Origin of the sequence: Winogradskyella haliclonae (genome assembly GCF_014635865.1) — a bacterium.
Classification (GTDB): Bacteria; Bacteroidota; Bacteroidia; order Flavobacteriales; family Flavobacteriaceae; genus Winogradskyella; species Winogradskyella haliclonae.
The window spans coordinates 1-57,671 of record NZ_BMDQ01000001.1 but is presented as its reverse complement, the minus strand read 5'-3'; the positions used below and the strand labels follow the sequence as shown (position 1 = coordinate 57,671).

Annotated in this window: 51 protein-coding genes (1 of these 51 running past the window's edge); 29 read left to right on the top strand and 22 right to left on the bottom strand. The window is 33.3% G+C overall.

Going from position 1 to position 57,671, the window contains the following annotated elements; all coding sequences use genetic code 11:
- The 3 genes from paaZ to IEV10_RS00245 form a co-directional block, all read left to right on the top strand.
- On the top strand, positions 1-1,774 hold the 3' portion of the coding sequence (gene paaZ / locus IEV10_RS00255; RefSeq protein WP_188372688.1) for a phenylacetic acid degradation bifunctional protein PaaZ. 764 nt of this gene lie to the left of the window's left edge; the window shows 1,774 of its 2,538 coding nt (coding positions 765-2,538); its start codon lies beyond the left edge, outside the window; it ends in the stop codon at positions 1,772-1,774.
- Between the two features lie 39 nt (positions 1,775-1,813).
- Entirely contained in the window at positions 1,814-2,581 is a 768-nt protein-coding gene (locus IEV10_RS00250) for a DUF3667 domain-containing protein (protein WP_188372687.1), read from the top strand.
- An 85-nt stretch (positions 2,582-2,666) separates the two neighbouring features.
- Positions 2,667-3,419: an enoyl-CoA hydratase/isomerase family protein gene (locus tag IEV10_RS00245; protein ID WP_188372686.1), complete on the top strand. Its 753-nt coding sequence runs from the start codon at positions 2,667-2,669 to the stop codon at positions 3,417-3,419.
- Here the strand turns inward: IEV10_RS00245 and IEV10_RS00240 are convergent, their stop codons facing one another.
- The 5 genes from IEV10_RS00240 to pgsB are packed head-to-tail and all read right to left on the bottom strand — an operon-like array spanning position 3,420 to position 8,226.
- Complete coding sequence (locus IEV10_RS00240) at positions 3,420-4,538, bottom strand: TonB-dependent receptor (RefSeq protein ID WP_188372685.1); 1,119 nt, start codon at positions 4,536-4,538, stop codon at positions 3,420-3,422.
- Positions 4,513-5,430, bottom strand: a complete 918-nt coding sequence (locus IEV10_RS00235; protein WP_188372684.1) for a hypothetical protein — start codon at positions 5,428-5,430, stop codon at positions 4,513-4,515. The genes IEV10_RS00240 and IEV10_RS00235 overlap by 26 nt, the downstream gene beginning before the upstream one ends.
- Positions 5,431-5,441: 11 nt before the next feature.
- Positions 5,442-6,551: a poly-gamma-glutamate system protein gene (gene pgsW / locus IEV10_RS00230; RefSeq protein ID WP_188372683.1), complete on the bottom strand. Its 1,110-nt coding sequence runs from the start codon at positions 6,549-6,551 to the stop codon at positions 5,442-5,444.
- 19 nt (positions 6,552-6,570) lie between these two features.
- Entirely contained in the window at positions 6,571-7,029 is a 459-nt protein-coding gene (gene pgsC, locus IEV10_RS00225) for a poly-gamma-glutamate biosynthesis protein PgsC (RefSeq protein ID WP_188372682.1), read from the bottom strand.
- Positions 7,030-7,044: 15 nt separating this feature from the next.
- Positions 7,045-8,226: a poly-gamma-glutamate synthase PgsB gene (gene pgsB / locus IEV10_RS00220; RefSeq protein ID WP_188372681.1), complete on the bottom strand. Its 1,182-nt coding sequence runs from the start codon at positions 8,224-8,226 to the stop codon at positions 7,045-7,047.
- Between the two features lie 144 nt (positions 8,227-8,370).
- On the opposite strand from pgsB, the gene IEV10_RS00215 reads away from it, so the two are divergent.
- Genes IEV10_RS00215 through IEV10_RS00200 form a run of 4 tightly spaced genes read left to right on the top strand, consistent with a single transcriptional unit; the run spans position 8,371 to position 12,846 of the window.
- The gene (locus tag IEV10_RS00215; protein WP_188372680.1) at positions 8,371-8,892 is read left to right on the top strand and encodes an RNA polymerase sigma factor; all 522 of its coding nucleotides are present in this window, start codon (positions 8,371-8,373) and stop codon (positions 8,890-8,892) included.
- Between the two features lie 58 nt (positions 8,893-8,950).
- Positions 8,951-9,877 carry a FecR family protein gene (locus IEV10_RS00210; protein WP_188372679.1) on the top strand — a complete coding sequence of 309 codons (927 nt, stop codon included), beginning with the start codon at positions 8,951-8,953 and terminating at the stop codon, positions 9,875-9,877.
- Entirely contained in the window at positions 9,878-12,226 is a 2,349-nt protein-coding gene (locus tag IEV10_RS00205; RefSeq protein ID WP_188372678.1) for a TonB-dependent receptor plug domain-containing protein, read from the top strand. It begins immediately after the preceding gene.
- Between the two features lie 23 nt (positions 12,227-12,249).
- Positions 12,250-12,846 (top strand): acyltransferase, encoded by a 597-nt coding sequence (locus IEV10_RS00200; RefSeq protein WP_188372677.1) that lies wholly within the window; start codon positions 12,250-12,252, stop codon positions 12,844-12,846.
- A gap of 5 nt (positions 12,847-12,851) precedes the next feature.
- Here IEV10_RS00200 and IEV10_RS00195 read toward each other — a convergent pair whose 3' ends face one another.
- Entirely contained in the window at positions 12,852-13,325 is a 474-nt protein-coding gene (locus IEV10_RS00195; RefSeq protein ID WP_188372676.1) for an Lrp/AsnC family transcriptional regulator, read from the bottom strand.
- Between the two features lie 197 nt (positions 13,326-13,522).
- Between IEV10_RS00195 and IEV10_RS00190 the strand changes: the two genes are divergently transcribed.
- From IEV10_RS00190 to IEV10_RS00175, 4 genes are read left to right on the top strand one after another with little or no spacing between them, the layout of a single operon-like run.
- On the top strand, positions 13,523-14,791 hold the full coding sequence (locus IEV10_RS00190; protein ID WP_229719636.1) for a dihydrolipoamide acetyltransferase family protein: 1,269 nt from the start codon (positions 13,523-13,525) through the stop codon (positions 14,789-14,791).
- Positions 14,792-14,838: 47 nt separating this feature from the next.
- Entirely contained in the window at positions 14,839-15,906 is a 1,068-nt protein-coding gene (locus IEV10_RS00185; RefSeq protein WP_188372675.1) for a branched-chain amino acid aminotransferase, read from the top strand.
- Complete coding sequence (locus tag IEV10_RS00180) at positions 15,907-17,955, top strand: alpha-ketoacid dehydrogenase subunit alpha/beta (protein WP_188372674.1); 2,049 nt, start codon at positions 15,907-15,909, stop codon at positions 17,953-17,955.
- A 33-nt stretch (positions 17,956-17,988) separates the two neighbouring features.
- Positions 17,989-19,092 carry a bestrophin family protein gene (locus IEV10_RS00175; RefSeq protein WP_188372673.1) on the top strand — a complete coding sequence of 368 codons (1,104 nt, stop codon included), beginning with the start codon at positions 17,989-17,991 and terminating at the stop codon, positions 19,090-19,092.
- 38 nt (positions 19,093-19,130) lie between these two features.
- On the opposite strand, the gene IEV10_RS00170 is transcribed toward IEV10_RS00175, so the two are convergent.
- From IEV10_RS00170 to IEV10_RS00155, 4 genes are all read right to left on the bottom strand, one after another.
- Positions 19,131-20,777: a SulP family inorganic anion transporter gene (locus IEV10_RS00170; protein WP_188372672.1), complete on the bottom strand. Its 1,647-nt coding sequence runs from the start codon at positions 20,775-20,777 to the stop codon at positions 19,131-19,133.
- A 120-nt stretch (positions 20,778-20,897) separates the two neighbouring features.
- Positions 20,898-21,482, bottom strand: a complete 585-nt coding sequence (locus tag IEV10_RS00165) for a DUF4136 domain-containing protein (protein WP_188372671.1) — start codon at positions 21,480-21,482, stop codon at positions 20,898-20,900.
- Positions 21,483-21,496: 14 nt separating this feature from the next.
- The gene (hutU, locus tag IEV10_RS00160) at positions 21,497-23,515 is read right to left on the bottom strand and encodes a urocanate hydratase (protein ID WP_188372670.1); all 2,019 of its coding nucleotides are present in this window, start codon (positions 23,513-23,515) and stop codon (positions 21,497-21,499) included.
- A complete protein-coding gene (locus tag IEV10_RS00155) occupies positions 23,515-23,676 on the bottom strand; it encodes a C1orf53 family protein (protein WP_188372669.1) in 162 nt (53 codons plus the stop codon). The genes hutU and IEV10_RS00155 overlap by 1 nt, the downstream gene beginning before the upstream one ends.
- 381 nt (positions 23,677-24,057) lie before the next feature.
- Here IEV10_RS00155 and IEV10_RS00150 point away from each other — a divergent pair, with 381 nt between their 5' ends.
- Genes IEV10_RS00150 through hemL form a run of 3 tightly spaced genes read left to right on the top strand, consistent with a single transcriptional unit; the run spans position 24,058 to position 27,055 of the window.
- Positions 24,058-24,957, top strand: coding sequence for a 1-aminocyclopropane-1-carboxylate deaminase/D-cysteine desulfhydrase (locus IEV10_RS00150; RefSeq protein ID WP_188372668.1), 900 nt, complete (start codon positions 24,058-24,060; stop codon positions 24,955-24,957).
- The gene (locus tag IEV10_RS00145; protein ID WP_188372667.1) at positions 24,958-25,761 is read left to right on the top strand and encodes a glucosaminidase domain-containing protein; all 804 of its coding nucleotides are present in this window, start codon (positions 24,958-24,960) and stop codon (positions 25,759-25,761) included. It begins immediately after the preceding gene.
- 4 nt (positions 25,762-25,765) lie between these two features.
- Positions 25,766-27,055 carry a glutamate-1-semialdehyde 2,1-aminomutase gene (gene hemL, locus IEV10_RS00140; protein ID WP_188372666.1) on the top strand — a complete coding sequence of 430 codons (1,290 nt, stop codon included), beginning with the start codon at positions 25,766-25,768 and terminating at the stop codon, positions 27,053-27,055.
- A gap of 40 nt (positions 27,056-27,095) precedes the next feature.
- Here the strand turns inward: hemL and IEV10_RS00135 are convergent, their stop codons facing one another.
- Together IEV10_RS00135 and IEV10_RS00130 are read right to left on the bottom strand one after the other, a co-directional pair.
- Positions 27,096-27,536 (bottom strand): DUF4890 domain-containing protein, encoded by a 441-nt coding sequence (locus tag IEV10_RS00135; protein ID WP_188372665.1) that lies wholly within the window; start codon positions 27,534-27,536, stop codon positions 27,096-27,098.
- 145 nt (positions 27,537-27,681) lie between these two features.
- Positions 27,682-29,178, bottom strand: coding sequence for a hypothetical protein (locus IEV10_RS00130; RefSeq protein ID WP_188372664.1), 1,497 nt, complete (start codon positions 29,176-29,178; stop codon positions 27,682-27,684).
- A gap of 151 nt (positions 29,179-29,329) precedes the next feature.
- Between IEV10_RS00130 and IEV10_RS00125 the strand changes: the two genes are divergently transcribed.
- From IEV10_RS00125 to IEV10_RS00095, 7 genes are all read left to right on the top strand, one after another.
- Positions 29,330-29,485 carry a hypothetical protein gene (locus IEV10_RS00125; RefSeq protein WP_188372663.1) on the top strand — a complete coding sequence of 52 codons (156 nt, stop codon included), beginning with the start codon at positions 29,330-29,332 and terminating at the stop codon, positions 29,483-29,485.
- Positions 29,486-29,487: 2 nt separating this feature from the next.
- The gene (locus IEV10_RS00120) at positions 29,488-29,955 is read left to right on the top strand and encodes a hypothetical protein (RefSeq protein WP_188372662.1); all 468 of its coding nucleotides are present in this window, start codon (positions 29,488-29,490) and stop codon (positions 29,953-29,955) included.
- Between the two features lie 46 nt (positions 29,956-30,001).
- Positions 30,002-30,481 carry a hypothetical protein gene (locus tag IEV10_RS00115; RefSeq protein ID WP_188372661.1) on the top strand — a complete coding sequence of 160 codons (480 nt, stop codon included), beginning with the start codon at positions 30,002-30,004 and terminating at the stop codon, positions 30,479-30,481.
- Positions 30,482-30,575: 94 nt separating this feature from the next.
- Positions 30,576-31,871: a DUF2157 domain-containing protein gene (locus tag IEV10_RS00110; RefSeq protein WP_188372660.1), complete on the top strand. Its 1,296-nt coding sequence runs from the start codon at positions 30,576-30,578 to the stop codon at positions 31,869-31,871.
- A gap of 4 nt (positions 31,872-31,875) precedes the next feature.
- Positions 31,876-32,457, top strand: coding sequence for a GDYXXLXY domain-containing protein (locus tag IEV10_RS00105; RefSeq protein ID WP_188372659.1), 582 nt, complete (start codon positions 31,876-31,878; stop codon positions 32,455-32,457).
- 49 nt (positions 32,458-32,506) lie between these two features.
- Positions 32,507-33,385, top strand: coding sequence for an alpha/beta hydrolase (locus IEV10_RS00100; protein ID WP_188372658.1), 879 nt, complete (start codon positions 32,507-32,509; stop codon positions 33,383-33,385).
- Positions 33,386-33,419: 34 nt separating this feature from the next.
- Positions 33,420-34,166, top strand: a complete 747-nt coding sequence (locus IEV10_RS00095) for an alpha/beta hydrolase (RefSeq protein ID WP_188372657.1) — start codon at positions 33,420-33,422, stop codon at positions 34,164-34,166.
- 5 nt (positions 34,167-34,171) lie between these two features.
- Here the strand turns inward: IEV10_RS00095 and IEV10_RS00090 are convergent, their stop codons facing one another.
- Both IEV10_RS00090 and IEV10_RS00085 read right to left on the bottom strand, forming a co-directional pair.
- Positions 34,172-35,392, bottom strand: a complete 1,221-nt coding sequence (locus tag IEV10_RS00090) for a hypothetical protein (RefSeq protein ID WP_188372656.1) — start codon at positions 35,390-35,392, stop codon at positions 34,172-34,174.
- A gap of 89 nt (positions 35,393-35,481) precedes the next feature.
- Positions 35,482-37,977 (bottom strand): zinc-dependent metalloprotease, encoded by a 2,496-nt coding sequence (locus IEV10_RS00085; protein WP_371862929.1) that lies wholly within the window; start codon positions 37,975-37,977, stop codon positions 35,482-35,484.
- 168 nt (positions 37,978-38,145) lie between these two features.
- Between IEV10_RS00085 and IEV10_RS00080 the strand changes: the two genes are divergently transcribed.
- Positions 38,146-38,628 carry an MORN repeat-containing protein gene (locus IEV10_RS00080; protein ID WP_188372655.1) on the top strand — a complete coding sequence of 161 codons (483 nt, stop codon included), beginning with the start codon at positions 38,146-38,148 and terminating at the stop codon, positions 38,626-38,628.
- 74 nt (positions 38,629-38,702) lie between these two features.
- Here IEV10_RS00080 and lysS read toward each other — a convergent pair whose 3' ends face one another.
- The 3 genes from lysS to IEV10_RS00065 all read right to left on the bottom strand — a co-directional run bounded on the left by lysS (position 38,703) and on the right by IEV10_RS00065 (position 42,212).
- Positions 38,703-40,394 (bottom strand): lysine--tRNA ligase, encoded by a 1,692-nt coding sequence (gene lysS / locus IEV10_RS00075; protein ID WP_188372654.1) that lies wholly within the window; start codon positions 40,392-40,394, stop codon positions 38,703-38,705.
- Between the two features lie 77 nt (positions 40,395-40,471).
- Positions 40,472-41,047, bottom strand: coding sequence for a thioredoxin family protein (locus IEV10_RS00070; protein ID WP_188372653.1), 576 nt, complete (start codon positions 41,045-41,047; stop codon positions 40,472-40,474).
- A gap of 106 nt (positions 41,048-41,153) precedes the next feature.
- Positions 41,154-42,212 (bottom strand): response regulator transcription factor, encoded by a 1,059-nt coding sequence (locus tag IEV10_RS00065; protein ID WP_188372652.1) that lies wholly within the window; start codon positions 42,210-42,212, stop codon positions 41,154-41,156.
- 105 nt (positions 42,213-42,317) lie between these two features.
- Here IEV10_RS00065 and IEV10_RS00060 point away from each other — a divergent pair, with 105 nt between their 5' ends.
- Genes IEV10_RS00060 through lipB form a run of 3 tightly spaced genes read left to right on the top strand, consistent with a single transcriptional unit; the run spans position 42,318 to position 44,012 of the window.
- Complete coding sequence (locus tag IEV10_RS00060; RefSeq protein ID WP_087491852.1) at positions 42,318-42,476, top strand: YqaE/Pmp3 family membrane protein; 159 nt, start codon at positions 42,318-42,320, stop codon at positions 42,474-42,476.
- 38 nt (positions 42,477-42,514) lie between these two features.
- On the top strand, positions 42,515-43,315 hold the full coding sequence (locus tag IEV10_RS00055; RefSeq protein ID WP_188372651.1) for a hypothetical protein: 801 nt from the start codon (positions 42,515-42,517) through the stop codon (positions 43,313-43,315).
- A complete protein-coding gene (lipB, locus tag IEV10_RS00050) occupies positions 43,308-44,012 on the top strand; it encodes a lipoyl(octanoyl) transferase LipB (RefSeq protein ID WP_188372650.1) in 705 nt (234 codons plus the stop codon). The genes IEV10_RS00055 and lipB overlap by 8 nt, the downstream gene beginning before the upstream one ends.
- Positions 44,013-44,014: 2 nt before the next feature.
- Here the strand turns inward: lipB and IEV10_RS00045 are convergent, their stop codons facing one another.
- The 5 genes from IEV10_RS00045 to rnhB form a co-directional block, all read right to left on the bottom strand.
- Positions 44,015-44,707 (bottom strand): hypothetical protein, encoded by a 693-nt coding sequence (locus IEV10_RS00045; RefSeq protein ID WP_188372649.1) that lies wholly within the window; start codon positions 44,705-44,707, stop codon positions 44,015-44,017.
- A gap of 119 nt (positions 44,708-44,826) precedes the next feature.
- A complete protein-coding gene (locus IEV10_RS00040; protein ID WP_188372648.1) occupies positions 44,827-45,759 on the bottom strand; it encodes an ion channel in 933 nt (310 codons plus the stop codon).
- 39 nt (positions 45,760-45,798) lie between these two features.
- Positions 45,799-46,848 (bottom strand): nucleoid-associated protein, encoded by a 1,050-nt coding sequence (locus IEV10_RS00035; RefSeq protein ID WP_188372647.1) that lies wholly within the window; start codon positions 46,846-46,848, stop codon positions 45,799-45,801.
- A 70-nt stretch (positions 46,849-46,918) separates the two neighbouring features.
- Entirely contained in the window at positions 46,919-49,255 is a 2,337-nt protein-coding gene (locus IEV10_RS00030; RefSeq protein WP_188372646.1) for a DUF3352 domain-containing protein, read from the bottom strand.
- A 32-nt stretch (positions 49,256-49,287) separates the two neighbouring features.
- Entirely contained in the window at positions 49,288-49,890 is a 603-nt protein-coding gene (rnhB, locus tag IEV10_RS00025; RefSeq protein WP_188372645.1) for a ribonuclease HII, read from the bottom strand.
- A 204-nt stretch (positions 49,891-50,094) separates the two neighbouring features.
- Between rnhB and IEV10_RS00020 the strand changes: the two genes are divergently transcribed.
- The 4 genes from IEV10_RS00020 (at position 50,095) to IEV10_RS00005 (ending at position 57,555) form a co-directional block, all read left to right on the top strand.
- The gene (locus IEV10_RS00020; RefSeq protein WP_188372644.1) at positions 50,095-53,136 is read left to right on the top strand and encodes a SusC/RagA family TonB-linked outer membrane protein; all 3,042 of its coding nucleotides are present in this window, start codon (positions 50,095-50,097) and stop codon (positions 53,134-53,136) included.
- A gap of 11 nt (positions 53,137-53,147) precedes the next feature.
- Entirely contained in the window at positions 53,148-54,659 is a 1,512-nt protein-coding gene (locus IEV10_RS00015; RefSeq protein WP_188372643.1) for a RagB/SusD family nutrient uptake outer membrane protein, read from the top strand.
- Positions 54,660-54,671: 12 nt separating this feature from the next.
- Complete coding sequence (locus IEV10_RS00010; RefSeq protein ID WP_188372642.1) at positions 54,672-55,496, top strand: hypothetical protein; 825 nt, start codon at positions 54,672-54,674, stop codon at positions 55,494-55,496.
- Between the two features lie 103 nt (positions 55,497-55,599).
- Positions 55,600-57,555: a putative porin gene (locus IEV10_RS00005; RefSeq protein ID WP_188372641.1), complete on the top strand. Its 1,956-nt coding sequence runs from the start codon at positions 55,600-55,602 to the stop codon at positions 57,553-57,555.
- Positions 57,556-57,671 lie beyond the last annotated feature (116 nt).

Here is a 57,671-nt window from a genome sequence, read left to right as displayed (position 1 = left end):
AGCAGATTCATTAAATGCTTCGATTTTAGGAGAAGATGCTGTTTCTGGGACACCAGAATTTGATTTATTTATAAAAGAAGTCAGAAAAGAAATGACAGTTAAAGCTGGGCAAAAATGTACAGCTATCAGGCGAATCATAGTGCCAGAAAATTTAGTGGAAGATGTTCAAATTGCATTAGGCAAAGCATTAGATAAAGTTACAATTGGTGACCCAAGACTCAAAGAAGTTCGTATGGGTTCTTTGGTGAGCCGTCAACAGGTTCAAGCAGTAAAAGACTCGGTTAACGATTTGGCTAAAGAAGCTCAAATTGTATATGGCGATTTAGATAAAATAGAACCTATTGGGGCAGACGCTAAAAAAGGCGCATTTATAAGTCCTATTTTGTTACGAGCTGATCATCCTTTTAAAAATACGGTTATCCATGAACGCGAGGCCTTTGGTCCTGTAAGTACAATTATGCCTTATAAAAATCTGGATGAAGCTGTGCAATTAGCACAAATGGGTAAAGGCTCATTAGTGTCTTCTATTGCAACTTTTGATGATAAAATTGCTTCAGAATATGTAGTAAATGCCGCAAGTCATCATGGTCGTATATTGGTTATCAATCGCGAAATGGCCAAAGAGAGTACGGGTCACGGCTCACCATTACCATACTTAGTACATGGCGGTCCAGGACGTGCTGGTGGTGGCGAAGAAATGGGAGGTATGCGTGGTATAAAACATTACTTGCAAAGAACGGCAATACAAGGTTCGCCTTCTACGCTTACTGAGATTACAGGGATTTACCAGCAAAATGCAAAATATAAAAAGGCAGAAAAACATCCATTCCAATACCATTGGGAAGACATTCAGCCAGGCATGTCATTAAAAACGCATAATCGTACTATTACAGATTCAGATATCCAGAGTTTTGCAAATCTAACTTGGGACCATTTCTATGCACACACCGATATCACATCTTTAGATGGCAGTATTTTCGAAAAGCGAACAGCTCATGGCTATTTTATCATCTCAGCAGCAGCAGGCCTATTTGTGTATCCAAATAAAGGACCAGTAGCCGCAAATTATGGATTGGATAGTATTCGCTTTTTGCGACCATTATATCATAACGATACGATTTATGTGAGATTGACATGTAAAGAGAAAGTCGATCGAGATGTAGCTTCTGCCGAGCATCCAAGTGGTATTGTGAAGTGGCATGTTGAGGTATTTGATGCCAATTTTGAAGATAAACCTAAAAGTCAAAAAAATGAAAAAGATAGTCCATTAGTTGCGATTGCAACCATTTTGACCATGGTACAGAAAAAACAAGAGACCTTCATTGAAATGGCTGATGAAAAAATTAGCGAATGTTTATCTAAACTATCAGAAGACACGAAGCCAAAATGGGGAATTATGACGCCCCAGCACATGCTAGAGCATTTAGAATATACTTATAAGATTGCAACAGGAGAAATTCAGGATTTTGAAATCTCTACACCAGAAAAGATTTTAGAAAAAGTAAAAAACAGTCTATATAATTATAGGAAGTTTCCAAAAAACAGCCAATTTCCTTTATTGGAAAAGGATACCTTAGATGCTTTAAAGCATCCTGATTTTGAAACAGCTCTTGAAAGCTTTAAGACACAACGAGAGAAATATCTAGAGTATTTTAAAGAAAACCCTGATGCCAAGTTAAAGAATATGGTATTTGGCGAGTTAAATCGATATGAGTGGTATTTAATGGATCGCAAGCATTTAAATCATCACTTCGAGCAATTTGGATTGATTTGAATTAAGTCTCAATATTATAAATTGAACTAAATTTTAATAATGAATTGTAAAAATTGTGGTCATTCTATAAATCAAAATTTTTGTTCCTATTGTGGTCAAAGAACGGCTGTGAGTTCTATAAACTTTAGAACATTAATAAACGAATTCCAGAATACTATTTTTCAGATTAATAGAGGTTTTCTTTTTACAATAAAAGAACTCGCGGTTAGACCTGGACATGCTATTCGAGATTTTATAAATGGAAAACGAAAACCGTATTATAAGCCCATATCATTTCTACTTGTTGTCACAACTATTTACATATTTGTTTCTTACTTATTAGATGTCGATTCGTTTCTTGCTAACTTTTTAAATAATTTTAAAGAAGGTTTTGATAACGCTAATCAAGAAAATAGTAAGTTAAAACTCTCAGACAATGGCATTATTGATTGGTTAAAAACCAATCAAACCTACTTGGTATTTGTATTTGTTCCAATTTTTTCGATAGCTTCTTTTATTGCTTTTTTTAAAGCTAAATACAATTTTTACGAGCATTTAGTGCTTCAACTTTACGTTACTGGACAACAGTTTGTAATGATAACTGTTTTTACCTGTATTTTCTTTTTTAATAGTGAAATATTAATGTTAGCTACTTTAGCTAGTAGTGTTTTGTATAGCCTATTTGTATACTGGCAGTTTTTTAAAGGAAAGAGTTTTATAAATATTTTCTTCAGATATATTTTAATTCAAGTTTTATTCTTTCTATTTTATTTTGTCATTTCTTTAATAACCATATTTATAGGTGTTATAATTTCAAAGTTATTGTAACTTTATTTTTAAAATTTAAAAGATATCTAAAACCATATTAAGTAAGTTAAACCTAAAAACATATCCGCTTTTGCGGAAAGTAAACATGACACAACCATACGTAAAACAAACTATAGAAAACGAAGTAGGATATATAGAATTTTTTCATCCCGCACATAACTCCTTGCCAGGTGATATATTGGCGAAGTTAGCCCAAATAATAACTGATGCGGGAAACAATGATGAAATAAAAGTAATCGTATTAAAAAGTGGAGGCGCTAGAACGTTCTGTGCTGGAGCAAGCTTTAAAGAATTAATAAACATTAGTGATGCAGAAACTGGTCGTGTGTTCTTCTCGGGATTTGCGAATGTAATTAACGCCATGCGCAAGTGTCCAAAATTTATTATTGGCCGTGTACAAGGAAAAACCGTTGGTGGAGGTGTTGGTTTAGCTTCTGCTACCGATTATTGTATGGCAACAAAATTTGCAGCTATTAAATTAAGTGAGCTAAATGTTGGTATTGGGCCATTTGTAGTTGGACCAGCGGTTGAACGTAAACTTGGGCTAAGTGGAATGTCTCAAATTGCTATTGATGCTAATAGCTTCTATCCTGCAGAATGGGCAAAGCAAAAAGGCTTGTTTACACAGGTTTTTGAATCAAGTGAAGAGTTAGATGAAGCTGTCAAAGCCTTTGCTGAAAACCTCTGCAATTACAATACAGAGGCTATGAAAGAAATGAAGCAAATGTTTTGGAAAGGTACCGAAGACTGGGATACATTATTGGCCGAACGAGCGCAGATAAGTGGCCGTTTAGTGTTAAGCGATTTCACAAAAGAGACTCTGAAGAGATTCAAATAATCAAAATCTAAATGTTAAACCTAAGGATAAATCACTATAGTCATAGCTTCTAAAGAACACGGAGTTGATATTAGTTCTGTTTGAGTTTCTATTTGTGAAATTTCCATTTAGAAACACAGTCCATTTATCATTGATTTCTTTTTCAATAGTTAAGTTAAATTGAATGTACTTATATTCAAGTTCACCTAAGAACTCATCATTAGAATTTGTAGCTTCAATGGTCTCATAATTTCTAAGCGTATAACTCGTAGTGAAATTAGCATCCCAAGATTTGGTATTATACCTTAAGTTTAAAGCCGGACTTATTTGCTTAAAAGAGAAGGCATCATCATTGTTGTCTTTTCTAATTTTATAAGTTAACATGGCTTTGATATCTATAGGCTTACTAACTGGATATTTGTAAAATAGTTGAATGCTAGCATCTTGCCATGTAAAATTATCGGACCCAGAATTTTGTGCTCTGGTAAAGGTTTTGTTGTTATAATTTAACTCAAATCCATAATGATGATAACCCATTCGACGTTTAAAAATATTTTTGAAAACGTACTTCCCCGCAATGGCATTATAAGACAATTCTGAAGTCTGAGTAGCATCGTAGTTTTTAGAGTTGACGCTTAACCTTAATTGCGAACGGTTATTTTTATGCAGTCTAAAGTCTAAGTTCGAATAGAGGCCATAATGGTTATAGCCTAACGGAAATGCCAAATCACTAGCATCAGCATTTAAACCTTCTCTATCTTTTAATCGATACCAAATGGCTGTTTTTAGTTTAGTGTTAGTTGCGAAATAATAGTCATACTGAAGCTTTGTAAAGAATTCAGAATAACTTGCATCAGATTCGGAATAGTACACTCTAGCTTGTGGACTAAATGATAGGCTTAATTCGGATTTTCGCCAAGTGCGTTTTGCAGCTAATCGCGCATAAAACCGTTGGTAAAAACTGCTAGCAAGGGCATCACTACCAGTTATTGTATTGCCGTTACTATCTACATAAGTATTCGGGAATTTAAAAATATTATGCTCAAAACCAGTATTGGTTTCAATAGTTGCACTAGTTTCTATTTGAGCACTACAGAACAAGATGCAACTTAAGTTAATAAGAAAAAGCAAATTTTTCATTGGAGTTTGTATTAAGTAGGTTAGTAGCTGTAGCAAATACTCTGATAAGTGCAGATGCATTTTCATCCTTTAATGAGACTTCAACATCGTGAACACCATTTAAAGGAATGTCTATATATATTTTTTCTAGAGCACCTGGTATTAACTTTGGATGAGTTAAGTTTTCAAGTCTTGAGGATTTTTTGCTTACAATCTTGAAAACCGTTGGGTTACCATCAATTTTTATTTGAAGTCGATTTACACAATCCTCAAGCATTTTATAATTGAAGTTTGCTCTAAAAAACAGGCGCACTTTGCTAGTGCTTTTACTAGTCTTAAATGCAAAAGTTTCTTTTTTGCTGATCTGAAAATAGGTGACTTCCTTTTTACGCTTAACATCTTTGAGAATAACTTGTTTAGCTGACTTAGGTTTTAACTCATTCCAAGTTAATTTGGTGTTCTTTACAAATGTAAACCTTGATAAAACTTGCTGTTTTGTGGTTTGTCTATAAAATGAATAGTTGTGTTTTCCGTCAGGAACTTTAATTTTTATCTTATGTGCCTTAGTAGGAGCTTTATCAGTGTTATTTTTTAATCTAGAGCGTTGTGATTTTTGCTTCTTAGGAATTTTTTGAGTTTTGATTTGCTTTCCATCCACATTATATTTCAAAATAAAAGGAAAGGAGTGTGTTTTGTTTGTTGTGACTACAGTTCTGTTATAAATGATAAGTTCGCCAGGACCTTCAATAGTAACGCTTACAGGTTTGTGCTTTGTAAGGTTATAATAGATTGAATTCGTTTTTCCAGTGGAAATTACAGTTTTAGTATTCTCGGTTTTTGGAACTAACTTTTGCTGAGCAAAAGCTAAGTTTGTCAATAGAAATAGACTTAAAAGATTAAATAATAGTTTCATTTTTAAAGATGTTATGCGTCTTGAGTTTTAATAATTTGTGTACCTAATGCATTTTGTTTTTTATCGTAATACATAGCAATGATTAATAAGCCTATAAGTAGTGCAGTTGTAATGCCAACAGTTAATAGGTCATACTTATAGGTGTTGTATAAAGCCCCTTCGCCAGGTTTAGGTAGTGGTAATGGGTCTCTTGGTAATTGATAGCGTTTTAAGAGTCGGTCGATATTTAATAAGTTAATTATGGGTATATCTTGCTTTACCATCTCGTAGACGATACCTTGTTTATCAATAAAATTGGCATGTTTTAAATTGTCTCTAAAACCAGAAGGTAATTTTTTAGAGTTATTATGGCTTCCTAGACTAGCCACGCCACCACCAACATTAATAAAGAGCTTAATACCTCTTTCTGCATTAAAAAGTGCCATGCGTTCAGCAATATTATCTTCAAGGTTATTGCCTTTTATTAGAGAAATATTATTGCGTTGAATAGCTATGATTGCTTTTTGTCTTCCGTCTTTACTTAGCGTAACACCTATGTCCTGATTTCCGCCAATTGAAGATGCGATAGGCATAAATGATACAAGCTTACTCTTATACAGTTCATTTTGCATATCTATCCACGTTAAATTGGCGTCATTCGCACCCCAAGATGATGAAGTAACAGATGTTATTAGTACAGGTCTAAGCTCTAAAGTTTCTACAGCAGCAATAACTGCCATATTAAGCGCCGGAAATGAGCCAGTGAAACACATCGCAACTTTATCTCCTTTTTTTAGCCCAGCATCTTTTATTTGCTGAACCACCATAGCCGAAAAATTAGGATTTAAAGTAGATAGCTTTATAGGTAAAGACCCACGACCAGATGTAATCTCGGTAAATTGTTGCCCTATAAGCCCAGTGTTATTAGGGTCATTAATATTATTGATGATAATTTCATCCTTAAAAAATGTTTGCTTTAAGTGTTTTTGAAGTTTCCGGTTGAGATGAGCAGCTTCAATTTTTTCATAGTAATACTGTTGTTTTTTGTAGCTTTTTAAGTTTTCTACGAGAACTAATGCTACAATAGTAATTATGGCGATTACCGATAATACTGCTGTTGACCTGATGGATATATTTTTCATATGTTGAAGTTTTGAAGTGTTAATACAGTTCGGGGAAAAGTTTTCCTGAAAAAATTAGGATGACTAATAATCTCACAATCACAGATGAGATAGATAACATGGCCATAGTTTTTACATAGCCTTGTTTTGCTGCAGTGTGCGCAATTAATCCAGGGATCACCCAGCCAATCGCACTAAGCTCTATAGTTGTAGTCTGGGTTTCTACAATGAATAAATGATGTGATATAATGGATAGGATGGTCCCTATGAGTAAGGCCACTACCATTTGTCGTCTACCAAATAAAAAGGTAAATTTTGAAATCAGTTTTATTAACCCAAAGGTGGCTAAAGAAATAATCACTAAACCTATTAATCGGTCTATATTAGTGAGTTGTAAAGCAATATATCCCGGCACAATTATACCACCTGATGCTAGTCCAAATTTTTCAATAAAAAATAAGCTGATAACGATACCGAGTGTTACTGAAAGTTCTATCATAATTAGTGTTTAGTTTTAAGCGTTTGTGTTTTGGTGAATAAGTTCAAAGTGTTTGGATAATTCGGCGCCACCAGCGCCCATATTACCAATAGCTATTATGGTAGTTTTTGGAGCAGAGGTGCTAACTAAATCATTGTATTGTTCAATAGTAGGTTTTAAACCAATGACATGAATCTGTTCAGTTGAGATGCCTTTCTCTTTGCACATTTGTACCACCATATCTAAAGATTCACCAACTAAAGCGATGCTAGAATAGTCCAACTGACTCATCATGTCTACGAGTCGTATGGCTCTATCTTGACGATCTTGTCTGGTGTTGAGTAAAAACATAAAATGCTCATCCTTGCTCGACTGCGCTTTAATAGCGTTCCAAATCATAATGGTAGATTCTGGGTCATTTGCGGCCAATGCATTGTAAAAGTGAACGCGCTTGTCATTTTCTTTGACTGTAAATCGGCGTAGTACACCTTCGTCTGGTATGGCCATTTTCATTTCGGCTAATGCAATGTTTCTATCTACACCCAGTTGGGTACAGATATCTAATGCTAAGGCTACATTTTCTTTATGTTCTATGTATGTGAATCCTTCAAGGTCTTTATTACTAATAGTTTCAGCTTTGCTTTGATGGATTTTAGTTTTACGTTTTCTAGCTATAGTAGACATATAATTGATATAGCGGTCTTCAGCAGTAAATAATCGTGTTCCTTTTGGGATAGTACCGCAAATAGCTTTAGCAACATCATTAAGTGTTGGTCCCATAACATCCAAATGGTCTAACCTTATATTGGTAATTACACCTATATCTGCCTTCACCATTTGATGTTCAGTGATTTTCTGGTAGATAGGTTGTAATGCCATGCACTCAATAATTAACACATCCGCGTTTTGTTTTGAACAATAGTCGATGATGTCTAATTGCTCTAAAATGTTGGCTTTTTCTTTACGGTGAACAACAGCTTCAGTACCATCGCTAAGAATAAGCCTAGGAAATGTTCCGGTAACTTTGGTAATAGTTTTGTAACCACCTGCTCGAAGTCCGGCACCAACTAATCTGGTAACACTAGATTTGCCACGTGTGCCATTGATATGAATTCTAGTAGGTATGGCCTTTAAGTTTTTTTGATGTAGTTGGTATTCCATCATTCCGTAAATCACGAGTATTGCGGTAATAATGATTAAAAGAATAAGGCTTTGCATTGTTTTTAATTTGCGATTGTTGCATTAAAAACAGGATGAGGAAAATTTACCCTATGTGTATTTCTAATTTTTTTTTAATTGGTTTAAAAACCACTAAATAATGTTCTAGAAAATAAGTTATGTTTGTAGTGATAACTTTATGCTATGAGCAATTCTGTTTTGAGTCATGTTTGTGACGAAGCTGTTTTTAAAAAGGTGTTTGATACCCATTTTCAAACAGTTCGAAATTTTATCTACATAAAATGTAAAGACGAAGCTCAGGCTGATGATTTAACACAAGATGCTTTTGTAAAACTTTGGAATAACTGTAAAAAAGTCACTAGAGATAAAGCAGTGTCTTATTTGTTTACAATTACAAAAAATGCATTTTTTAATGCTTTTGAACATCAAAAAGTAGTGCTTAAGTATAAATCCATTAAAAAGGATAAGGCTAATATCGAAGACCCAGAATTTTTAATGCGAGAAAAAGAGTTTCAGGCCCAACTTAATGATGCAATCAATCAATTGTCAGATAAACAACGCGAAGTATTTTTACTTAACAGAATTGAAAAGAAAAAATACAGAGAAATAGCAGAATTGCTAGATATATCAGTGAAGTCTGTTGAAACAAGAATGCAGCGTGCTCTTGAACAATTAAGAGCAAGTATAAAGAATTATAAAATTTAATATGGGGTATTTTGTAACCAACTGGTTTATAAAATAGAAGCAACTCCAAATGTAAGTTATGGCAGAAGACTACTCAGATAATTTTTTAGCAAAATGGTTGGCAGGTGAGCTTTCAGAATCTGAACTTGAGGCTTTTAAAGCGTCTGATGATTATGAAGCTTACAAGGCAATAATTAATACAATTGATTCTGCCGAATTACCAACTGCAGACCTGTCAAAAAAATATGAGGCATTTCAAACGAGGATTAAAACGCAAAATAATTCGCTTCAAGAAAATAAATCAAGTGTAAAACGAATTATCCCACTTTGGGTGTATTCATTGGCTGCTGCTTGTGTGATTTTATTTATTGGTTATAGAACATTTTTTCAACTGGCAGAATACAATACAGATTTTGCCCAACAGCAAGTTGTAATGCTTCCCGATGGTTCTGAAGCCACATTAAATGCAGATTCTCAATTAGCGTTTAAAACATTTGGTTGGAAAACTAATCGAGAATTGAACTTAAACGGTGAAGCCTATTTTAAAGTAAAAAAAGGAAAAACATTTACAGTAGCGACTACGCAAGGGAATATTACTGTTCTTGGTACAGAATTTACAGTAATATCAAGACCAAAATTTTTTAGTGCACAATGTTTTGAAGGTAAAGTACGTGTCTCAATTAATGGAGAAAAATCTGTAATTTTAACTCAAGGTATGGCTATTAATGTGCAAGAAGGCATTGCTAATCAGTACAATTTTAGAGAAAAGGAACCTAGTTGGTTAACTGATGAAAGTTCATTTATTGGTGTTGATATTTCCGAAGTTATTGCAGAGCTAGAGCGCCAATACAATATAAAAGTAAAAGGAAAAGCATTATTGAAACCTGCACAGTTTTCAGGACGATTTACGCATAATAATCTAAATCAAGCTGCATTAACCATCTTCACAGCTATGGATATACCATACCGATTATTAGAAAATAGTATTGAGATTTTATCGTATTAAATGAAGAAAGTACTTCTATCTATATTACTTTTAGTTGGACTGTTAATTCATGCTCAAGAGAAAAATTTAGATTATAATAACGAACCACTAGAACATGTTGTTCGAGATATAGAGAATCAATTTCAGGTTCGTTTTTCGTTTAATATAAAGACACTGCAAAGTCAGTATATAACACACTCTGGAGCAATTACTTTAGATGCTTTTATTAATCTTATTCAGAGTCAGACTCAAGTTAAAATTCAGCAGATTGATTCAGATAATTTTGTCATCATAAAGTCTGATGAAAAATCAATTAGAGATTTAAACTTCTTAGATGAAGTTGTTATAGTGTCTGAATATTTAACCTCCGGTTTTGATCTTAATAAAAAGACAGGCGCCATTACCGTCAAACCTAATAAACTATCAGTTTTGCCTGGGCTTGTAGAGCCTGATGTGTTGCAAAGTTTGCAATCTTTGCCAGGTGTTGCTAGTCCAACAGAATCGGCTTCTCGTTTGCACATTCGTGGCGGAACTCCAGACCAAAACCTTATTCTCTTTGATGATATTACCATGTATCATGATGGGCATCTTTTTGGTATGATTTCACCTTTCAACCCATTTGTAACTGAACAGATTGAGGTCTTTAGAAGTGGTGCTAGTGCAGAATATGGTAAGCGAATTGCAGGTGTCGTAAATATTAAAACAGTTAGCGATATTCTAGATAAACTTACTGGAAGTTTTGGGGCTAATGCCATTCAATCAGATCTTAATATTTCTGCTCCAATTATAAAGGACAAACTTGGTGTTACTGTAGCTGGTAGGCGAGCACTTACGGATATTTGGGATTCATTTACGTTCAGAAATTTTAGTGATAAGGTATTTCAAAACACAAAAATTGAAGAAGTAAATAATATACAAACCGAAGAAGAACTTTCGGTATTAGACAACACATTCAACTTTTATGATGTATTTGCAAAGATTATTTATAAGCCAATAGAGAATCACAGCCTTAGTTTTACGAGCATTTTTGTAGATAATGACTTAAACCATGTCAACCAGGATTTAGACCTAGAAGGATCCGCAGATAATTTAAAATTAAAAAATGATGGCTTCAGTTTAAATTGGAAAGGAAGTTACGGTAAACGATGGCGTTCGTTATTTAAACTTTATTATTCGGATTACATTTCAGAATATGTTAACCGACAGTTCGATGATGAATCACAAGAGGTCTTTACAAGAAATAACCGAATAAATGACTTTGGTTTATCTGCAATAGCTTATTATAAACCCTCTGATATACACGAGTTATCACTAGGCTATGATTTTTCAAATTATGAGGTGTTTTTAGAACTATTAGAAAACCAAGATGATGACACATTTACGGAACGCTCCAACACAAAGCAAAACAGGCACACCCTGTTTTCTGAATACAATTACACTTCAGATAAATGGTATGTTCGCGCAGGGTTGAGAGCAAATTACTTCTCAGATTTTGACCTTGTAAATTTTGAACCAAGATTTTATTCGGATTATCAATTAGGAAATAATTTTAAGGTCAAGATTTCTGCAGAAAAGCGTTATCAAATCATTAGTCAACTTGTAAGCTTTGATGTTAATGATTTGGGACTAGGTAATGAAGTTTGGGCATTAACTAATGAGGATATTCCTGTACTATCAAACACGCAATTCACAACTGGAATTTTATTCAACAACAATGGCTGGAAACTGGATATTGAGGCTTATCACAAAAGAATAAAAGGCTTGTCATCCTTAACAAGAGGATTTAATACAAATGCACTTAATACCGATAATTTTACTTCGGGTAGTAATACTATTTATGGGTTAGATCTGTTGGTTAAAAAAAGAATTCAAAGATTTAGTTTTTGGTTAGGTTATTCTTTGAGTAAAAATGAATTAGATTTTCCTGAAATTCAAAACACTAAATTCCCAGGAAATTTTGACCAAAGACATGTATTTTCATTGTCTAATACGTTTAATTATAAAAGATTACAGTTATCTCTTGGCTGGCAATATGCTACGGGAACTCCTTTTAGTGAAGCAAGTTCAGTTGAGGAATTTACGAATGACATGAGTCAAACCGATTATAGGATTGATTATGATGAGCAGAATGGAGGTCGTTTGCCAAGTTATCAAAGACTTGATGCTAGTGTAATCTATGATTTTTACTTTAGTAAAAAACGAAAGCTTAAAGGAAGAGTTGGTGCTTCAGTTATGAATATATTAAATCGAGAAAATGATATAGATAGATTCTTTTCGTTGGACGAAGACAATTCACCTCCAACTTTAGTTCAAGAAAACAGTATTGGATTGAATGCAACAGCTAATTTAGTTTTTCGGATTAATTTTTAATTTTAAGGATAGAATATTAAAAAATGATATACAAATTTCAAGGCTATATACCAGTAGTTCACGAAAGCAGTTTTGTGCATCCTTTAGCAACTGTAACTGGTAATGTAATTATTGGGAAAAATTGCTATGTAGGACCAGGAGCAGCCATTCGTGGCGATTGGGGACAAATCATCTTAGAAGATGGCGTCAATGTCCAAGAGAATTGTACGGTTCATATGTTTCCAGGAAAATCTATAGTATTAAAAGAAAGCGCTCATGTAGGTCATGGCGCCATTATTCATGGCGCTAATTTGGGCAGAAATTGCTTAATTGGGATGAATACGGTGATTATGGATGATGCTGAAATAGGTGATGAATCTATTGTAGGTGCAATGGCTTTTGTCAAAGCAGAAACCAAAATCCCAAAACGTAGTTTGGTGGTTGGGAACCCAGCAAAAGTGGTGAAGCAAGTGAGTGATGAGATGATTGCCTGGAAAACAAAAGGCACTGAACTCTATCAACAATTACCTAAAAATTGTCACGAGTCATTAAGAGAAGTTGAGCCATTGCGAGAGGTTCCTGAGACTATGAAAGTCCAAGATAATGTGTATAAGACTTTAAGGGAGACTTTTAAAAAGTAGATGTCTTAAATCCTGCTCAAGTCAATTTCATTCGTTTCTTTTCCAGTAGACAGCGTAATTAAACTCTGTACATTTCCTAGATATGGCAAAAGTGTCAATTTTGAAATAATAAACGTTTCGTAAGCTTCAATATCTTCAACCACAAGTTTCAATAAATAATCAAAGTTTCCACTAACACGATGGCACTCAATTATCTCAGGAAAATTATTGATTTCCTTCACAAATTTTTCAAGATAACTTCTGGTGTGACCTTGAAGCGTAATACCAATAAAAACAGTAAGTTTTAAACCAATCTTTTTATTGTCTAATACAGCAACATATTTTTTGATATAGCCTTCTTTTTCTAGTTTTTTTATACGTTCAAAAACAGGCGAAGTCGTCATGCCTAAAGCTTCTGCAATACTCTTTGTGGTACGGTTGCTATTATTCTGAAGCATGGCTAGAATTTTGGTGTCAATACTGTCTAATGCATATCCCATAGAAAATTATTCTTCCGGTTTTTAATATTTCAAATATAAAAAGAATTAAATTCTTTTAATTTAAATTATTAAAGAAAATTATTCTGTTAAAATTTAATTTATAAGTTATTAACAATTTAAAAAACAGTAAATTATTAGTTTTGATGCTGAGGTAAAAAGGTTAAGATTTGAGCAAATTTGAATTAAAAATGCCCAAAATGGGCGAAAGTATTACTGAGGGCACCATAATAAATTGGTTGGTTAATGAAGGTGATACGTTTGAAGAAGGCGATATTATTCTTGAAGTGGCAACAGACAAGGTGGATAATGAAGTGCCAGCACCTTCTTCAGGAACGTTGGTTCAAACCCTTTTTAAGGCAAAAGATGTTGTGCCTGTTGGCGAGGTGATTGCCATTTTAGAGGTTTCAGATGAAGTTAGCTCTAAAAAAGAGTCAAAAGTTGAAAAGGTAGAAGCTTCTGCAGAGAAGAAAAAAGAAAAAACCAAGCGAGTAAAACCAACTCAGAATCCTGTACAATCCAATAACTTTAGTGTTTCTAATAGCAATACGTTTTTTTCTCCATTAGTTTTAGAGATAGCAAAAGCAGAACACATTAGTTTTGAGGAATTGGCTAGAATTCCAGCTACAGGTAATGAAGGAAGACTTCGTAAAAGTGATGTTTTTCAGTATATCGAAGACGGAAGACCATACAAGTTTGCACAGCCTGTAACTCAAGACCCAACAGCATACAGAATACCGCAATTAACATTTGATAAAGGAAAAGGAAAAATTATAGAAATGGACCGTATGCGTCAGATGATTGCGGATCATATGGTTTATTCTAAGCACACGTCACCACATGTTACGGCTTATGTTGAAGCTGATTTAACCAATATGGTACAATGGCGTAATGCTAACAAAAAAGCGTTTCAAGAGAAATACGGTGAGCGATTAACATTCACACCTTTATTTGTTGAGGCAGTTGCAAAAGCAGTTAAAGATTTTCCAAATATTAATGCCTCAGTTGACGGCACTAATATTATTGTAAAAGACGCGATAAATATTGGTATGGCTACAGCTTTACCAAGTGGTAACTTAATTGTTCCTGTAGTAAAAAATGCAGATACCAAAGATTTAAAAACCCTTGCTACAGACGTTAATGATTTAGCTGCAAAAGCTAGAGAAAATAAATTGTCGGGTGACGATATTAAAGGTAGTACGTTTACCATTTCTAATGTGGGAACGTTTGGAAGTGTTATGGGAACGCCAATTATCAATCAACCAGAAGTAGCCATTTTAGCTTTAGGGATTATTAAAAAACGACCTGAAGTTATTGAGACTGAAAATGGTGATGAGATTGCCATAAGAAGCATGATGTACTTATCCCTGTCTTTTGATCATCGCGTTGTTGATGGGTTTTTAGGCGGAAGCTTTGTACGTCGTGTTGCAGATTATTTTGAGAAATTCGATACCGATAGAAAAATATAAAATTTGTTATCCTGAATTTATTTCAGGGTCTCATAAACCTAATAATTATGAGTTTTAATATAAATATTACTAAAGTAGAGCAATCTAAAGTTGATGCTTTAGACTTTGACAATATACCATTAGGAACCACTTTCACAGACCATATGTTTATCTGTGATTATGAAAATGGTGAATGGATTAATCCCAGAATTGTCCCAATGGGGCTAATTCCAACACATCCAGCAGCAATGGCATTACACTATGGCCAAGCCATATTCGAAGGTATGAAAGCTTATAAAGACACTCATGGTGAGCCAATGTTATTTAGACCAGACCAAAATGCAAAGCGATTAAACACAAGTGCAGATCGTATGGGTATGCCACATTTTCCTGAAGATTTGTTTGTAGAAGGATTAAAAGAATTGGTGAGTTTAGAGCATAACTGGATTCCACCAAAAGACGGTAGTGCTTTGTATTTAAGACCTTTTATGTATGCAGATGAACCTTTTATAGGTATGCGAGCAGCCACTCATTATAAGTTTATTATTATGGCATCACCAGCAGGTCCTTTTTTTAGTAAGCGTATTAAGCTTTGGGCAGAAAAGCAGTTTATAAGAGCAGCTCATGGCGGTACAGGAGAAGCTAAAGCTGCTGGAAATTATGCAGCTGCTATTCGTCCAACGGAGTTAGCAAAAGCTAAAGGTTATGACCAGGTATTATGGTTAGATGCTGCTGAGCATAAATACATTCAAGAAGTAGGGACGATGAATATCTTCTTTAAAATTGATGGTGCCTTTATTACGCCTAAGCTAGATGGTTCTGTGCTAGATGGTATTACACGAAAGAGTGTTATAGATGTATTAAGAAACAAAGGACTCAACGTTATTGAGCGTTTAATTACTTTACAAGAAATAAAAGAAGCTTCCCAAAACGGAACTTTAGAAGAGGCTTTTGGAGCAGGTACTGCAGTAGGTATTGCTTATATCCAAGAGATTGGCTTAGAAGGAGAAACCATTCATGTGTCTGATGAAAGCCCAGTTGGTTTAGAGATTAATAACACTCTGGATGCTATTAAAACTGGAAAAGAAGAAGACAAGTTTGGTTGGATGTTAAAAACTAGAAAAGAACTTGCTTAAATGAATAAAGACATCTTAAAAAAGGGGTTTTCTAAACTCTGCACGGCAAAAGCAATGGCAGAGTTATATGAAGAAAACTTTAAGCAAGTTTCAAAATATGTGCATGCAACATCCCGTGGTCATGAAGCAATTCAGGTGGCTTTAGGACTGCAATTATTACCTCAAGATTATGCGTTTCCGTATTATCGCGATGATGCCATGCTATTAGCGTTTGGTTTAGAGCCTTACGACGTCATGTTGCAATTATTGGCAAAAAAAGACGATCCGTTTTCTGGTGGTAGAACCTATTATTCTCATCCTAGCTTAAAGGACGATGATAAACCTAAAATTCCTCATCAGTCATCAGCAACAGGCATGCAAGCTATTCCTGCAACAGGTGTTGCAATGGGAATGCAGTATAAAGAATTACAAGGCTTAAATGATGCTTCAATAGAAAACCCTATTTCAGTGTGTTCCCTTGGTGATGCGTCTGTAACTGAAGGAGAAATTGCAGAAGCGTTTCAAATGGCAGCTTTAAAACAAATGCCAATACTATATCTTGTTCAAGATAATGGATGGGATATATCTGCAAACGAAGCCGAAACTCGAGCACAGAATGCTGCTGAGTATGCAGCTGGATTTCATGGTTTAGAAGCCATAAGTATTGATGGTGCTAATTTTATAGAGAGTTATGAAGCTATCGAAAAAGTGATAGCAACTATACGTAAGGAGCGACGTCCGTTTTTGGTTCATGCAAAAGTTCCGCTTTTAAACCATCATACATCGGGTGTGCGTATGGAATGGTATCGTGATGATTTAGAGGAAGCACGTTCTCGAGACCCATATCCTGTACTTAAACAGCAATTGTTAGATAATGGATTTTCTGAAGCTGAAGTTGATGCCATAGAAAATAAAGCAAAAGAAAAAGTAGCTTCAGATTTTGAAAAGGCTTTAAAAGCGGAAGATCCTAAACCTGAAGATTTATTTACCCATGATTTTGCACCAACACCAATAACCGAAGAAAAAGGAACTCGCGAACCTGAAGGTGCTGAAAAAGTTGTGATGGTTGATTGTGCGTTATTTGCTGTTGAAGAGTTAATGAGAGCACATAAAGAATGTTTGTTGTATGGTCAAGATGTTGGCGGACGATTAGGGGGCGTGTTTAGAGAAGCTGCAACTTTAGCGCAAAAGTTTGGTGATGATAGAGTATTTAATACACCTATTCAAGAAGCATTTATTGTAGGTTCAACAGTGGGGATGTCTGCAGTTGGATTAAAACCAATTGTTGAGGTGCAATTTGCAGATTATATCTGGCCAGGACTCAACCAGTTATTTACAGAAGTGAGTAGAAGTTGTTACTTGTCTAACGGAAAATGGCCTGTGAGTATGATTCTTCGTGTGCCTATTGGCGCTTATGGTAGTGGTGGGCCTTATCATTCGTCTTCTGTAGAAAGTGTAGTTACTAATATCAGAGGAATAAAAATTGCTTATCCTAGTAATGGAGCGGATTTAAAAGGTCTAATGAAAGCTGCCTATCACGACCCTAATCCTGTAGTCATTTTAGAGCACAAAGGCTTGTACTGGTCTAAAGTACCAGGAACACAAGGGGCTACTTCTGTAGAACCTTCTGAAGATTATGTATTACCATTTGGTAAAGCCTGGTTGCTTCAGGAAATATGGAAACAAGAAAGTGTTGAAACCTGTACTATTGTAACCTACGGAATGGGTGTACATTGGGCTTATAATGCTTCTGGAGAGCTAGGTATGCGAGACCAAATAGAAATTATTGATTTAAGAACATTGTACCCTTTAGATGAGGAAACAATACTAAAATCAGTGAAGAAAACAGGTAAATGTTTGGTTGTTACTGAAGAACCGTCAAACAATAGTTTTGCAAGAGCTTTAGCAGGGAAAATTCAGGAAGAATGTTTTAGGTATTTGGATGCACCTGTGATGACTATTGGTAGTGAAAATATGCCTGCAATTCCATTAAATTCTACATTAGAGCAGGCGATGATTCCTTCTACTGAAAAGGTGAAAGCTAAAATTGAAGATTTGTTCAATTACTAGTCTTTTGTATATTAGGAGATATAAACTTATTTCATGTATACAAGACGGATATTCCCTGTAAAAGGTGTCATCAAATGGACTAGACGACGCATAATTTTATTTTTAATCCTAGCTACAATTCCGGTAATATTATTTGATATTGTTGGGTTAAAATGGCTTCATGTGCCTTGGTTACCTTTAGGAGTTTTAGGTACTGCTGTAGCTTTCTTAGTGAGTTTTAAAAACAATGCATCTTATGATAGGTTATGGGAAGCTCGAAAAATTTGGGGTGGCATTGTTAATGCATCTCGTTCATGGACCATACAAGTAAAAGATTTTATAACTAACGACCATGCTGATAAAAAAGTTAGCGCTGAAGAACTTAAGGCTATTCATAAAGAGTTGGTGCATAGACATGTAGCTTGGCTTACAGCTTTGCGTTATCAATTGCGTAAAGATAAACCGTGGGAAATGCATTTAAAAAATACAAAATCGAATAGAGAATTTCGTGAATCTCAATATTTAGTTTGTGAAGATACAATTCCTATAAAAGAAGCGATTAGTCCTTATGTTTCGGAGCAAGAATATGATGAGTTATTTGCAAAAGGAAATCAAGCATCTCAAATCTTGGGTATACAATCAAGACGTTTAAGAGAGTTAAAATCATCAGGTCTTATCGATGATTTTAGGCATATGGAAATGGAGAATATATTGGTAGAGTTCTACACCTTACAAGGAAAAAGTGAACGAATTAAGAACTTTCCTTACCCAAGACAATATGCAACAATGAACTATATTTTTGTATGGTTGTTTATACTAATGTTACCTTATGGTATTATGGAAGAGTTTGAATCGATAGGAAAGCATATTCTTAATGAATTAACTGTACATCAATCAAGAACATCTTGGGGACATTTAATTCAAGAATTTATAGCGACCCATTTTGTATGGTTTTCAATTCCTTTTAGTGCATTGCTAGCATGGGTATTCCATACTATGGAGGCTATAGGTGAAAATACTGAGAACCCATTTGAGGGTGGTCCTAACGATGTGCCAATTACTAATATGAGTAGAGGTATTGAAATTGATATAAGGCAATTGATAGATGATACAGATATTCCTGAGCCTTACGAATGGAAAAATGATATTGTCATGTAAAATAAAAAGGCTTTCAGGAAAATTGAAAGCCTTTTTTGTTACATATTATATTCAGAAAGTGACTTAGTAAATTTTTCAGGATCTGCCGCTAAGTGATACCTTGGATCCTCAATATCTTCAATAATAACTTCCTTAAACTTTGGGCTAGCCTTATACATTAAATTTTTACAATCTCCACTTAAGTGTTTTAGCTTGATAGATTTCCCTGCAGCTTCATACTTATTTACTAAATTGAAAATAGCTTCTAAAGCTGAATGATCACTAACGCGTGATTCAACAAAATCTATTTCAACATTTAGCGGGTCATTTTTCACATCAAATTTTGCGTTGAAATTTTGAATTGAACCAAAAAATAATGGCCCCCAAATTTCATATGTTTTGGTACCATCAGGCTGCATACGTTTACGTGCTCTAATCATGGTTGCATTTTTCCATGCAAATACCAGTGCCGAAATAATAACACCCGCTATAACAGCTACGGCTAAATCTTTCCAAACTGTAATGGCAGAAACAGCAATTAAAACAATGGCATCAGATAAAGGAATCTTTCTTATAATTCTAAAACTAGACCAAGCAAATGTTCCGATAACGACCATAAACATAACACCTACTAAAGCCGCAATTGGAATTTGTTCAATTAATGGAGCTCCAAATAACACAAAGCATAATAAAGCTATTGCAGCTATAGCACCAGATAATCGCCCACGACCACCAGAATCAACATTAATAATAGATTGCCCTATCATAGCACAACCGCCCATTCCGCCAAATAAACCATTCAATATATTGGCACTACCTTGGGCTATACATTCTCTATTTCCGTTGCCACGAGTTTCGGTAATTTCGTCAACAAGATTTAAGGTCATTAAAGATTCTATTAATCCAACTGCAGCTAATATGAAAGCAGTAGAAAAAATCAAATCCCAATGACCATTCAATGTGTTAAACAATCCAAAAATCTGATCTTGAAATGTCGGTAAACTCCCTTCTATACCATCTGTTCCGCCTCTATCGGCAATAAAAGAACCTACTGTACTAACATCTAATTTACCAAGAATTGTTATTGCAGCTACGACTATAATTGCTACTAAAGCAGCAGGAATTTTCTTCGTCAATTTAGGTAAACCATACATCACTCCCATAGTTAATACTATAAGTCCTAGCATAACCCAAAGCGGTTGACCACTCATGAACTGTAACTCACCATTGACCCGCTCTTTAAATAAACCAAGTTGTGCTAAAAAGATAACAATAGCTAAACCATTGACAAAGCCCATCATAACTGGATGTGGAATTAGTCGCACAAACTTTCCAAGTTTAAAAACACCTGCTAATATTTGGATACCTCCGACAAAAAGTAATGTAATAAAAAGCCATTGTAATCCTAGGTTTTCAATAGGAGTGTCTAAGGTTATACCAACTTCATTACCTTTTTTAATTAGATGAACCATTACTACTGCCATGGCTCCTGTTGCGCCCGATATCATTCCAGGTCTTCCACCAAAAAGTGCTGTGACTATCCCCATCATAAAAGCACCATAAAGACCAACAATGGGAGGGACATCTGCGATGAATGCAAATGCAACGGCTTCAGGAACTAATGCTAAAGCTACTGTCAATCCAGATAGAATATCATTCTTAGGATTTTGCGTGAAATTTTTTCGAGTTGTTTGACCTAATATCATAATGCTTCATCTTAAAAGTGCGCAAAGATAAACTTTTATGGGAGATGACTTATAAGACTATAATCAAAAAAAAGAGCACCCAGATTATGGATGCTCTTGATTAGATAAGTGCTATGTCTTTTATTTTGTACTAGCTTCTGGTGGATATTTTGTCATCATTGCAGAAACAAATTCTTTAATTCTGGCTTCTTTCTTTTCAACGTTTTTGGTGGCTAAATAACCTGTGCCAGATCCTTGCCATATGAGCTGTTTTTTGTTTGCGTCTATAAAATCTACAAAGAGAATACCTTCGGTTCTAGTAGAGACGTTATTTCCGCCCCAGCCAAAACCAGGTCCCCAGGCACCCCAACCAGGTCCCCAGCCCCATCTTCCAAATCCGCCCCAGCCCCAAGCGCCAACACCCCAAGCATTATTGTATATATCAACACGCTGATTAGATTTGGTAAAAATGCTAACAAGCATATCAGGGTTTTCTGATTTGGTCATGCCTTTTGCCATCAATTCTGCTTCAACGGCTTTAAGTATTCGACGTTTATCCAAGTCGCTAATTTCTGCTTTATCAATGCCTGGCTTGAAAAAAGCAAAAGTTTTGTAATCGTTAAACTGAGTTTCTTTATCATAGTCTGATGCTACGCGCACAGAGCTACAAGAGCTCATTAATACTGCTAAGAGTAGCAGAGGAAAAAATTTAATCGTCTTTTTCATAATCTGAGTAGTTTTTATTTGAGTTCGAGTCCGTTTAAAAGTTCTTCATCAACAGTATTTGGTAATGTCACTTTTAGATTAGGTTCACTTTCCATAGCACGTTTTATAGCAAAAACCGCACCTTCATTTCGTGCCCAACATCTCCGCGAAATACCGTTATTAACATCCCAAAACAACATCTGTTTCAGGCGTTTAGATGCTTCTTTACTACCATCAAGAACCATACCAAAACCACCGTTTATAACTTCGCCCCATCCAACGCCTCCACCATTGTGTATGCTAACCCATGTCGCACCTCTAAAACTATCACCTATAACGTTGTGTATGGCCATGTCTGCTGTAAATCTTGAGCCGTCATATATGTTACTTGTTTCTCGATAAGGAGAGTCTGTTCCGGAAACATCATGGTGATCGCGTCCTAAAATTACGTAGCCTATTTTATTATTTTGGATAGCTTTATTAAAAGCTTCGGCAATTTTCATTCGACCTTCAGCATCTGCATAAAGAATTCTTGCTTGTGATCCAACTACCAATTTATTTTCTTGTGCACCTTTTATCCATTGAATGTTATCTGCCATTTGCTGCCGAATTTCTTTAGGCGCATTTTTCATTATGTCTTCGAGGATTTGGCAAGCAATCTCATCTGTTTTGTTTAAATCTTCAGGGTCTCCTGAAGCACAGACCCAACGGAAAGGCCCAAAACCATAATCAAAACACATTGGTCCCATAATATCCTGAACATAGCTTGGGTATTTGAACTCTCTTCCTAATGACGGATTCTCATTCATGATATCTGCACCAGCACGTGAGGCTTCTAGTAAAAAGGCATTGCCATAATCGAAGAAATAAGTACCTTTTTTCGTGTGTTTATTTATAGCATTGGCATGACGACGAAGCGTTTCCTGAACTTTGTTTTTAAATAACTCAGGTGTATTAGCCATCATATTATTAGCATCTTCAAAAGAAATTCCAACAGGATAATAACCGCCCGCCCAAGGATTGTGAAGTGAGGTTTGGTCACTTCCTAAGTCGATATAAATATTAGCTTCGTCAAATTTTTCCCAGACATCAACAATATTGCCTAAATAGGCAATAGATATAGTTTCTTTTTCAGCTTTAGCTCTATTGACTCTTGAAACAAGTTCATCTAAATCCGTAATTTTTTCATCAATCCAACCTTGGTCTAATCGTACTTGGGTAATTTTCGGATTTACCTCTGCACAAACGGTAATACAACCTGCAATATTACCTGCTTTAGGTTGTGCGCCAGACATACCACCCAATCCAGATGTTACAAATAAATTACCTTTAGGTTCTTTTCCTATTTTTCTAAAGCCATTTAAGACTGTAATTGTTGTGCCATGGACAATGCCTTGTGGGCCAATGTACATGTAACTCCCTGCGGTCATTTGTCCATACTGTGTAACACCAAGTGCATTAAATTTTTCCCAATCATCGGGTTTAGAATAATTTGGTATCATCATACCATTAGTGACTACAACCCTAGGCGCTTCTTTATGGCTTGGAAATAAGCCCATTGGATGACCAGAATACATAACAAGAGTTTGCTCGTCGTTCATTTCAGCCAAATACTTCATAGTCAATAGATATTGGGCCCAGTTAGAAAACACAGCTCCGTTACCGCCATAAGTAATGAGTTCATGAGGATGTTGCGCTACTGCATAATCCAAGTTATTTTGGATCATCAACATTATAGCTGCAGCTTGCTTAGATTTTGCAGGATACTCATCAATTGGTCTAGCGTACATTTTGTAATCTGGTCTAAACCGATACATGTAGATGCGACCATAAGTTTCAAGCTCTTTTTTAAACTCTTCTAATAAAACTTTATGATGTTTTTTATCAAAGTATCTCAATGCATTTTGTAATGCTAGCTTTTTCTCTTCAGGAGAAAGGATATCCTTTCTAAAAGGGGCATGATTTATAGCTTTATCATAAGGCTTTGGATTAGGTAATTGCTCGGGAATACCTTGTAGTATTTGGTCTTTGAATATTGTAAGCGTTGTCTGCATTACTTTTTTTTTAATGTTTCTTTTGAAAATCCGTAGGGACAATGTCTGCAACCGCTTTCGCAACAATATCCTCTTTTTAAATGGTATTGCTCAGTAAAACAGCGGTAGCCTTCAGGTGTTAAGTAATAATCACCATCTTCTATTGGGACATATTTTTTCATAGATAACAAAGATAACTTATTTTGGAGTGATTTTTGAATATGATTAAGCGTGATATTGATTTCAAAATATATAGTGCCTAAAGGCTATTCAGGCCTGACTTTGTTTCCGTTTATTTTTTTAAAACGAAAGGATTTAGCTCAAAATAGAATTTTAATTTATCATGAGAGAATTCATCTTAGACAGCAATTAGAACTATTAATAGTTTTATTTTACTTGTTTTATGTCATTGAGTTTATGATTAGATATATTAAATTAAAAAATTGGAAACGAGCTTATAAGTCAATCTCTTTTGAGAAAGAAGCTTATAAAAATGAAGGTAATCCTAAGTTTTTAAAAGAGCGACCATTTTGGAATTTTATACATTATTTTTGATGTTGAAAATGAAGTCAAAAACTCAACAAGTTCATATTGAAAATGATAGAAACATTCAGCTTTTTATAAAGCGTGAAGACTTGATTCATCCGTTTGTTTCTGGTAATAAATTCCGAAAACTTAAATACAATATAATTGAAGCGAAACGACAAAAGAAGGATACACTTCTGACTTTTGGAGGTGCGTTTTCTAACCACATAGCAGCTGTTGCTTATGCAGGATACAGCGAGGGTTTTAAGACTATTGGTGTTATTAGAGGAGAGGAGTTAGCGTCACAAATTAATACAAATCCTACATTGCAATTTGCCCAAAAGCACAAGATGACTTTTCATTTTATAAGTCGAGAAGATTATAGAAAAAAAGCATCTGAAGATTTTCAAGATGGACTTAAAAATAGGTTTGGAGCGTTTTACTTAATTCCAGAAGGAGGCACAAACGAATTGGCTGTAAAAGGATGCAAAGAAATACTAGATTTTGAAGATGTTAAATACGATTACATATGCACTTCTGTTGGAACTGGAGGGACAATATCTGGAATAATAAATGCTTCAGAAAAACATCAAAAAATATTGGGTTTTCCTGCTTTAAAAGGTGATTTTTTAAAAGAAGAAATTGTTAAATTTGCTAAGCGTAAAAATTGGCAATTAATCAACGACTACCATTTTGGAGGATATGCTAAAATAAACACACAATTAGTAGCGTTTATTAATGATTTTAAATCTAAATATAGCATACAGCTAGATCCTGTATACACGGGTAAAATGCTATTTGGGATTTTAGATATGATTGCTAGTGGTAAATTTGAGAGTGGCTCAAAAATTTTAGTGATTCATACAGGTGGACTTCAAGGTATAGAAGGTATGAATCAACGATTAAAAAACAAATCAATGCCTTTAATCAAAGTGTAAATGAAAAAAAGAGTTCTAATAATAATTTTATTATCCTTTGTTTTTGCTTGTGGTCCAAAAAAAGGTATTGTCACTAAAAAAAAGAAGACTGATACTAAACCAGAGAAGGTTGAGGTTAAAAATGACACGGGAGCTGTGCCGACTAAGGCGCCAATAAAAGCTGAGGAAAAATTACCAAGAAAGAGAACATCAGTTGATACTTATATTAATACCTATGCAAATATTGCAATGGCAGAAATGCGCATTTCAAAAATACCTGCGAGTATTACTTTAGCACAAGGTATTTTGGAATCAGGTTCTGGTAATGGTCGTTTAGCAAAAGAAGCTAATAATCATTTTGGTATTAAATGTCATGGGTGGAAAGGTGCAAAAATCTACCATGATGATGACCGTTCTCAAGAATGTTTTAGAAAATATAAAACTGCTTCTACGTCATATAAAGACCATTCAGAATTTTTGACAGGTAGAAAGCGTTATGCAAATTTATTTAGACTAAAACCTAACGATTATAAAGGATGGGCTAGAGGTTTGAGGGCTGCAGGCTATGCTACTGATAGAAAGTATCCTCAAAAATTGATTAGCCTTATTGAGCGCTACGAACTTTATAAATACGATAATCAGGTTTTAGGAAATTCAACTAAAAATAAAACTACAGCATCTATATCTCATACGGTCATCAAAGGTGATACTTTGTATTCTTTGAGTCGAAGATATGGTTTAACAGTAGAGGCTATAAAACAAAAAAATAGTTTAACGTCTAATGACTTAACCATTGGTCAAGTGTTGATTATAAAATCAGAATAATTTTATGTTATATCAAAGAAGCAGCGCGCTTTTTAAAGAAGCACAAGAGGTGATTCCGGGTGGTGTGAATTCATCTGTTAGAGCTTTCAAAGGTGTTGGAGGAACGCCTATTTTTGCAAAATCTGCAAAAGGGGCTTACGTTTATGATGAAGATGGCAATCGATATATTGATTATATAAATTCTTGGGGCCCGATGTTGTTGGGTCATGCTTTTGGACCAGTTGTTGAAGCCGTAAAGATTAAAGCAGAGTCAGGTACATCTTTTGGAATGCCTACGGCTATTGAAACAGAGATTGCAGAATTGGCTGTGGAGATGGTGCCAAATATTGACAAAATAAGATTTGTAAATTCTGGAACAGAAGCTTGTATGAGTGCTATACGATTGGCTCGAGGATTTACAGGTAGAGATAAGATTATTAAGTTTTCTGGTTGTTATCATGGACACAGTGATGCTTTTTTAATTGCTGCTGGAAGCGGTGGCGCGACATTTGGTACACCAAATAGTCCTGGAGTTACCCAAGGTACTGCAAAAGACACATTGTTGGCAGATTATAATAATCTAGAGAATGTGAAACAACTTATTGAAGCTAATACTAATGAAATTGCGGCTATTATTATCGAGCCTGTTGCGGGGAATATGGGGTGTATTCCACCTAAAGAAGGTTTTTTAAATGGGTTGCGATTGCTTTGTAATTCTAATGGTATACTATTAATTTTTGATGAGGTCATGACTGGCTTCAGGCTGGCTAAAGGTGGTGCACAAGAATTGTATAGTGTAAATGCAGATATTGTTTGTTTTGGTAAAGTAATTGGAGGTGGTCTGCCAGTTGGCGCATTTGCTGCTAGAAACGAAATAATGAATTATTTAGCACCTCTGGGGCCAGTATATCAAGCAGGAACTTTAAGTGGTAATCCATTAGCAATGGCGGCTGGTTTAGCAATGCTAAAGACCATTAATTCTGATAAAGATTTATTTAAACGCCTTGAAGAAAAAACATTGTATTTACACAAAGGTATTACCGATGTCTTAGATAAATCTAATATTCAATATACAATTAACAGAGTAGGCTCAATGATTTCTGTTCATTTTGATGAAGGAGAGGTTTATGATTTTAATACAGCTGTAAAAGGAAATAACAATACGTTTAAAGCTTTTTTTCATAGCATGCTTAATCAGGGCATATACATAGCGCCTAGTGCGTTTGAAACTTGGTTTATAACAGATGCTCTGTCTTATAATGATTTAGATGAAACAATTGCAGCTGTCGAAAAATTTACAAAAGAAATGGCATAAAAAAAGAGCGCAAATAGCGCTCTTTTACTTTTTTAAAGAATTATTTTCTTCTTTTCCCTCTTCTTTTTCCTTTATGCATTTTGCGCTCCATCATTTGAGAAAATTTGGCATATTGCTCATCGTCAAGGATGGTTTTCATTTTTGCTTTTAATGCGATTTGGGCATCAAGTCTACCAGCTCTAATTTTTTGACGCTCCTCATCAGTCATTTCCTTTCCAGATTTTCTTGCAGCATTCATTTTGTCTTTACCTTCTTTGTAATGTGCGAGTAAAGCATTTTTAACCTCAATCTGTTGTTTGTTGCTTAAATCTAATTTTAGAGTCATCTTTTTGGAATCAATTTCTGCTCTATCTTCAGGAGACGCTTTTCCTTTTTTTATCATACGCTTTTTAATAGCGTTACTCATTTTCTCTTTTTCAATTTCTTGTGCATAGCTAGTAAATGTACATAGGGCTAATGCGAGTACTAATAATTTTTTCATGGGTTTAATTTTATTGTTTTTTAATCGATTGACAGGTTTTCATTGGTGAAATACCTTCGTTAAACATTTTGTTCTCCTCTATGACTTATTAAAGCCAAAAGCGTTTAAATGTACTGCTTTTTTTAACACATTATTTAACACTTATCTATTTTTTAACAAGTTTTAATGTGGTTTCATACAGAGGTTTGTTTTCCAGTTTACTCTTTAGCCATGCATAAAAGCTTATTACAAAGATATCTTCTTCGGAGTCTTCTTTCCGTATAAGGGTTTCCTCGACTTTATTTTTAAAACGTTTAGTAGATACAATTTGAGGATTTTTATAATAAGCCTCAGCTAAGTTTATTAAGTTAATAATATTGGTTTGACTTATGTCTCTAAGATGTTTTGTGTAAAGTCGCCTAAAGCTTTTTAATCTTGAGTAGAAGAGGTTTTCATCACCTAGCTCGATGTATAATAGCAATTCTGAAAGATTTTTTTTAATCACCCAATCGATTCCTGCTTTTTCAATATACCAATTGTCTGTATGATAAAATTTTGAAAGTATAGATTTAGCGTTGTTAAATTCATTTTGCTGAAAATAAAACATAAGTAGCGATAAGTTGAGGTCAAGTAGAGCTTCAATATCGTTATGTTTTTTTGTAATCGCGTTTATAGTAATGTTTATAGCATCTTTTGGTGTATTATTGTAATTAAGATTTAAGGCTTTTACTAAAGTTAGTTTTAGAATAAAAGTTTTGTAATACGTATTGTTTTTGAGCATCATTAACTGATGCATCTCATTGATATACTTTAAAGACTCTTCAAATTTTTTATTTCTAAAAAGTGTATTTGCTATAATGTAAACAATTTGTATCTGGTAGTAGAGCTGTTTATTTGTTTCTTTCTTTTTTTTAAGTATAGCATAGCTTTTTAAAACAAAATCTTCGATTTCAAAATAGCGTGTTGTGATAAAAGCAGATATATTGGCTATTGCTAAAATTTGGTAAAGTGATTTAAAGGAAAGTGACTCGTTTAATTTAATATCAGAATCTTTCAGAGTTTGCTCTAAAATTGTTTCGAAGTTAACAATTTTTCTTTCATAGCTGATAAGGTTTAATACTGATTTTAATTTGGAATAGACGGTATTTAGTTGGTCTTCTAAATGATGCTTTTTTCTATTTTCATTTTGCTTTCTTATAAGGTCTTCTAAATTAGCTTTAGGGTAATCTGGTGCATACTGAATCTTGGTATGGTAAATTTCATTAAGTATTGGAAATAATGAATCTTGATCGGCTAAATACTCCGCTTTATCTAAAAGTTTATAGGCAGTAGAAAAGTTTTTTTGAAGTAAGAATGTGCGAGAAGCTAGTATGTTTTTTATAATCTGAATGTCTATAGAGTTTTCATCTTCTAGGCTCTTGTTTGCAGTAAAATCTATTAAGCTATCAAATAATCGTTTTCTCAAGGCGTGATACGCGTTTTTATTGTCAGAGTTGTAAAGCTTTTTGCATATAATATTAGAGTCAGTTTCTCCCTCGGCTAATAGCTTAAACAATTGAATGTTTTTAGTGTCTGTCCGCTTGTTTTTACGTTCCAAATAGACAGTGAAATCATACCTGTCTTTACTATTTAAAGCGTTGATTATAGAATTTATATCTATCATTTAATCGTAATTAAATATTAATATATACCAATAAATATAGAATTTAATTAATTTTTTATACAGAATATATCATAAGTTTTTATAGAATTTTAATTTTTATTTCTATGGTTTTGATGGCACTTTTGTCCTGTAATCATTAAAACAAAATATTATGAACTCAGAATTTAATTTTAGGCGTTTAGATATTATAAAACTAGGGCTGTTTTATCTTATTGCTGCTTTAACCATTATTTATTTAAAGTCTTATATAATTACTTTGTTAGAAAGTAGTAATGGCTCTTGTGTTATTAATTGGAGGAGATTCTAAATATGAATCAAAAAAATCTAAATATTGCTTTTTTTGTTACTACAGGCATTTCGGTTCTTGTTTTTATATATCTGGTGTTCTTAGGTTACGATGAGATTAAAACGTTTAAGGATGTCATTAAGATTATTGCATCGATATTATTTCCTATCCCAATACTGTTTTTCGTTAGACTTATTGTTATTGAAAACTTTATGCCTGAAAACACAGAGGCTTATAAAGTAGAGAATCAAAAACCGGCAACATTATTCCTAGCTATAACTGTAATAGTGGTTATTATAATTTTACAGATTTTAGAGTTAGTGACACTAAAGAAATTGGAAGATACGCTCATTTTAGCACACTTAATAAACTCAACAACAATAAGCTCTTATGTTTTTAATTTCCTATTATACAATAATTTAAAAGCCAACGGTGTCTTAAGTGGAGTACTTATGGCTTTAGCAATACATATATTTTTCTTATCTGCTTAAAAAATATCATTAACTGCTGAATAGCATCAGCATAAAACTTAAAATTATGAATATCATCAAAAATCAAAAAAATCAAACGAACTCAGAAAAAAGAGAATTATTGTTTACGTTTCAGACAATTATAGTCGCTGGTCTCTTAGCTTTTACGGCTATAGCTTTTTTCTTTTATAATCATTTAACAGTAGTAAAAGGCATCAAGGTAATTTTTGCACCATTTTTATCAGTAGTACCATTGCTTTTTATTCTTTCAATTCTTAGAGATTTACGAAAAGGATTTATTGAAGGCAATTATACCCAAAAAGAAATGGTAAAGTTTGGTTTGCTGACTTTAGCAATTACAATAGGTTTTACGGGTATAACTTTTTTACTCTCAAAAATTAATGCTCTAGAAATATTATTGGCAGGGATTATTGCCGTTTTAAGTACTGTCTTTTTTCTACGCAGTAAGATTAAAGATATTTTAGGGATGTCTATAGTAACAGGTATTGCCGAAGGAATTATTATTTATATGATCTTTTTGTTTTGATGATAGGTTAGTTAGTGACCCAAGACCTCGTGATTTTTGATTGGTCACGAGGTTTTAAATTAGTATTTTAATTATATATAAAATAAATAATCATATGATATCTAAATTTCAAAAAGAAATACAATTGCTTCTCGATAATCAAGTGATTAATCAAGAAACTGTAAAGCGTATTGAAACGTTTTATGCCTCAAGAAATGAAGAAAAACCAAATCGACTATTTACTATTTTTGGTGTGATAGGAGCTACTTTGGTAGGTCTTGGTATTATACTCATATTAGCACATAATTGGGATAATTTTTCAAAATCAATAAAAACAGTATTGGCATTTGCACCTTTGCTTATTGGGCAGTTTTTTGTAGGGTATTCACTATTTAAAGCAAAAGCTAAATCTTGGGTTGAAGCTTCAGGAGCGTTTTTGTTTTTTGCAGTTGGTTCATCAATAGGTTTGGTGAGTCAAATCTATAATATACCTGGTGATTTAAGTAGTTACTTGCTTACATGGACTTTGTTATGTATACCATTAGTTTACATACTAAAATCTAATACGTTAGTGTTTTTGTGTTTAGTGTTTGCAACTTATTATGGTTGTAATTATGGCTACGGATATTTCTCAAGCAGTCATACACCCTGGTGGTATTTATTAATGGTTATTACATTAATACCTCAATATTTTCAGCTTATAAAGTCTAAGAAAGACTTCAATTTTACCTCTATTTGTAATTGGTTGTTTCCTTTAAGTTTGGTCATAGTTCTTGGTGCTTTTACAGAGACTAATAGTGGTTTTGGTTTTTTGATGTATATATTGTTGTTTGGAGTTTTTTATAATATAGGTAAACTTAAATTCTTTTATAATCAAAAATTAAGACGTAATGGCTATCTCATTATTGGTTCTTTAGGAACAGTTATAACGTTATTGATTACAAGTTTCAAATGGATTTGGAATGATATTTTTCGAAGTGAATTTATTTTTAATCCTCAGGAAGCTGCAATTGCAGTGTTACTATTTGTATCTGCAAGTCTATTAGTTTACAGAACGACTCAAAAAGAAAAGAATAATGATTTAAGCTTATTTCAAATTGTGTTCTTTGTTTTTGCCTTGTTATTTTCTGTTGCTCAAAAAGATGAAGTAATTCCACTAGTATTAATAAATGTTTTACTCTTAGTTTTGGGTGTTAATGCCATAAAGATAGGAGCAGATAGATTTCATTTTGGAATCCTTAATTATGGTTTACTCATTATAACTGCACTTATCGTTTGTCGTTTTTTTGACACCGATATGTCTTTTGTGCTACGTGGATTGCTATTTGTAAGTGTTGGTGTTGGTTTTTTTGCAACAAATTATATGATGCTACAAAAACAGAAAAAGACAACTAAATCAATTTCAAAATAATAATATGAAAAAAATATATATACTCATTGCGTTTTGCGTATTAGCATTAATTCAGATTTTTATTCCTGCACAAATGGTTTTAAGTCAAGAAACGGTCTTAGAAAAAGGAAAAGCTTATAAATTTATAACACGTCCAATTGATCCTAATGATCCGTTTAGAGGCAAGTACATTACCTTAAGATATGAAATCAATTCTTTTAGAACTATAGATACGACATGGCAACGCGGTGATGATGTTTATGTTTATATAAAGGATAGTCTCGGCTTTGCTAAACTCGATACGATTTCTAAACAAAAAATAGTAAGAGATACAGATTATGTTATAGGTAAAGCAACATGGCTAAACCGAAAAACTGAATGGAATAAAAGACCCACTCATTTAAACTTTGATTTACCTTTCAATCGTTTTTATATGAATGAGAACAAAGCAAAACCAGCAGAAGATGTGGTAAGGTTAAGGAGGAATGATAGTACCATAAAAAGGGTATATGGTTTGGTTCATATCAAAGACGGTACATCGGTTTTAAAAGACGTTTTTATCAACGACATTTCAATCAAAGAATACGTTGAACAAAACAGGCCTTAATGTTTTAAACTGATATTTAGTATATTGTTAAATAATCCTACAAGGTCAAATGCAGTATTGGGTCTCAACATTAGTCACAATTTTTGTTATATATGCTATTATTAGCATAGTGCTGTATTATGTTCAAGATTATGTGCTATTTAAGCCCGAAAAATTACCTGAAGATTTTCAATTCGATTATGAAAATCAAGAAACAAAAGAATACAATTTAGAAACTCGCGATGGTGCTATTATCAATGGACTTCGATTTTTCCCAAAAGGCGAAAGTAAAGGTGTTGTTATCTATCTTAAAGGAAATTCTAAGAGTATTAAAGGTTGGGGTAAGTTTGCGGTAGACTTTACCAGACATGGCTATAATGTTTTGATGGTAGATTATCGCGGCTTTGGCAAAAGTACTGGGAAGCGCTCTCAAAAAGCGATTAAAAGAGATTTACAGCTGGTATACAATAAGGTCAAAGAGAAGACTACTGAAGATAGAATAATACTTTATGGGCGTTCTTTGGGTTCTGGCTTTGCAGCAAAATTAGCATCAATGAATAATCCTAAAAAGTTAATCTTGGATGCGCCATATTATAGTCTTACTAAAGTTACAGGACGGTATATGCCATTTATGCCACTTTCTATTTTGCTTAAATACCCTTTACCAACCTATAAATGGCTAAAATATGTACAATGTCCAATACATATTATTCATGGCACGCATGACAAATTGATACCTTATAAATCGAGTGTAAAACTATCTCAGGTCAATGCAAAGCTTACCAAGCTCTATACAGTTATTGGAGGAGGACATAAGAATCTAAATAATTTTGAATCCTATCATAAAATGTTAGATGATATTCTCAATAAAGAACCAAAAACCATTGATTTAGAAACTACAAGTATTAACGTTATTCATAGTGCAAAAAAGACTAAAAAGAAAGCTTAAAAGAACATTACTTGTACTTTTGACATTATATCTTATGATTGGAGCATCACTATATTTCTTTCAAGAAAAATTATTGTTTTTACCAACTAAGCTGAGCCAAGATTATCAGTATCAATTTAATTATCCTTTTGAAGAGTTATTTTTTAAAATCAATAATGATGCGGTTATTAACGCGCTACATTTTAAAGCTAAAAATTCTAAGGGCGTTATACTATATTTTCATGGTAATGCTGGAGATTTAAGCCGCTGGGGAAGAATTACTGAGTATTTTACTGCAATGGACTATGATGTTTTGGTAATGGATTATAGAACATATGGAAAAAGTGTAGGTCCATTAAGTGAGGCTGCTTTTTATAAAGATGCTCAGTATTGTTATGAGTATTTATTGAAGCAATATCCAGAAAAAGATATTACACTTTACGGGAGATCTTTAGGAACAGGTATAGCATCGTATTTGGCAACAAAAAATAACCCAAAACAGCTTATTTTGGAGACACCATATTACAGTATTGAAAATGTTGCAAGAAGCAGATTTCCTATTTTTCCAGTGCGGCATTTGTTGAAGTACAAATTTCCAACATTTCAATACTTACCAAAAGTCAAATGCCCGATAACCATAATTCATGGAACAGAAGATACCATAGTGCCGTATCATTCAGGAAACAAACTTACGGAACTAGATATTGAAAACTTAAATTTTATTACTGTTTTAGGGGGTAGTCATAATAACCTCGTAGAATTTGATAAATATCATGATGCTATGACTAATGTTTTAGAATAAATAGCTTATAGGCTCTTAATAATTGGAACACTTACATTAATTCCTGTTTGAATATCTGGCGCATTATTTACAGAAAAATCTTGTTTTAAATACATGGATAATTTAAAATCTTTTCGCCCATAAGTGTATATAAGTGACCAATTAGATAATGGCACGTATAAACGTGTAACTCCATTATGCCATCCAGCATTAATATCTCTAAAGTTTCCTAACAATCTATAATAATCTGTTTCTTCTTTTTTATTGTATCGCGATTGGATTTGATAATTTAGACCAAGTGCATTATAGTTGCCTTTACGAGTATATTTAGTAAACTCGACATTTCCTTCTAAACTTGCAATAAAAAGATTGTTCCCTAAATCTATGACTTCATCAAAATCAATAATATTCTTTCTTAATAAACTTGTGCCAGCTGCAATGTCAAGTTCATTTTTATTTTCAAATTGTATTTGTTTTAAAGCATTTACAGAGATACCTATATCTACAGAAGGATTAAATTTTGACATATTAATGCCTATATGACTTCCAAAATTAAAACTTAGATTTTTAGCTTTGCTAAATTTAAAATCGGGATAATAATGATGATTAATCTCTAAACCACCAATAAAAAAATCATTTTTATCCAGTTGTAATGTATTTCCATTTCTATCTGTGTAACTAAAGTTTACTTGATTTAATCCATAAAAACGTCTGCCAAAAGGATCTTCACCACCTGCAATATTACTATGAAACCACTCTATAGTTTCGTCACTTGTAAAAAATGAAAAAGGGTAACTGCCATCAGTAATTAAATAAGACCTTAGGTTAATTCCTAATTCATGTTTTTTTGCAATGGGTAAAGTGATATTTACCCTAAACTCTTTAATGATTGCATCAATAACAATATTGTAATAATCTGCCGGCGTAGCTTCTTGATCTATAAAATCGAATCGTCTTTGAAACCAAATTACTTGACTAAGTGCCTCTCTAACATCAGAATCTCTTGGTAAGTGAGTTTCTACAAATGGCTGAAAATTATTACCACTTGCATAATTAAATGTAAGCTTAGTTTTCTGATAAGGTTTTAACTTGAAATTTTGTTGAATGCGTGAACTGAATATACCAAAATGATGTGTGGTTTGCATATTGGGATTATCAATCCCGTTTTTGATGGATAAGCTCTCTTTAGATTGTGAAAAACCAATAAAGGAAATGCCTAAGAATAGCTTAAGAATGGTTTTTTGCATGGCGCAAAAATAGTATTTGGTTTAAAATAAAAAAAAGCTCCAAACTAAGTTTGAAGCTTTTTTGAAATATTTGGAACGATTTACTTAGACTATTTTGGATCTAAAATATTATTTACACGTTCTAAGGCATCAGCGATATGAATTCTGCTCATAGAATCTCCGCCCCTAGCATTTCTTAATTGAGAACGCAGAGATTTTAATTCTGCTCGTACAACAGCTCTAATATCAGACTGGCTTACGTTTACAGAAGTGCCACCAAAGAAACGTCTAAATTGCGCAGGAATAGCAGGTTGCTCATTCTTCATGATAAACTCCATACGCTCAATGTATGCACGCTGTAAATTACGTCTATAAATGTCTATTTTCTTACCAGTACGTAACTCACTAAACAATCCACGACGTAAATCTTTCATCATATCGTATAAACCATAAGCACTGTCACCATTGATAGATTCATTTTCTAAAAGACGTTGCATTCTTCCAAAATCCATCATATTATTTAACGTACGTGTTTGGATTCCTCTTACGCGCTCTATATGGCCAGCACTTTCAATTTTATTAAAGATATTATTGTCTAACATCCATTCTGGTGTTGTAAATAATTGGTCTTGTAAAAATTGCATTGCTTTTTTCTGATGGCCATCAGCTACATGAGTATATACTGCACCTTCTTGATCGTATGTTTTGTAGTATTCGTATACACCACCTATATTTGATGCAACATGTCCCATATAGCGATTAAATTGTCCTAATACTTGTCCGTACATAGTGCCTAAATCGTCATAATTTTTACCATCTTCAGCAGTCCATTCTATTAAGTTTGGAACAATACGCTTTAAGTTTTTAATTCCGTATTCACTTGCTAAAACTGCATCATCTCCTAAATCTTCAGTTTGAGAACTTGGGTCAATAACGCCAAATTGCTGTCTTCCAAAACGGTACATTGGATCCCCAGCTTTTTCAAGAATCCAGCTATCTAAAGTTTTCTTTTCGTCATCAGCAGATTTAGCATCTAATATTGGCTTGTAACCCCACATTATTGCATACTTATCATAAGGGCCAATATTTGGCATTAACGCAACACCTTCATCTCCAGGTTGTGCAACGTAATTAAAACGTGCATAATCCATAATTGATGGCGCTGTACCATACTTTTGAGTAAAAACCGGGTCACGTAATTTTTCAACAGGATATGCAACACTACTTCCCATGTTATGCGGTAAGCCTAGAGTGTGTCCTACTTCGTGAGCCGATACAAAACGAATTAAACGCCCCATAACTTCATCTTTAAAGGCAACACCACGAGCTTCAGGATTGATAGCTGCAGTTTGTACAAAAAACCAATTGCGTAATAATGTCATTACGTTATGATACCAGTTAATGTCACTTTCTAAAATTTCTCCAGAACGTGGGTCACTTACGTGAGGGCCATTGGCATTAGGTATAGGCGAAGCTAAATAACGTACTACAGAATAGCGTACATCTTCTGGAGACCATTCTGGGTCTTCTTCTACAGTTGGAGGGTCTTTTGCAATGATTGCATTTTTAAAACCTGCAGCTTCAAAAGCTACTTGCCAATCTTCAATACCTTGCTTGATGTATTTACGCCATTGCTCAGGTGTGGCTCTATCAATATAATAAACAATTGGCTTCTTAGGTTCAACAAGTTCACCGCGCTTAAACTTTTCAATATCCTCGTCTTTAACTTCAAGTCTCCAACGGTCTAAGTAACGTATGGTTTTGCTTTCTTGAGCATCTAAACCATAATCTGTTTGTCCTCTTCCAAACCATCCCACGCGTTGGTCAAAATGACGACGTTGCATAGGTACTTTAGGTAAAAGAATCATGGAATTATTAATCTCTAAAGAAATTGTACCTGTACTAGAATTTGAAGGTGGTCGCCCAGCTATATATGTTTTTACATGCCTTGCTTCAATGTTTTTAGGATAACTTTTTAAAGATTCTATAAAGGATTTTTCAGAATCAAGACGTGATATTCTATAGGCTTGTCGGCGTCCTTGAGGAAAACCTAATGCTTTTACATCTTTGCTAAACATTGGAGACACATCTATTACGGTCTTTGTAGAATCTTTGCTAAAGGCTTTAATTGGGAACGTGTAAAGAATTGGTTCAAAGTTAGAATTAACTACAGCTTCATGTACTGGTAAAGAATCAGCAGCTACAACTTGATGAGATACAACTCTCAACAAGACTTTTTTATCTTTCTTCTGCCAGCGGAGAACTTGAGTATTTTGCTTTCCGCCACCGAAACCAATACCGTTAGCTGTTTTTGCAATACGCGTCACCATTAGCATTTCTCTTTCGAAAAGTGAGTCTGGGATTTCGTAGAAGAATTTATCGTCAATCTTATGAACGTCAAATAGACCTTTGTCTGTTTTTGCGTCTTTAGTAATAACCTTGTTGTAAGGTTTAATAGCGTTTTTACTAGGTTTTTTTCCTGGAGGTTTTGCCATTGCGGTTGCGCCAGTTTTTTTTGATTTACTTGCTTTTTTTGCAGTATTACAAGAGAAAACCAAAAACGCGCAAGCTACAAATAGTAATTTAATGCGTAAATGTTTCAAAATAAGTTGGTTTTAAATTTCGCATGAAAATACACAAACAGATACTTTTTGGATAATTAGAAATGTTATTTAGTATTTATTTAACGCCACATTTTTAGCTACAAGTAAAATTTAAGACAATTTGTAAGTTTTAATAAGCATGTCTCGACATAATGTAGAAAATTGATAAAAATGAAAAAGATAATCAGCCTACTTACAATAATATTAACTCTTAATTCATTTAGCTACGCTCAAGAATTAAATGTTATAGTGCCTGGAACGGCAAAAAATATTCCTGATGGATGGCATAAATTCACTTTCCAAGGCACAAAATTTGATGTAGAAGTTAAAGCAGAAACCCTAACTGAGGGTAATATAGTATGGTTTGACCAATCGATATATTCAGGCAGTTTAAAGGGTTATGACATCTCTGGAAAAGGTACATATGTATGGCCAAATAGAGAACGTTATGAAGGAACATTTAGAAACAATATGCGTCACGGAAAGGGGACAATGTTTTATAAAGATGGTTCTCGTCATTATGGTAAATGGAAAAATAATAAGAAGAATGGTAAAGGCCAAGAATATAACAAATCTGGAGAATTGGTAAAAGATGGTATTTGGGAGAACGATGTTTTTGTGAAACCAGCAAAGGCTAAGAAAAAGAAAGGTTAAGTTAAAGTTGATTGTTAGTAAAAAGGCGCTTTTGGTCTATCCATAGCGCCTTTTTTATTTATTCTATTTTGAGTTTACATAAGTTCTACAAAAAGACCATCGTCTGTCTTTTCGACTTTTGTTACACCAAGTTTGCCAAGTCCTTTAATGCCCTTATCCCACGCTTTATTACTTAAACCAGATTTAGATTTTAAATCATTTAAAATCATTCGGTTTTCAGATTTTAGAATTTCGAAAATGATTTTTTCGTTATCGCTCATCTCAATAGCTTTCTTTTCTGGTTTCATCTGAGGGAAGAACAATACTTCTTGTATCGATTGGTTATTAGTTAAGAACATAATTAGTCTGTCCATACCAATTCCCATACCAGATGTTGGAGGCATACCATATTCTAAAGCACGTAAGAAGTCAAAATCTATAAACTCTGTAGCTTCATCATCACCTTTTTGGGCCAGTTTTAATTGATGCTCAAAACGTTCACGTTGATCAATTGGGTCGTTAAGCTCAGAATATGCATTTGCTATTTCCTTACCACAAACCATCAACTCAAAGCGTTCAGTTAATTCAGGATTGTCTCTATGTTCTTTACACAACGGACTCATTTCTTTAGGATAGTCAGTGATAAAAGTTGGTTGTATGTAGTTGCCTTCACATTTTTCACCAAAAATTTCATCAATAAGCTTTCCTTTACCCATGGTTTCATCTACATCAATATTCATAGCTTTACAAGCTTGGCGAATTTCGTCTTCAGATTTGTTATTGATATCAAATCCAGTAAATTCTAATATTGAGTCACGCATAGTAATGCGCTTGTAAGGTGCTTTAAAATTAACTTTATGTTCTCCAAAAGTAGCTTCGGTAGTTCCGTTTACAGCTGTAGCACAATGTTCTAATAGTTTCTCGCAGAAATCCATCATCCAGTTGTAATCTTTGTAGGCCACATAGATTTCCATAGCTGTAAATTCTGGATTATGAGTACGGTCCATACCCTCATTACGGAAGTTTTTAGAAAACTCATAAACACCATCAAAACCTCCAACAATCAAACGCTTTAAGTATAACTCATTTGCAATCCGCATGTAAAGTGGAATGTCTAAACTATTGTGATGTGTTATAAAAGGACGCGCAGCAGCTCCACCAGGTATTGGTTGAAGAATAGGTGTCTCTACTTCAAAATAACCTGCATCATTAAAAAATTGACGCATAGCGTTAAACAACTTTGTGCGCTTAACAAAGACTTCTTTTACGTGGGGGTTTACTGCTAAATCTGCGTAACGCTGACGGTAACGCATTTCAGGGTCGTTAAATTCATCAAACGTGTTACCTTCCGAATCTTGTTTTGGTAATGGTAGTGGTTTTAAGGCTTTACTTAATAAGGTAAAGTTTTTAACCATTACTGTTTTTTCACCAACTTGTGTTGTAAATAACTCGCCTTCAATACCTATAAAATCTCCTATATCTAACAATTTTTTATAGACATCATTATATAGAGTTTTATCTTCGCCAGTACAAATCTCATCTCTATTAAAATAGACTTGTATGCGACCTTCACTATCTTGAAGCTCAGCAAAAGACGCTTTTCCTTGAATACGTCTAGACATTAAGCGACCAGCAATAATAACCTGTTTGCCATCACTAAAATCCTGTTTTATCTCCTTTGAAGAGTTATTTATTGGATATAAGTCTGCTGGATAAGGATTGATGTCCAGAGCTCTTAATTTGGCTAATTTGTCGCGTCTAACTAATTCTTGTTCTGAAAGCTGCATTTTTGTTGTTTTAAAAGTGCAAAATTACACTATTTACAAAAATTAATGCCTCACTTTTAATATCAATTTAACGGCGCCTATTTCTTCACTTTTTTTGATTTCTTTTTTACGCCAAAATAGTTGCTCTTATAATCATTAGTTGTAATTATCTTTAAGATGTCTTCTTCTATGGTTTCAATAGGACGTTCTATAATACGATTTACCTCTTTGCCATCTTTAAAAAAGATGAAAGTAGGTACACGAACAATATTTAAGCCTGCTTCTTCATGCTGTGGGCTTTCTTTATACATGTCTGGTTCTCGACTTAGAGCAACTGCAGTTAATTGCTTCATAGGATAATTAGCAGCTTCTAAAATCTTGTAGAATTTTGGTACTTGACGTTTACTATCGCCACACCAAGTACCCATGAAAAGTTTGATATCATAATCTTTAAGATTTTGTTTTATGTTTTCAATAACTTCTATGTTTGGTTCGTAATTTTCGTAGTTAGTGTTAAACCAGCTACTGTAGGTTTCACTTTCAAAACCACTTTTGTCAATTTTGCCAAGTAGGTATGGTTTTTTTCCTTCTGGTTTATATTCAGCATTAATACTTTGGGTTTTACAAGAGCTAAATATTAGTGCAATTAATACAATAGAAAATACTTTTTTCATAATGTGAGATATTGAAATGATTAGATTCAAAAATCAAAAAATGAAAACAAGATTTTATGTGATTAGGGTTTGAAAAGAGTACTAGCACCTGGGTTGAATTTTTTAACTATTTGGTAAACAGAGACTTCACATCATCTCTAGATTGAACATTTAATTTTTTGTAAATGTTGTTTGTGTGTGTTTTAATGGTGCTGACACTTAAAAAAAGTGTTTCAGCAATATCTTTATTGCTTTTTTCTTGAAGTAAATGCTCTAAAACTACTTGTTCTTGTTTTGAGAGTTTATCTTTTAATTCTGTTTTTTTGTGTTGTTTGGATTTGATAAATCTCGATATAAAAAAAAGATTGACTATGACTGAAAATAGAAGTAAGGCAACGATAAGATATGTCCAATTGAAACTAGTTGCATCACTAACTGAAGAATTAAGCATAAAGGTATCTGAGGCTAATTCGTTGCTGTACTGTTTTGTATATGAAGCTTCAGGATAATTTTCTAGCAGTCTGGATTTTAAATTTTCGTAATAATTATTAGATTTTAAGTCTTCAACATAATAGGAATGAAGGTCGCTAGTTCTATCAGATAGATAAGAATAAATATAAAGCTCTGCTAAAGGTTCGTTGAGAGATTTTCCAAAATCTTGCAGTGTTTTGAACCATTTTTTATTATTCAATTTGCGATTGGCTTCACTTCTAAATTCACTGTAAGCAAATCGCATATCTGCTTTTAAAGAGTCTATTCTAACAAAAGCATTAGCCTTATCGTTTGTAGAATTTATGTCACAGAATACTTGATTTTCAAATGAAAATGGGAGTTTAAGAGTATCTTTGTTGTTTGCAATAAAAATGATTTCTTTGCTATCACTACAATGGCCATTAAAATGATTGGCGTCTTGAGTTGCATCAGAGCATTTGTCTACATGAATGCGATAAATTCGATTATCAGAATCTAGCATATTGCCTTTAAACTCAAAATAACCACTAGAATCTGCTGTGGTCTTTGCAATAATCTGTTCCGAATACACGCCAGAAATTTTTCTATAGTCTTCAACAATAGAAAGGTAAACAGAGTTTTGCCACTCGTTAGATTCTATATAACCCGAAAACGAATATTGTGCCTTGGCAAAAGACCATAAGCATAAAAGCAGTACTGTGAGTTTTAATCTCATAAGACGAAACTAATGATTTTTTCAGAAATATTGATATGGAATGTAGCTTGTAACAATTTTAATCAAGTAGCGTCATACAAGTACATCAAATCAAAAAACAAAATTATGAGTTTCTGGAGAGTTCTACTCGCTATTATTTGTCCACCTTTGTCTGTTATTGGTAAAGGTTGTGGGTCTATTCTTATTGTATTTTTATTATGGCTATGTGGTTGGGTGCCAGGTGTCATTGCTGCACTTGTTATTTTAAATAATCCTGAACGATAATATTGTATCTTTGCATAAGAAATTTAATCTACATAAACATGAAAAAAATTATTGCATGCTTAGTGTTTCTGAGCTTATTGACGAGTTGTAATGTTACTGAAACAGTTGTATTTACTGAAGATGGTTCGGGAGAGTTTTTAGTGAGTTATGATATGACAGAAATGATGGCTAAAATGAAAGAAACTATGGGAGGCGATACTGATGTGTCTGAAGAAAAAAAGCCAGGAGAAGTTATGGATACAACTATGGTTTTTGCTGATATTATGGAGATTTATAAAGATAGTGTTGCAGCTTTACCAGAAGAGCAACGCCTAGCTATGGAATATGTAAAAGATATGTATATGACCATGCATATGGATGAAAACTCGGGTGAAATGAATATGGGGATTGGTATGAAATTTAATTCTATTAATGATTTAAAAGATATTCAAGCTAAAATCAAAAAAGCACAAAGCTTAAATTCTCAGAGTGGGCAAGTAGACATGATGAAAAGTCAGACACCTTTAGGCGCTTTGTCAGGAAGTGATGATAATGTAGATTATAGTTATTCGGATACGATGTTCTCTAGAGTAACAACTATTGCCGAAAAAACTGAAGAAGAACTAGAAGAATTGAACGCTCTTTTTAAAGGAGAAGATGAAACTGATAAAGAGTTCCTAGACTACTTTGAAGCATCTTACTATACAGTAAAATTAGTGTTTCCAAAGCGTGTAAAGTCTGCAGATATTGAAGGTGCTGTTATTTCTGAAGATAGAAAAACAGTAACTTACAAAACCAGTTGGATGAATTACATTAAAAATCCGAAATCTTTGGATGTTGCTGTAACGTTCTATGAATAAAACCGTAAAACTTGAAGATTTAGGTTCTAAAGATTTTAAAGCGACTTGGGATTATCAAGAAAAGCTTTTTAAAGCTATTTTAGATACCAAGATTAAAAATAGGCGCGAAGATGCAGGACTGCAAACAGATAATCACTTTTTGTTTGTTGAGCATCCTCATGTTTATACTTTAGGCAAAAGTGGAGATTTGTCTAACTTATTACTTTCAGAATCACAACTCATCGAAAAAGGCGCAACTTTTTATAAAATAAATCGCGGTGGTGATATCACTTATCATGGACCTGGTCAGATTGTGGGCTATCCTATTTTAGATTTGGATAATTTTTTTACTGACATTCATAAATATCTTCGTTTTCTAGAAGAATGTATGATTCTTACACTCGCAGAATATGGTTTAAAAACAGAGCGAAGCCCCGGAGAAACTGGCGTTTGGTTAGATGTGGGTACGCCATTTGCTCGTAAGATTTGTGCTTTGGGTGTTCGAGCTAGTCGATGGGTAACAATGCATGGTTTTGCACTAAATGTTAATGCAGATTTGGGTTATTTTGATAATATTATACCATGCGGAATTAGAGGCAAAGCTGTGACATCTCTAAATGTAGAATTGGGTATAGATAAGGTTGACGAAACAGAAGTTAAGCAGAAAATTCTTAAGCACTTTAAGGTACTCTTTGAAGCAGAGTTTACAAATAGTTAATGCTATTTACAAGCATTATTATATATGTCAATGGTTCTTGTTATATCTTCTAATCTGTATGAGCTACCCTCAATATCTTTTAGTAAAGTAGGACATTTACTAAAGTGCTTTAGCTTTAATTCGCTATGATTTTTTTTGAATAGATATTTCGATGGCCTTAGTTTTCTAACCACATCAGTCTCTTTGTCACTAAAGTAATAGAGCTTCAGATCATGCAGAAGATACGAGTTAAAGGCTTTCTTTTTATATATCTGCGCTTTACTTTTTGGAAGACTTGAGCTTCTTTCTGTAATAATAGGATTTGTATTTATACTTTTTCTTTTTGTGGAATTTGATACTAGATAAAGATTAATTTTTCCAGTGCTTACTAATCTTAATAATCTAGCACGTTTATCTTCTTTACTGAGAAGTTTATAATCGAAATGAACAATATTTCCGTTTTCCTTAATGTCTAAAGATTTAATTGACAGGTCATTATAAGTTTTAGTGTGTTTGTCACCGTCTCTTGTGAAATACACATCATTGTCTTTTATATAGCCATTGCCCCTAAAGGTTGAGCCATTTTTGAGGTGTATTAGCATTGGAATTTTTTCTGATTCAATGTCATTCAGGAAATCATTACTCATTTGAGCATCAATCACAAGAGATGAGCACAAAATAAATGTAAGAATCAAACATTTTGCAAATGTTTTCATTGGGTTTAAGTAACTGGTTAACTAATTGGAGAGTAATGTAGTAATTAATTCAAATTATTAATTACAAATTAGATGAGTGACGAATTTTCTAGCCCGAATAACTTATTTATAGCTGTTAACTAGTTTAAATCTACGTTTTCTGTATGATTTATAAGGCCTACATCAACATTGAGTTTTCCGTTTTCTCGTTTCGCTGCATAAATAAATTTTTCACCCCAAAATAATTCGTCTGCCTTATAAGATGTTCTTGAATATACAGGTAAAGAAGACGATTCGTCAAAAGCTTTTAGCATCACAATGAATTCGGCATCTTTAATTAGTAAATCTTTTTTAGATAAATTATACATTGGACTTTCTTTGTCAATTGGATGAACTATTGTCCACATTGAAGGGAAAAACATGACTTTTTTTCGTTCTAATTCTAGATTATAAAAGTTTCGTAAGTCTGAGTCATTTCGTTTTACAGATAGACTCACGTTAATTTCAACTTCTAATAATTGGTTTTTTTGCGGATTTACAAGCCTAAACATAAAACCATTAATGTTTTGATAGGGCGCAATTACTGCTTTATCACTATATCTAATCTTTGTATTTGGTTTAGAGAAACGACCGTAAAGTAAACCTGTTGCCAAGGCAAATGATAATAACCCTAACATTGATTCTATAGCAGCAACAATATTAGCTGCCAAGCCCAATGGAGCTACGCGACCATAACCTAAAGTTGTTATGGTTTGGGCACTAAAAAAGAAAGCTTCCATGTACTGCTCAAAAGGTGTCATGCCTTTTGTGCCAGTAAGGTGCTCTACACCAATCATGCTGTAAATTGTAGCAAAAAAGAGATTAACAATAAAATAACCAATTATTATAAGCCCAAAGAAGCGTGACCACTTCATGGTGACTAAAGAATGGAAAAAATTTAGACGTTCAAAAAATGGGATGTTGGTCCTAGTAATGTTAAAAGTACCATCCTTATTTAGGGCTCGATATCCGTCAGAAGAGGATTTATCACCTAAACCAAAATCATTAAATTTCTCTTTTTCGTTTTTTGCCATTGTTTCCCGAAAATACAGAAAAAGAATGACATTTAATATCTAACTCTCGGCATTAAAAAACACTTTGTAGAAATGCATTTTCTTCTCATCGTCATAACCGCGTTCTAGATATTCTGCTGATGCATCTGGGGCATCAACGTCTAGTTTTATTTGAATATTAGTATCGAGTTTAATCTCAGTTTTTATTTTCTGCTTTTGTTTTTTTAAAGCAATCTCAGAAACATCGAATTGATTTCTAATTAAAACATGATTATCAGCTTCGTAGGTTTTTTTGTAATCTTCGAACTGTCTAATTTGGTCTTCAGATTCAAAAACTTCTTCTTTAAAAGTTTCAATATTTACAATTTCATTTTCTTTAAAAAAGTCTACAGTTTTTGCTAAAAAATTACTCTGTTCTTGGCCTCCAAAATTGGGATGCAGTACTTCTTTAGAAAATTCCCTGCAGAGTTCAATATAGTTTTTAGTGTGCTGGTTACTATCATCAGGGTATTTAATATTTAAAAAGCTATTAATCCAGTATTGCGCATCGTAATTATTATTATCTATACTAAGCACAATTTTGCCTTCCATGTCGGAAGTATTTAAAATTAAACACCCCTTATCTACCTTTTTTGCTTGTATGCCTTTTTGCACTAAAATATCATAGCTGTTTTGCTCTAAATAGGTCTGAAAGAACTCCGTTTTATTTTCAATTTTAAATACACCAATTGCATCAGTAAAATAGTCTTGATATTGGATGTTTTCAAAATGGCAAACGATAACATCACCAGTCTTTATTTGTGCAGAATTACTTTGCTCAAACAAATGCGTAACTATATGTTTTGATAGGTCTATAAAATCACCTTCTTCAGAAAATAGTTGCTCACTGTATGTATTAATTTCATTGAGGTTAACGTCAGAGTGATGATTAAAACGATACGTTTCCGCTACACTAACAAATGGTTTTAATAGATAAGGTAAAATTAACTGATATGTGGCTTCATCAAAATGAACTGCAGCTTCAGAAAATGCATTTTTTGTGCCATTAAATTTATTTCCAACTTTATGGATAATTAAGCTTTTTATTGAAGCTTTTTGGCGTTTAATCATGAGTGTAATTCGTCTAAAAATTAACGGATTACAATAGTACAAAATTAGGTGTCAAATTAAAGATAAAAAATCAATTCATTTTATAAACTGTAATCGTTTTTTCATCACTCTGTGTTATGAGTTCCAAACCACGTTTATTATCTAAATTTTGTAGTTCTGCAGATGTTGTTCCGAATATTGGAAAGTTAGGTAAAAGCTTTGCTTGACTATCAAAAGTATACACCTTTTTGGATTGTAAATCTGTAGTTGTAATGTATATTTTATCTTGTAAATAAAAGATTTTAGGAGCCGTGTAATCACCAAAGTCTAAATCCACAACTTGACTTTTAATTTTTAGTTTATTTTCTTTTAAAGCTACTAGGGTTTTACTAGTCGTCTCAAATTTTGTATTTGAGCCCAAACCAAGAGATTTTATGGTCGTATGCCCTTTGGTATCAACTTGCACCAACTGTCCCTTTTTATTAAGCGATGTAAATTTGTTTTGATAGAGAAAAATAGAATTTCCTGAAAAATTTATTTCGCCATTGGCCTTTATGCGTTCTTGTCCTTGACGATTTAATATTTCTAGTTTTTGTCCTTGAGAGAAAACAATATAATCCTTACTTCCAATCCTAAAATGTTTTGGTTGCGTGCTTATAGAGTTTGATGCTTTTTTATACTTAAAACCATTAACACGTTTTGCATTAACATCATACATTAACAATGATTTATCTTGTGTAACCAATAGTCGATAATTTTTACGATTATCATAATCAAATACGGATAATGGTTGGGTTATGGCATCATTGAATTTCATTGGAAAAGGCCCTACATCTTTGCCATTTCTGTCTATAACATAGACGCGGTTTTGAGTGGCAAATACTAACTGTAGTCTTCCGTTTTTATAAATATCAATTTGTTCTACTCTTCCAATAATAGGAGCATTGAGTTGTTTTTTCCAAAGAATACGGCCGCCACTTGAAATGAGGTATAGATTATTGGAGACGTCTTGTACAACAATCTCGTGAGTATTATTTCTGTGATTTTTTACTGTTTGCGGTTTAATTAGTATTTCTGATGGTAATTTGGTGGTAAAATCTTCTGTTACAGAATTGCTTGCAGCACGTTTTTTATATTTAGATAATACACCGTTAATATGTGCAAAGTCTATGTCGTATACATATTGCACAACATTTGCATTATAGCCTTTTGCGCCTCGGTCTAAAAATTCATATAAGCCTTCACCATCTTTATAAATTAAGTAAGACGATTCATTTGCTAAACTATTACCTATGCTTTTGTACTTTTCAGAGCTAGATAAAGTTTGATTGTTCAATTTATTTGAAATGATATGTTGAAGCGTTTTAGGATTATAAGCCAACACTACAAAACTTTCATAAATAAATCCAAAAGCGGTATTTTTTATACTTATAAAAGGTGCTAGAGAATTATTAAAAGCATTTGGCGAGTAAAAATTAAAAATTGTAACACCTTTATAAGTTTCTTTGATTGAGTTAGTGTTTAGCGATTCTTTAATCAAGCTTTCGTCAATAGCATTTATTGCAATTGCGTTTCCGGTTTTAGTATTAAATAATGCAATTTCGTTTGATGAACTTAAAAAATCAGGAATTGAATCTTTAGGAGAGCCATTTATATTCGATAGATTTTCTGAGAAGACTGTAAAATCATCGAAAGCAATTCTGGTTAGAGCTTTCGTATTTGCAGGAATTATCTCAGAAAGTTTAAACTCTTGCGGAGTGGTATTTTTGAAAGCGTTTATATAAAAAAGACTATCACTACTTTTTGTAATACCATTATATGTTATCGTATTAGGTTCAGCATTAATATCAATGATGTCATATGTAGACGAAAGACTATCCTTTAATAGTAATGTATTTTTCTTTTTCTTTTTAAAAACTATAGATCCTAGGTTTTTATCATCAGTAGTGAGGAGTAAGTTTTTTAATTCAAGATTATCATTTCTTTTAGCTTTCTCAACAGATTTTACATTATAAGATCCAAAGAATAGACTGTCAATAATCCTGTAATAAAGCGTGTCCTTATTATATATGGTATTATAAATATCATCTTTAGTGCTTCTTTGAGTAATATTATTTAATGTGGAATCTTTTGTTATGAGTGATTCAGAATATTTTGTAATGTAAGCAGAGCTACTATCAGATATACATATATACAAAGGATTAGAGATGTTTAAAACATTTGTTTTGTTTAATAGTGAATCTATTTGTATTTCTTCAAACGGAGAATTACTACTTGAAAGTGTTTTAAAATCATTAAGTGCATTTACCTTTATAATAGTATGACTTGATTTAGGAATAATATCAGGAATGGTTGTTTCAGATTTATAACGTCCAGAACAAGAAAAGAAAACAGAAACAAGAATAATATAAAGGGAATGCTTTTTCATTCAAGGATTAATTTTCTACAAATATATAAGACTCATAAATCTAATTGGTATTGTTCTGGAAGTAAACGAAAAGATTTACGATGGTATTTTGTAATACCGTATTTTTTTATAGCCTCTCGATGTTCTTTAGTTGGGTAGCCTTTATTTTTTTTCCAATTATACATTGGGAATTCTTCATGTATTGTTTCCATATACAAGTCTCTATATGTTTTTGCTAAAACAGATGCGGCAGCGATACTAAGATATTTACTGTCACCTTTAATTATAGTCTGGTGAGGAATATCTTTATAGGGCTTGAATCGATTTCCATCTACAATTATAAAATCTGGTTGTAGTTTTAACTTAGCTATAGATTCCTGCATGGCTTTTATAGAGGCGTTTAATATATTAATAGTATCAATCTCTTCTTGAAAGATATGTGCAACACCAAAAGATAATGCTTTAGATTCAATAATTGGTTTTAGTTGGAAACGTTTTTTCTCTGATAATTGTTTAGAATCATTAAGTATATTATTTTGAAAACTAGGCTTTAATATAATTGCAGCAGCAGTTACTGGACCAGCAAGACAGCCTCGACCAGCTTCGTCTGTTCCGCACTCTAATTTCTCTTTTGAATATTGAATTATTAAATTCATGACTATCGGATTTGAAAAATACATTCAATTATTAAAAAATCAATATATACTGTAAGTATTTTTTTATTCTTTAATAGAATAAAACTGATATTGCTGTATTATTAAGTTTTATGCGCCTTCCTTTAACATTTTTTTATGCTATTCCCTTGGATTTTTAATATTTTATTATGATGTTTGCGGAAGACTAACTCAAATAATTGTTTTATGAAATTAAAGTTAACATGGTTATTAACGCTATTTATGGCGTTTGTAATGCAGCTTTCTTTTGGACAAGAGAAAGACATTACGGGTACAGTTACTGCAGCTTCGGATGGTTTGCCATTGCCAGGAGTTACAGTACTTGTAAAAGGTACCGCTAGAGGTACGCAAACAGACTTTGATGGAAAGTATTCTATCAAAGCAAAATCAGGAGATGTATTGGTCTTCTCATTCGTTAGTATGAAAACTGCCGAAAGAACAGTAGGTGCAGCTAATACCATTGATTTGGCTATGGCCGATGATGTGGCTGCGTTAGACGAGGTTGTTATTACAGGTTATTCGACATCATCTAAGAAAAAATCCGCTATCGCATCATCTAAGGTTACATCTGAGACGATAGAGAATAGGCCTAATGCTAGTTTAGTGCAAACTTTAACTGGACAAATTCCTGGTCTTGATATTTCTACTAATAGTGGACAGCCTGGAGCAAATTCTTTGGTTCAATTAAGGGGTGTTAACTCTATTAATGGTAACACAGAACCTTTATTTTTAATCGATGGAGTGCCAGTAAATGAGGATAATTTTAGAAGTTTAAATGCTAATGAAATTGAATCAGTTGATGTTTTAAAAGATGCAGGTGCTACAGCAATTTATGGTAGTAGAGGTGCTAACGGTGTTGTTGTAATAAAAACTCGTAGAGGAACCAAAGATTCAACCTTAAAAGTGAATTATGTAGGTATATTAAGTTATGCTACACTTCAAGATAATAGATATGATTTAGTTAACACTAGACAGGCCTTGGAGTTAGAGAGAACTTATGGTAGGGCTCGTGGTGCTGGTTTAGGAAACGGTGCTCAAACAGGAGGAAATGTTCTTTTCCCAGGGACAGGGTCGCCACTTACTGATGCTGAAATAGCTCAAGAGGCAGATTTTGATTGGATTGATTTCTTCTTTAGAACAGGGGTTACAGAAAACCATACTATTACTCTATCAAGTGGTTCTGCAAATGCTTCGCAGTTTACTTCTATAGGTTATTTTAATCAAGAGGGTATATTAAACAATAGTAATTTACAGCGTTTTAATTTTAGAAATAATATTAATGGATCGTCATCAAATGGAAAGTTTAATTATGGTACTTCGATATCTGTTAATTATTCTAAGAGTGATCAATTAACTTCTATTGGTACTAATGGTGTTAATCAAAATCCTTTGTTTGGTGCACTTTCATCATTACCTTATTTTACTCCAGATGATCAGCCTACAAGTCAACAGTTGGCAAATGATTTCTTTATAGAATATGCGCCTTTTTATATTACAGATAAATTAAATACTTCTGATCGTTTAGATGAGGAGCTTAAGATTATTGCAGGACTTAACGCAAGTTATAAAATAACTGACGATATTACAGCTACATTTAATGGTGGTGTGGATTATCAAAATGTAGTTTTATTAAACTCACAAGATCCGATATCAAGAAACCAACTTCGTTTTAATCCAGCAGTGGATGGTTTTGCACAGCAAAATTCAGATAGACAATTTTCATTTCAATCTACAACTAGCTTAAATTGGAATAAGCAATTTGGCAAGCATACTTTTGGATTGGGTGGTTACTTAGAATATTTCAAAGCTCATAGAAGAAGTTTTGGTTTTGTTGCTAATGGTTTAGATCCTGCGACATTTGTACCACAAGATGATGCTGGTTTCTTAGCTGATACTCCAGATGATGATGCTCGTGTTGATACTGTTAGTGCAACTAAGTCAGATGCAGGATTGTTATCTTACTTTGGAGCGTTTGATTATGATTTTGATTCTAAGTATGGTTTAAATGCTGTTGTTAGGCGTGACGCGTCTTATCGATTTGCAACAACCAATAGATGGGCTACTTTTTGGTCTATAGCTGGTAGATGGAATATTTCAAATGAAAGTTTTATGGATGACTCTGTCTTCCAAGACTTAAAGTTAAGAGCATCTTATGGTACCTCAGGTAATCAAAGAATTCAAGGTAATACATATTGGAGTGGTGCAGACTTACCTTTTAACTTCTTTACTTTATTACAAGGTTACGGCGGTGCTGATGCTATCTTATTTAACCAACTTGGTAACAATGAGTTGAAATGGGAGACAGTTGCACAATTAAACGTTGGTGTTGATTTTGCTTTATTTGATAGCCGTTTACGTGGTTCTATTGATGTTTATGAAAAAGAAACAACGGATTTATTCCAAGACCAACCAATTTCCGGTGTTAATGGACAATTCACATTAAGAGCCAATACAGGTACATTAAAAAATCGTGGTGTAGATGTTGCATTAAATTATGATCTAGTAAGAACATCTGATTTAAATGTTGGTGTTCAATTAGTAGGAAATTATAATCAAACAGAATTAGCTGATTTGCCAAGTGAAGATGGTGAAATTATTGGTATTGGTAGAAATGGCGGTAAGCTTAGAGAAATATTTACTTTACGTTATGCTGGTGTTAATCCTGCTACTGGAAACTTACTTTATCTAGACCGTAATAATAATCTTACTGAAGATCCTAATGTCGATTTAGACAGGGTATGGACAGACAGAAATAGTGTGCCAGATTTTACAGGAAGTTTCAATATTAATGTAGATTATAAAGGTTGGTTCTTACAAACTCAAATGCAATTCGAAGCAGGAAGAGATCAATTTGATAATGATTATTCAAGATTCTTGAATCCAGATGTTATTGGTCAATTTAGAGTTTCTGCGGATTTCTTAAGAGCTTGGCAACAACCTGGTGATGTTACTGATATACCGTCAGTTAATGTTAATAACGATCAGTTTGGTAGTGATAGATTTTTAACGCCAATGGACTTTATTAGATTACGTTTTGCTCAATTTGGATATAATTTCCCTGCTAAATCTCTAGAGACTACAGGTATATCAAGTTTGAGATTGTTTATGAATGCTGAGAATTTGTTTACACTATCAGAATTCAGAGGATTTGACGCCGCATCTAGGCTTAATGGATTAGAATATCCAACTCCGCGTATATTATCTTTTGGTGTTGAACTTGGATTTTAAAAAAAATGAAAATGAAAAAAATAAAATATTTACTTAGTATATGCACATTAGCATTTTTAGGATGTAATGATGCAATAGATATACAACAGCCTGGAAGATTAATTCCAGAGACGACATTTAATTCTATTGAAGACTTGCAAAGAGGTATTATAGGTATTTATACACTATATGATACTACTCAAGAAATAGCATTAGCTACTAATTTCACTGATGAAGTAGCACCGGGTGTAGCTACAGGTGGTCAAGGTTTTAATACTGGATTTGTATTTGAGCTTAACTCAGGTTCTACAGCTCCATTTAGAATGTGGATTGACGGGTATATAGAGTTATTCTCTATTAATACTTTTTTAGTAGGTCTTGATGCTTATACACCAAGTGCTGATGAACAAGCAGAGTATAATAATATCCGAGGTCAAGCACTTGCATTTAGAGCTTATTCACACTTCCAGTTATTATCGTATTTTTCTACAGATTATGCAGATGATAATGCCTTAGGTGTACCAATACAGACATCTGTTCCTGGTCTTGGAGATCAACCTCTAAGAGATACTAATGGTGATGTTTATGCTGCTATAGAACAAGATTTAGATGATGCACAAACTTTATTATCTGATATGTCTAGCGCTACTTCGACTTTTATATCAAGAGATTTTGTCAGTGCTTTAAGAGCAAGAATAGCTGCATACAGAGGTGATTACACTACTGCATTGCCTTTAGCCCAAGATTTAGTTAATCGTTATCCTTTAGCAACTAGAGCTGAATTTACAGGTATATGGTTAGATAATAGTAATGCTGAAATTATATTTAAACTTGAAAGAAGTTTTAATGGACCATTTGATTTTCAAGGTGCTTCAGGTAGTGTTGCAGCTGGAGGATGGGCAGGTAATATGTGGGCATTCGTAAATGCAACTGCCGGTGGTGGAGCCTATTATGAATTTAGTAGAAATTTATTTAACCTTTTCGACCCTGCTGATGTTAGATATGATGCGTATTTAGCACCTTCATCAGTTGTCTCTCCTGATTATCAAAATGCAGTAGATTTTGTCAACGAAGATGTTTTAGTTGTTCAAAAATATCCAGGTTCAGAAGGACAGTTTCTTATGAATGATCTTAAAGTTTTTAGATCTGCTGAAATGTTATTGATACAAGCAGAAGCTTATGCTGATGCAAATAGCTTAAATGGAGGTTCTGCTTCTGTTGCTGCTGCAATCAAGCAATTGAGAGATGCTAGATATGGTTCTCCTCAAGCTTTACCTACCTATACAACCCAAACTGAAGCTTTTGCTGCGATTCTTAATGAAAGAAGAGTAGAATTTGCTTTTGAAGGACATAGATGGAAAGACATAAAGAGACTAGGGGCAAGAGCTAATCAGAATATTGTTAGAGATCCATTAGATTGTGCTCAATTTAATGTTTGTGAATTAAATAATAATGATTTCCGATTAACCCTTCCTATACCTCTCACGGAGTTTAATGGTAACCCTGGATTAAGAGAACAACAAAACCCAGGATACGGAAACTAAAATATTAATCAGATGAAAAAAAGTTTTTTAAAAATATCAGCAATAGCAGCTCTAATAATGTTTAATTTGAGTTGTGAAGAATATGAGAACCCTATTTATACTAATAGTGCAGGTTTTATACAACTAGAGTCAGTTGCAACAATTAATGTGGTAGAGAGCTCTCCTGATGACATTGAGATAAATTACATATTAGATGGTCCTAAATCCGAAGCTGTAAATGTTGAGGTTATGGTAACATCTGATGATGACTCAAGATATGAGGTTGTATCAGGTACTTCTTTGACTATTATGCCAGGGGAAACAAGTGTGACATTTACAATGAGACCTGTCAATAATTTTGACACGGATGGTAATATTGATGTTTCAGTTACACTTACAGAGTCTAGTTCATTACCAATAGGAATTGGTGGAGAAAATGCTAACAATGTAACAAGAATAGTGACTATTGCAGACGATGATTGTCCTTTCGATATTAATGATTGGGTTGGTACATTTGATGTAGACGAGGTAATTACAGGTGGTCCTAATACAGGATTGCCATTAGCGGTAGCATTTGGAGAAACCTATTTAATGGATTTCGCATTAGATCCAACAGATATGACTGGGTCAAAAATTGTTATGACAAATTTAGGTAATGAGTTTTTACCAGATGGTACTGTATTTACTTTCTTGTCATGTGACGGAATAGTTACAATGACACCAGAAACTGAAGTTGTAGCTTTATTCACAACTTGGTCTATAGATACATCTTCTTATAATGAAGCAGATTTCTCTATAACTGCAGAAGGGCCACTTGGAGCTTCTAGAACATATGAAATGATTTTTACAAAGCAATAATTTTGTTATTATAGTTCAGAAAGCGGTTCTCTTAAGAGCCGCTTTTTTTATGCAGTATACTTTATTTGTTTAATTTTACGTTATAAATTTTTCATTCTTTTAAATGAGTAGATTTTTTTTACTTTTTTTCTGTTTTGTTTTTCCATCTTTTGTTTATGGACAAAAAATACCAAAGAAAAAAACTCCTGTTGTTTCTGATACAACTAAATTATTGGCTAAAAAAAACGCCAGTTCTAAAAGCGGGAAACCCTCAATTGAAAAATATTTAATTGTTGATTTCAAGAATGATACTACGTATGTGGATACCACATTGACAATAAAGAAAGAATATAAGTATAACTATTTACGCAAAGACAATTTTAATCGTATACAGTTTGCAAATACTGGACAAACCTATAATACGCTTAGTTTAGACGCTTCTACCAGTTATATTAAGCCTTTATTTTCTGCTCAAGCTAGACATTTTAACTATATGGAGATTGGAGATATTAACTATTACCATGTTCCAACACCTTTGACAGAATTATATTTTAAAACTGTTTTTTCTCAAGGGCAAAATTTAGATGCTTTCTTTACTGTAAACACGTCAAAGCAATTTAATTTTTCCTTAGCCTATAAAGGACTTAGATCTTTAGGTAATTATCAAAACGCTTTAACAAGTACTGGTAATTTTAGATTTACTACTAATTATACGACTAAGAATGGAAGATATAGCATGAGAGGTCATATAACTATGCAGGATTTATTAAATCAAGAGAATGGAGGTTTAACTGATGACGATGTACAAAGATTTAAAGATGGTGTAGAAGAAATAATCGACCGTTCTGTATTTGACCCTAATTTTGAGAATGCTGAAAACATATTAGAAGGAAAACGCTTTCATTTAGAACAAGCATATTCTCTAATTAATAGAGTAGATAGTACTTCTAATACAAAATTGTCATTAACTAATACGGTTTCTTTTGAAGATAAGTTTTATGAGTATAATCAAACATCTGCTGATAATGATTTCTTTGGTTCATCATTTAGTAATAGTATTGAAGACAGAGTTACTCTAGAAGATTTTTATACGGATTTCGGTATTGCTTTTAATAATAATATTATTGGAAGAGTGGATTTTAAAGTCTTTTATAATGATGTTAATTACGGATATAATAGTCTAGTCACACTAGAAGGCCTAACAATTACCAATAGAATTAAAACAAATTTCTTTGGGTTTAGAGGAGCCTATAAAAAACAATTAGGAAGTTTTCTTTTTAATGGAGAAATAGGAGCAAACTTATCTGAAGACATAAAAGGTAATTTTATTAATGCCAAAGCAGGTTATAGACTATCTGATAATTTGTATTTAGAAGGCAAAGTAGATATTAGTTCTAGATTGCCAAACTATAACCATCTATTATATCAAAGTGATTATACAAACTATAACTGGGATAATCAAAGTAATTTCAATAATATAAAGACTCAACAAATAGCATTTAGTCTTAAGTCAAAAAAGTATGGTAATGCGTCTATAGATGTCAGCAATATAGATAACTACACCTATTTTAATTTACAGAGCATAGATAACAATACCAAGGTAATTAAGCCTGCTCAGTATACAGAATCAATACAATATCTGAGATTAAAAATCCAAAAAGAATTTCGTTTGGGGAAGTTTGCATTAGATAATACAATCATGTATCAAAATGTAACAAGTAACGATAATGTTCTTAATGTTCCATCATTAGTAACAAGGAATACCTTATATTACTCGGATGAAGTTTTTAAAAAATCTTTAAAATTCCAGACAGGAATTACGCTCAACTATTTTAGTAAATATAATGGTAATGGTTATGATCCACTACTTGCAGAATTCTATACACAGAACCAAACCGAAATAGGAGGCTTCCCAAGACTCGACTTTTTTATAAACGCTAAAGTACGTCAAACTCGTATTTATCTTAAAGCAGAACATTTTAACTCATCCTTTACGGGCTATGATTTTTTTTCCGCACCAAACAATCCCTATAGAGATTTTACGGTTAGATTTGGTTTAGTATGGAATTTCTTTCTATAAAATTATTATGATGTTCCCAAGGGTTGTGCTTGGTTGAGCTATTGCGAGTTGCTTATAGACTATTAGGTTTATAGGGTTCCAACAAAGGTTCTATCCCTAATGTGTTTTTTAATGGG

Bases quoted from the DNA above. Each gene is read 5' to 3' on its own strand.
- IEV10_RS00250 (WP_188372687.1), top strand. From the start codon at position 1,814: ATGAATTGTAAAAATTGTGGTCATTCTATAAATCAAAATTTTTGTTCC.
- IEV10_RS00245 (WP_188372686.1), top strand. From the start codon at position 2,667: ATGACACAACCATACGTAAAACAAACTATAGAAAACGAAGTAGGATAT.
- IEV10_RS00240 (WP_188372685.1), bottom strand. From the start codon at position 4,538: ATGAAAAATTTGCTTTTTCTTATTAACTTAAGTTGCATCTTGTTCTGT.
- IEV10_RS00235 (WP_188372684.1), bottom strand. From the start codon at position 5,430: ATGAAACTATTATTTAATCTTTTAAGTCTATTTCTATTGACAAACTTA.
- pgsW (WP_188372683.1), bottom strand. From the start codon at position 6,551: ATGAAAAATATATCCATCAGGTCAACAGCAGTATTATCGGTAATCGCC.
- pgsC (WP_188372682.1), bottom strand. From the start codon at position 7,029: ATGATAGAACTTTCAGTAACACTCGGTATCGTTATCAGCTTATTTTTT.
- pgsB (WP_188372681.1), bottom strand. From the start codon at position 8,226: ATGCAAAGCCTTATTCTTTTAATCATTATTACCGCAATACTCGTGATT.
- IEV10_RS00215 (WP_188372680.1), top strand. From the start codon at position 8,371: ATGAGCAATTCTGTTTTGAGTCATGTTTGTGACGAAGCTGTTTTTAAA.
- IEV10_RS00210 (WP_188372679.1), top strand. From the start codon at position 8,951: ATGGCAGAAGACTACTCAGATAATTTTTTAGCAAAATGGTTGGCAGGT.
- IEV10_RS00205 (WP_188372678.1), top strand. From the start codon at position 9,878: ATGAAGAAAGTACTTCTATCTATATTACTTTTAGTTGGACTGTTAATT.
- IEV10_RS00200 (WP_188372677.1), top strand. From the start codon at position 12,250: ATGATATACAAATTTCAAGGCTATATACCAGTAGTTCACGAAAGCAGT.
- IEV10_RS00195 (WP_188372676.1), bottom strand. From the start codon at position 13,325: ATGGGATATGCATTAGACAGTATTGACACCAAAATTCTAGCCATGCTT.
- IEV10_RS00190 (WP_229719636.1), top strand. From the start codon at position 13,523: ATGGGCGAAAGTATTACTGAGGGCACCATAATAAATTGGTTGGTTAAT.
- IEV10_RS00185 (WP_188372675.1), top strand. From the start codon at position 14,839: ATGAGTTTTAATATAAATATTACTAAAGTAGAGCAATCTAAAGTTGAT.
- IEV10_RS00180 (WP_188372674.1), top strand. From the start codon at position 15,907: ATGAATAAAGACATCTTAAAAAAGGGGTTTTCTAAACTCTGCACGGCA.
- IEV10_RS00175 (WP_188372673.1), top strand. From the start codon at position 17,989: ATGTATACAAGACGGATATTCCCTGTAAAAGGTGTCATCAAATGGACT.
- IEV10_RS00170 (WP_188372672.1), bottom strand. From the start codon at position 20,777: ATGATATTAGGTCAAACAACTCGAAAAAATTTCACGCAAAATCCTAAG.
- IEV10_RS00165 (WP_188372671.1), bottom strand. From the start codon at position 21,482: ATGAAAAAGACGATTAAATTTTTTCCTCTGCTACTCTTAGCAGTATTA.
- hutU (WP_188372670.1), bottom strand. From the start codon at position 23,515: ATGCAGACAACGCTTACAATATTCAAAGACCAAATACTACAAGGTATT.
- IEV10_RS00155 (WP_188372669.1), bottom strand. From the start codon at position 23,676: ATGAAAAAATATGTCCCAATAGAAGATGGTGATTATTACTTAACACCT.
- IEV10_RS00150 (WP_188372668.1), top strand. From the start codon at position 24,058: ATGAAGTCAAAAACTCAACAAGTTCATATTGAAAATGATAGAAACATT.
- IEV10_RS00145 (WP_188372667.1), top strand. From the start codon at position 24,958: ATGAAAAAAAGAGTTCTAATAATAATTTTATTATCCTTTGTTTTTGCT.
- hemL (WP_188372666.1), top strand. From the start codon at position 25,766: ATGTTATATCAAAGAAGCAGCGCGCTTTTTAAAGAAGCACAAGAGGTG.
- IEV10_RS00135 (WP_188372665.1), bottom strand. From the start codon at position 27,536: ATGAAAAAATTATTAGTACTCGCATTAGCCCTATGTACATTTACTAGC.
- IEV10_RS00130 (WP_188372664.1), bottom strand. From the start codon at position 29,178: ATGATAGATATAAATTCTATAATCAACGCTTTAAATAGTAAAGACAGG.
- IEV10_RS00125 (WP_188372663.1), top strand. From the start codon at position 29,330: ATGAACTCAGAATTTAATTTTAGGCGTTTAGATATTATAAAACTAGGG.
- IEV10_RS00120 (WP_188372662.1), top strand. From the start codon at position 29,488: ATGAATCAAAAAAATCTAAATATTGCTTTTTTTGTTACTACAGGCATT.
- IEV10_RS00115 (WP_188372661.1), top strand. From the start codon at position 30,002: ATGAATATCATCAAAAATCAAAAAAATCAAACGAACTCAGAAAAAAGA.
- IEV10_RS00110 (WP_188372660.1), top strand. From the start codon at position 30,576: ATGATATCTAAATTTCAAAAAGAAATACAATTGCTTCTCGATAATCAA.
- IEV10_RS00105 (WP_188372659.1), top strand. From the start codon at position 31,876: ATGAAAAAAATATATATACTCATTGCGTTTTGCGTATTAGCATTAATT.
- IEV10_RS00100 (WP_188372658.1), top strand. From the start codon at position 32,507: ATGCAGTATTGGGTCTCAACATTAGTCACAATTTTTGTTATATATGCT.
- IEV10_RS00095 (WP_188372657.1), top strand. From the start codon at position 33,420: ATGATTGGAGCATCACTATATTTCTTTCAAGAAAAATTATTGTTTTTA.
- IEV10_RS00090 (WP_188372656.1), bottom strand. From the start codon at position 35,392: ATGCAAAAAACCATTCTTAAGCTATTCTTAGGCATTTCCTTTATTGGT.
- IEV10_RS00080 (WP_188372655.1), top strand. From the start codon at position 38,146: ATGAAAAAGATAATCAGCCTACTTACAATAATATTAACTCTTAATTCA.
- lysS (WP_188372654.1), bottom strand. From the start codon at position 40,394: ATGCAGCTTTCAGAACAAGAATTAGTTAGACGCGACAAATTAGCCAAA.
- IEV10_RS00070 (WP_188372653.1), bottom strand. From the start codon at position 41,047: ATGAAAAAAGTATTTTCTATTGTATTAATTGCACTAATATTTAGCTCT.
- IEV10_RS00065 (WP_188372652.1), bottom strand. From the start codon at position 42,212: ATGAGATTAAAACTCACAGTACTGCTTTTATGCTTATGGTCTTTTGCC.
- IEV10_RS00060 (WP_087491852.1), top strand. From the start codon at position 42,318: ATGAGTTTCTGGAGAGTTCTACTCGCTATTATTTGTCCACCTTTGTCT.
- IEV10_RS00055 (WP_188372651.1), top strand. From the start codon at position 42,515: ATGAAAAAAATTATTGCATGCTTAGTGTTTCTGAGCTTATTGACGAGT.
- lipB (WP_188372650.1), top strand. From the start codon at position 43,308: ATGAATAAAACCGTAAAACTTGAAGATTTAGGTTCTAAAGATTTTAAA.
- IEV10_RS00045 (WP_188372649.1), bottom strand. From the start codon at position 44,707: ATGAAAACATTTGCAAAATGTTTGATTCTTACATTTATTTTGTGCTCA.
- IEV10_RS00040 (WP_188372648.1), bottom strand. From the start codon at position 45,759: ATGGCAAAAAACGAAAAAGAGAAATTTAATGATTTTGGTTTAGGTGAT.
- IEV10_RS00035 (WP_188372647.1), bottom strand. From the start codon at position 46,848: ATGATTAAACGCCAAAAAGCTTCAATAAAAAGCTTAATTATCCATAAA.
- IEV10_RS00030 (WP_188372646.1), bottom strand. From the start codon at position 49,255: ATGAAAAAGCATTCCCTTTATATTATTCTTGTTTCTGTTTTCTTTTCT.
- rnhB (WP_188372645.1), bottom strand. From the start codon at position 49,890: ATGAATTTAATAATTCAATATTCAAAAGAGAAATTAGAGTGCGGAACA.
- IEV10_RS00020 (WP_188372644.1), top strand. From the start codon at position 50,095: ATGAAATTAAAGTTAACATGGTTATTAACGCTATTTATGGCGTTTGTA.
- IEV10_RS00015 (WP_188372643.1), top strand. From the start codon at position 53,148: ATGAAAAAAATAAAATATTTACTTAGTATATGCACATTAGCATTTTTA.
- IEV10_RS00010 (WP_188372642.1), top strand. From the start codon at position 54,672: ATGAAAAAAAGTTTTTTAAAAATATCAGCAATAGCAGCTCTAATAATG.
- IEV10_RS00005 (WP_188372641.1), top strand. From the start codon at position 55,600: ATGAGTAGATTTTTTTTACTTTTTTTCTGTTTTGTTTTTCCATCTTTT.